The organism is Bifidobacterium pseudolongum subsp. globosum (assembly GCF_000741295.1).
GTDB lineage: Bacteria > Actinomycetota > Actinomycetes > Actinomycetales > Bifidobacteriaceae > Bifidobacterium > Bifidobacterium globosum.
Genome location: NZ_JGZG01000002.1, coordinates 1 through 57,671, shown reverse-complemented (window position 1 = coordinate 57,671; position 57,671 = coordinate 1). Strand labels below are relative to the sequence as shown.

The 57,671-nt window shown below is 65.8% G+C and carries 50 protein-coding genes and 1 tRNA gene (1 of these 51 running past the window's edge); 37 read left to right on the top strand and 14 right to left on the bottom strand.

Annotated features, from left to right (window positions below; all coding sequences use genetic code 11):
* The 7 genes from BPSG_RS01205 to BPSG_RS01175 all read left to right on the top strand — a co-directional run.
* On the top strand, window positions 1-606 hold the 3' portion of the coding sequence (locus BPSG_RS01205) for a glycosyltransferase (protein ID WP_080699232.1). It extends 396 nt beyond the left edge of the window; 606 of the gene's 1,002 nt are visible here — the last part of the coding sequence; its start codon lies off the left edge, out of view; it ends in the stop codon at window positions 604-606.
* Window positions 607-754: 148 nt separating this feature from the next.
* Window positions 755-1,570: a DeoR/GlpR family DNA-binding transcription regulator gene (locus BPSG_RS01200; RefSeq protein WP_026643654.1), complete on the top strand. Its 816-nt coding sequence runs from the start codon at window positions 755-757 to the stop codon at window positions 1,568-1,570.
* 40 nt (window positions 1,571-1,610) lie between these two features.
* Entirely contained in the window at window positions 1,611-2,858 is a 1,248-nt protein-coding gene (galT, locus tag BPSG_RS01195) for a galactose-1-phosphate uridylyltransferase (protein WP_026643653.1), read from the top strand.
* A gap of 39 nt (window positions 2,859-2,897) precedes the next feature.
* On the top strand, window positions 2,898-4,154 hold the full coding sequence (galK, locus tag BPSG_RS01190; protein WP_033502301.1) for a galactokinase: 1,257 nt from the start codon (window positions 2,898-2,900) through the stop codon (window positions 4,152-4,154).
* A gap of 199 nt (window positions 4,155-4,353) precedes the next feature.
* On the top strand, window positions 4,354-5,361 hold the full coding sequence (locus tag BPSG_RS01185; protein WP_236822960.1) for a class C sortase: 1,008 nt from the start codon (window positions 4,354-4,356) through the stop codon (window positions 5,359-5,361).
* Window positions 5,362-5,499: 138 nt separating this feature from the next.
* Window positions 5,500-5,772 carry an ACT domain-containing protein gene (locus BPSG_RS01180; RefSeq protein WP_022858672.1) on the top strand — a complete coding sequence of 91 codons (273 nt, stop codon included), beginning with the start codon at window positions 5,500-5,502 and terminating at the stop codon, window positions 5,770-5,772.
* Between the two features lie 26 nt (window positions 5,773-5,798).
* Window positions 5,799-7,163 carry a PFL family protein gene (locus tag BPSG_RS01175; RefSeq protein WP_026643651.1) on the top strand — a complete coding sequence of 455 codons (1,365 nt, stop codon included), beginning with the start codon at window positions 5,799-5,801 and terminating at the stop codon, window positions 7,161-7,163.
* Between the two features lie 76 nt (window positions 7,164-7,239).
* Here BPSG_RS01175 and BPSG_RS01170 read toward each other — a convergent pair whose 3' ends face one another.
* Window positions 7,240-7,839, bottom strand: a complete 600-nt coding sequence (locus tag BPSG_RS01170; RefSeq protein WP_099309753.1) for a tRNA (cytidine(34)-2'-O)-methyltransferase — start codon at window positions 7,837-7,839, stop codon at window positions 7,240-7,242.
* Window positions 7,840-7,960: 121 nt separating this feature from the next.
* Between BPSG_RS01170 and BPSG_RS01165 the strand changes: the two genes are divergently transcribed.
* The 5 genes from BPSG_RS01165 (at window position 7,961) to BPSG_RS01145 (ending at window position 18,219) form a co-directional block, all read left to right on the top strand.
* Window positions 7,961-8,899 carry an HhH-GPD family protein gene (locus BPSG_RS01165; protein ID WP_080699231.1) on the top strand — a complete coding sequence of 313 codons (939 nt, stop codon included), beginning with the start codon at window positions 7,961-7,963 and terminating at the stop codon, window positions 8,897-8,899.
* 43 nt (window positions 8,900-8,942) lie between these two features.
* Window positions 8,943-9,596 (top strand): hypothetical protein, encoded by a 654-nt coding sequence (locus BPSG_RS01160; protein ID WP_051592006.1) that lies wholly within the window; start codon window positions 8,943-8,945, stop codon window positions 9,594-9,596.
* Between the two features lie 208 nt (window positions 9,597-9,804).
* On the top strand, window positions 9,805-13,365 hold the full coding sequence (gene rpoB / locus BPSG_RS01155) for a DNA-directed RNA polymerase subunit beta (RefSeq protein ID WP_022858677.1): 3,561 nt from the start codon (window positions 9,805-9,807) through the stop codon (window positions 13,363-13,365).
* A 51-nt stretch (window positions 13,366-13,416) separates the two neighbouring features.
* The gene (locus BPSG_RS01150) at window positions 13,417-17,448 is read left to right on the top strand and encodes a DNA-directed RNA polymerase subunit beta' (protein WP_026643647.1); all 4,032 of its coding nucleotides are present in this window, start codon (window positions 13,417-13,419) and stop codon (window positions 17,446-17,448) included.
* 153 nt (window positions 17,449-17,601) lie between these two features.
* Window positions 17,602-18,219, top strand: coding sequence for an FHA domain-containing protein (locus BPSG_RS01145; protein WP_026643646.1), 618 nt, complete (start codon window positions 17,602-17,604; stop codon window positions 18,217-18,219).
* Between the two features lie 67 nt (window positions 18,220-18,286).
* On the opposite strand, the gene BPSG_RS01140 is transcribed toward BPSG_RS01145, so the two are convergent.
* The 4 genes from BPSG_RS01140 to BPSG_RS01125 form a co-directional block, all read right to left on the bottom strand.
* Window positions 18,287-19,006 carry a variant leucine-rich repeat-containing protein gene (locus BPSG_RS01140; protein ID WP_026643645.1) on the bottom strand — a complete coding sequence of 240 codons (720 nt, stop codon included), beginning with the start codon at window positions 19,004-19,006 and terminating at the stop codon, window positions 18,287-18,289.
* A 115-nt stretch (window positions 19,007-19,121) separates the two neighbouring features.
* Complete coding sequence (locus BPSG_RS01135) at window positions 19,122-20,114, bottom strand: PP2C family protein-serine/threonine phosphatase (RefSeq protein ID WP_026643644.1); 993 nt, start codon at window positions 20,112-20,114, stop codon at window positions 19,122-19,124.
* Window positions 20,111-20,311 carry a hypothetical protein gene (locus BPSG_RS01130; RefSeq protein ID WP_162174657.1) on the bottom strand — a complete coding sequence of 67 codons (201 nt, stop codon included), beginning with the start codon at window positions 20,309-20,311 and terminating at the stop codon, window positions 20,111-20,113. Before BPSG_RS01130 ends, BPSG_RS01135 begins: the two co-directional genes overlap by 4 nt.
* Window positions 20,265-21,479, bottom strand: a complete 1,215-nt coding sequence (locus BPSG_RS01125) for a YhgE/Pip domain-containing protein (protein ID WP_051894164.1) — start codon at window positions 21,477-21,479, stop codon at window positions 20,265-20,267. The genes BPSG_RS01130 and BPSG_RS01125 overlap by 47 nt, the downstream gene beginning before the upstream one ends.
* A gap of 358 nt (window positions 21,480-21,837) precedes the next feature.
* Between BPSG_RS01125 and BPSG_RS01120 the strand changes: the two genes are divergently transcribed.
* Genes BPSG_RS01120 through BPSG_RS01110 form a run of 3 tightly spaced genes read left to right on the top strand, consistent with a single transcriptional unit; the run spans window position 21,838 to window position 24,670 of the window.
* Window positions 21,838-22,470: an MptD family putative ECF transporter S component gene (locus tag BPSG_RS01120; RefSeq protein WP_051592106.1), complete on the top strand. Its 633-nt coding sequence runs from the start codon at window positions 21,838-21,840 to the stop codon at window positions 22,468-22,470.
* Complete coding sequence (locus BPSG_RS01115) at window positions 22,467-23,195, top strand: energy-coupling factor transporter transmembrane component T family protein (protein WP_051592105.1); 729 nt, start codon at window positions 22,467-22,469, stop codon at window positions 23,193-23,195. Before BPSG_RS01120 ends, BPSG_RS01115 begins: the two co-directional genes overlap by 4 nt.
* Window positions 23,196-23,209: 14 nt before the next feature.
* On the top strand, window positions 23,210-24,670 hold the full coding sequence (locus BPSG_RS01110; RefSeq protein WP_026644084.1) for an ABC transporter ATP-binding protein: 1,461 nt from the start codon (window positions 23,210-23,212) through the stop codon (window positions 24,668-24,670).
* 27 nt (window positions 24,671-24,697) lie between these two features.
* Here the strand turns inward: BPSG_RS01110 and BPSG_RS08590 are convergent, their stop codons facing one another.
* Window positions 24,698-24,853, bottom strand: a complete 156-nt coding sequence (locus tag BPSG_RS08590; RefSeq protein WP_155266383.1) for a hypothetical protein — start codon at window positions 24,851-24,853, stop codon at window positions 24,698-24,700.
* Between the two features lie 690 nt (window positions 24,854-25,543).
* Window positions 25,544-25,619 (bottom strand) — tRNA-Lys (locus BPSG_RS01105).
* An 80-nt stretch (window positions 25,620-25,699) separates the two neighbouring features.
* Between BPSG_RS01105 and BPSG_RS01100 the strand changes: the two genes are divergently transcribed.
* Entirely contained in the window at window positions 25,700-27,259 is a 1,560-nt protein-coding gene (locus BPSG_RS01100) for a C69 family dipeptidase (protein WP_026644083.1), read from the top strand.
* On the opposite strand, the gene BPSG_RS01095 is transcribed toward BPSG_RS01100, so the two are convergent.
* Window positions 27,231-27,938 (bottom strand): TetR/AcrR family transcriptional regulator, encoded by a 708-nt coding sequence (locus BPSG_RS01095; RefSeq protein ID WP_026644082.1) that lies wholly within the window; start codon window positions 27,936-27,938, stop codon window positions 27,231-27,233. The genes BPSG_RS01100 and BPSG_RS01095 overlap by 29 nt on opposite strands.
* Window positions 27,939-28,013: 75 nt before the next feature.
* On the opposite strand from BPSG_RS01095, the gene ftsY reads away from it, so the two are divergent.
* The 4 genes from ftsY (at window position 28,014) to BPSG_RS01075 (ending at window position 33,058) form a co-directional block, all read left to right on the top strand.
* On the top strand, window positions 28,014-29,264 hold the full coding sequence (gene ftsY, locus BPSG_RS01090) for a signal recognition particle-docking protein FtsY (RefSeq protein ID WP_026644081.1): 1,251 nt from the start codon (window positions 28,014-28,016) through the stop codon (window positions 29,262-29,264).
* A gap of 177 nt (window positions 29,265-29,441) precedes the next feature.
* Window positions 29,442-30,737, top strand: a complete 1,296-nt coding sequence (locus BPSG_RS01085) for an ammonium transporter (RefSeq protein ID WP_026644080.1) — start codon at window positions 29,442-29,444, stop codon at window positions 30,735-30,737.
* Between the two features lies 1 nt (window position 30,738).
* The gene (locus BPSG_RS01080; protein WP_022858139.1) at window positions 30,739-31,077 is read left to right on the top strand and encodes a P-II family nitrogen regulator; all 339 of its coding nucleotides are present in this window, start codon (window positions 30,739-30,741) and stop codon (window positions 31,075-31,077) included.
* 124 nt (window positions 31,078-31,201) lie between these two features.
* Window positions 31,202-33,058, top strand: a complete 1,857-nt coding sequence (locus BPSG_RS01075; RefSeq protein ID WP_026644079.1) for a [protein-PII] uridylyltransferase family protein — start codon at window positions 31,202-31,204, stop codon at window positions 33,056-33,058.
* Between the two features lie 234 nt (window positions 33,059-33,292).
* Here the strand turns inward: BPSG_RS01075 and BPSG_RS01070 are convergent, their stop codons facing one another.
* Window positions 33,293-33,865 (bottom strand): uracil-DNA glycosylase family protein, encoded by a 573-nt coding sequence (locus BPSG_RS01070; RefSeq protein ID WP_238548917.1) that lies wholly within the window; start codon window positions 33,863-33,865, stop codon window positions 33,293-33,295.
* 43 nt (window positions 33,866-33,908) lie between these two features.
* Window positions 33,909-34,502, bottom strand: a complete 594-nt coding sequence (locus BPSG_RS01065; protein ID WP_026644077.1) for a uracil-DNA glycosylase family protein — start codon at window positions 34,500-34,502, stop codon at window positions 33,909-33,911.
* A 131-nt stretch (window positions 34,503-34,633) separates the two neighbouring features.
* Between BPSG_RS01065 and dnaB the strand changes: the two genes are divergently transcribed.
* The 6 genes from dnaB to BPSG_RS01035 all read left to right on the top strand — a co-directional run bounded on the left by dnaB (window position 34,634) and on the right by BPSG_RS01035 (window position 41,975).
* Complete coding sequence (gene dnaB / locus BPSG_RS01060; RefSeq protein ID WP_026644076.1) at window positions 34,634-36,010, top strand: replicative DNA helicase; 1,377 nt, start codon at window positions 34,634-34,636, stop codon at window positions 36,008-36,010.
* A gap of 1 nt (window position 36,011) precedes the next feature.
* The gene (locus BPSG_RS01055) at window positions 36,012-37,460 is read left to right on the top strand and encodes a Mur ligase family protein (RefSeq protein WP_026644075.1); all 1,449 of its coding nucleotides are present in this window, start codon (window positions 36,012-36,014) and stop codon (window positions 37,458-37,460) included.
* 11 nt (window positions 37,461-37,471) lie between these two features.
* Window positions 37,472-38,221 carry a type 1 glutamine amidotransferase gene (locus tag BPSG_RS01050; protein WP_026644074.1) on the top strand — a complete coding sequence of 250 codons (750 nt, stop codon included), beginning with the start codon at window positions 37,472-37,474 and terminating at the stop codon, window positions 38,219-38,221.
* Window positions 38,222-38,300: 79 nt separating this feature from the next.
* On the top strand, window positions 38,301-38,672 hold the full coding sequence (locus BPSG_RS01045) for a phasin family protein (protein ID WP_080699279.1): 372 nt from the start codon (window positions 38,301-38,303) through the stop codon (window positions 38,670-38,672).
* 131 nt (window positions 38,673-38,803) lie between these two features.
* Complete coding sequence (locus BPSG_RS01040; protein WP_026644073.1) at window positions 38,804-40,837, top strand: ABC1 kinase family protein; 2,034 nt, start codon at window positions 38,804-38,806, stop codon at window positions 40,835-40,837.
* A gap of 70 nt (window positions 40,838-40,907) precedes the next feature.
* On the top strand, window positions 40,908-41,975 hold the full coding sequence (locus BPSG_RS01035; protein WP_026644072.1) for a glycerophosphodiester phosphodiesterase family protein: 1,068 nt from the start codon (window positions 40,908-40,910) through the stop codon (window positions 41,973-41,975).
* Window positions 41,976-42,157: 182 nt separating this feature from the next.
* Here BPSG_RS01035 and upp read toward each other — a convergent pair whose 3' ends face one another.
* On the bottom strand, window positions 42,158-42,799 hold the full coding sequence (upp, locus tag BPSG_RS01030; protein ID WP_026644071.1) for a uracil phosphoribosyltransferase: 642 nt from the start codon (window positions 42,797-42,799) through the stop codon (window positions 42,158-42,160).
* 303 nt (window positions 42,800-43,102) lie between these two features.
* On the opposite strand from upp, the gene BPSG_RS01025 reads away from it, so the two are divergent.
* From BPSG_RS01025 to BPSG_RS01015, 3 genes are all read left to right on the top strand, one after another.
* Window positions 43,103-43,273, top strand: coding sequence for a GlsB/YeaQ/YmgE family stress response membrane protein (locus BPSG_RS01025; protein ID WP_425592529.1), 171 nt, complete (start codon window positions 43,103-43,105; stop codon window positions 43,271-43,273).
* A 285-nt stretch (window positions 43,274-43,558) separates the two neighbouring features.
* Entirely contained in the window at window positions 43,559-43,813 is a 255-nt protein-coding gene (locus BPSG_RS01020; RefSeq protein ID WP_026644069.1) for a GlsB/YeaQ/YmgE family stress response membrane protein, read from the top strand.
* Window positions 43,814-44,174: 361 nt separating this feature from the next.
* Window positions 44,175-45,113: an NAD-dependent epimerase/dehydratase family protein gene (locus BPSG_RS01015; protein WP_026644068.1), complete on the top strand. Its 939-nt coding sequence runs from the start codon at window positions 44,175-44,177 to the stop codon at window positions 45,111-45,113.
* A 167-nt stretch (window positions 45,114-45,280) separates the two neighbouring features.
* Here the strand turns inward: BPSG_RS01015 and BPSG_RS01010 are convergent, their stop codons facing one another.
* The 3 genes from BPSG_RS01010 to BPSG_RS01000 all read right to left on the bottom strand — a co-directional run bounded on the left by BPSG_RS01010 (window position 45,281) and on the right by BPSG_RS01000 (window position 49,413).
* Window positions 45,281-46,036, bottom strand: a complete 756-nt coding sequence (locus BPSG_RS01010) for a hypothetical protein (RefSeq protein WP_033502341.1) — start codon at window positions 46,034-46,036, stop codon at window positions 45,281-45,283.
* A complete protein-coding gene (locus BPSG_RS01005; RefSeq protein ID WP_026644067.1) occupies window positions 46,026-47,081 on the bottom strand; it encodes an NUDIX hydrolase in 1,056 nt (351 codons plus the stop codon). Before BPSG_RS01005 ends, BPSG_RS01010 begins: the two co-directional genes overlap by 11 nt.
* 94 nt (window positions 47,082-47,175) lie before the next feature.
* Window positions 47,176-49,413, bottom strand: coding sequence for an RNA degradosome polyphosphate kinase (locus BPSG_RS01000; RefSeq protein WP_026644132.1), 2,238 nt, complete (start codon window positions 49,411-49,413; stop codon window positions 47,176-47,178).
* Between the two features lie 1,231 nt (window positions 49,414-50,644).
* On the opposite strand from BPSG_RS01000, the gene BPSG_RS00995 reads away from it, so the two are divergent.
* The 8 genes from BPSG_RS00995 to dnaX form a co-directional block, all read left to right on the top strand.
* Window positions 50,645-51,703 (top strand): CpaE-like family protein, encoded by a 1,059-nt coding sequence (locus BPSG_RS00995; protein WP_236822946.1) that lies wholly within the window; start codon window positions 50,645-50,647, stop codon window positions 51,701-51,703.
* A gap of 208 nt (window positions 51,704-51,911) precedes the next feature.
* Complete coding sequence (locus tag BPSG_RS00990) at window positions 51,912-52,925, top strand: CpaF family protein (RefSeq protein ID WP_026644134.1); 1,014 nt, start codon at window positions 51,912-51,914, stop codon at window positions 52,923-52,925.
* On the top strand, window positions 52,922-53,671 hold the full coding sequence (locus BPSG_RS00985; protein ID WP_051592120.1) for a type II secretion system F family protein: 750 nt from the start codon (window positions 52,922-52,924) through the stop codon (window positions 53,669-53,671). The genes BPSG_RS00990 and BPSG_RS00985 overlap by 4 nt, the downstream gene beginning before the upstream one ends.
* Entirely contained in the window at window positions 53,668-54,261 is a 594-nt protein-coding gene (locus tag BPSG_RS00980; protein WP_026644136.1) for a type II secretion system F family protein, read from the top strand. Before BPSG_RS00985 ends, BPSG_RS00980 begins: the two co-directional genes overlap by 4 nt.
* A gap of 143 nt (window positions 54,262-54,404) precedes the next feature.
* Window positions 54,405-54,689 (top strand): DUF4244 domain-containing protein, encoded by a 285-nt coding sequence (locus BPSG_RS00975; protein ID WP_026644137.1) that lies wholly within the window; start codon window positions 54,405-54,407, stop codon window positions 54,687-54,689.
* Between the two features lie 38 nt (window positions 54,690-54,727).
* Entirely contained in the window at window positions 54,728-55,093 is a 366-nt protein-coding gene (locus BPSG_RS00970; RefSeq protein ID WP_026644138.1) for a TadE/TadG family type IV pilus assembly protein, read from the top strand.
* Window positions 55,080-55,571 (top strand): Rv3654c family TadE-like protein, encoded by a 492-nt coding sequence (locus tag BPSG_RS00965; protein ID WP_051592121.1) that lies wholly within the window; start codon window positions 55,080-55,082, stop codon window positions 55,569-55,571. Before BPSG_RS00970 ends, BPSG_RS00965 begins: the two co-directional genes overlap by 14 nt.
* Before the next feature lie 45 nt (window positions 55,572-55,616).
* Window positions 55,617-57,671 (top strand): DNA polymerase III subunit gamma/tau (gene dnaX, locus BPSG_RS00960; protein ID WP_034878935.1); only part of this gene is annotated, 2,055 nt, incomplete at its 3' end.

Sequence of the window (57,671 nt, the reverse complement as noted above, 5' to 3'; positions counted from 1 at the left end):
TGGGCGCTCGGGCACGGCTACACGCTGATCTGCGAGATGGACATGGACGGCTCGCACCGCCCCGACGACCTCAAGCGCATGCTCGACCGGATCGAGGGGAACGCGAACATCGACCTCGTGGTCGGTTCGCGGCGCGTGCCCGGCGGCACGACCGAGAACTGGCCGTGGTACCGCGACCTCATCAGCCGCGTGGGCTCGCAGTACGCGCGCCTCATGCTCGGGCTCAAGGTGCGCGACATGACCTCGGGGTTCCGGGTCTACCGCGCGGGCATCCTGCGCAAGGTGAACCTGCACACCATCGAAGACAACGGCTACGTGTTCCAGATCGACATGACCCGGCGTGTGGTCGCCGCTGGCGGCACCGTGGTGGAGATGCCGATCGTGTTCCCCGAACGCGCGCGCGGCGAATCGAAGATGGACGGGTCGATCGTGCGCGAGGCGATGAACAAGGTGACGCGCTGGGGGTTCGCGCGCATGCATCGCCAGCTGCACGACCCCGACGAGATCCCCCGCGAGATCACCGACGCGAAACGCCAGATCGAGGACGGCCCCGACGATGTGCTCGACGACGAGCTCGTGGACGAGGCCGAGGCGGGCGTCGACTGATTGCACGAGTGCGGGTGTGGAGCCGTGCGGTGGAAATTGTTCGAGTTACGGGTGTGTGGATGTGCGATTACGTGCAGTTTTGTCGGAAAACACGCCGAAGTACTCAAACTGAGTTGGTGTTTGGGAGATAATGTGCGATAATGTTCGCATGATTTCCTCACAACGTCAGCATCTGATCCTGAGCCGCCTGCGTACGCGCGGTGCGGTGCGCATCACCGCGCTTTCGAAGGAACTCGGTGTCTCGGCCATGACGATCCGCCGCGACATCGCCGATCTGGCCGACAAAGGCCTGCTCAAGCGAGTCCACGGCGGCGCAGTCTCCACGAGCACGCTGCTGAGCGAGCCGCTGTTCTCCGTCAAATCGCAGATGGAGCTCGGGCTCAAGGACGCGATCGCACAGCGCGCGATCGAGTACGTCTCGCCCGGCGATGTGATTGCGATCGGCGGCGGCACGACCGCCTACGTGTTCGCCCAGCACCTGCTCGAATCGCAGCGCGCCAACGGCATCACGATCCTCACGAACTCGATTCCCGTGGCCGAGCTCGTGCAGGCGCTCGAATCCAAGGACGTCGAGGTGATCGTGACCGGGGGCGTGATCACACGCTCGAATTCGCTCGTGGGGCCGATCGCCGACAAGGTGATCGCCTCGCTGCGCGTCAACACCGTGTTCCTCGGCACACACTCGGTCTCGGTGCCGCGTGGCTTCCTGATGCCCAATTCGCTCGAAGCGGCCACCGACATGGCCATGATGGACATCGCGGACCGCACGATCATCCTGACCGACCACACGAAGTGGAGCAGCACATCGCTGTCGCTGTTCGCCCGCTTTGACCAAGTGGACACGGTGATCACCGACGACGGGCTCGACCCGGATTCGGCCACCAAGACGCGCGACCTCGTCAAGGAACTCGTGCTCGCCCACGGCGTGGACGAGGAAGCCGACGACAGGCTTGCCACAGCATAACCACCCCACAGCAACCCCCAAGAAAAGAGCAAAGACACCGATGTCTCAATTCGCCCACTACCAGCCGGGCGAATATGCGCAGGAGCATATCCGCATCACCCCCACAACGCTGTCTGACGGCCGCGAGTTCTTCTATCTCGACGACGAGCCCGACTACGTCTGCGGCAAGAAGACGCGCCAGCTTGCCGACCCGCGCGACCTGCCCTACCGCTTCGCGCCGTATCTGGACGCGGACGGCAACGAAGTGCCGTACGCCGCTCCGCAGATGCGCCGCGACCCGCTCACCGGCGACTGGATTCCGATGGCCACGGCCCGCATGAACCGGCCGATCACGATCGGCCCCGGCGCCACGGCCACCGGCAACCCGCTCGCCGCGCGCAAACCGGGCGACCCGTACCAGGACGGCGAAGTGCCGGATACCGACTACAACGTGGTCGTCTTCGAAAACCGCTTCCCCTCGATGGTGCAGGTGCCGGGAGTGCCCAACGAGACGGTGGAAGTGGACGACGACCCGCTGTGGCTCCAGCGCCCGGCGTCCGGCCGTTGCGAAGTCATCTGCTTCGACCCCAACGCGCACGGGCTGCCCGCCGATCTGCCGGTCGAACGCCTGCGCACCGTTGTGGAGGCATGGGCGTTCCGCACCGCAGAACTGAGCGCGATCGACGGCCTCGAGCAGATCTACGTCTTCGAAAACCACGGCCAGGAGATCGGCGTCTCGCTCGCGCACCCGCACGGCCAGATCTACGCCTACCCGTTCATCGCCCCCAAGCTCGAGCAGGAACTCAAGCACACCGAGGCCTACCACGAGCGCACCGGCGGCAATCTGCTCGCCGACATCATGCGCGCCGAAATCGACGCCGGCGAGCGCGTGATCATGCGCAACGGCAGCTGGGTCGCCTACGTGCCCGCGGCCGCGCGCTGGCCCCTCGAGGTGCACGTGCAGCCGCTGCGCGACGTGCGCACGCTGGACGAGCTCGACGACCATGAGCGCTGGGACCTTGCGCAGATGTACTCGCAGCTGCTCAAGCGCGGCAACATGTTCTTCGACACCGGCGACGGCAAGGGCATGGACCTGCCGTACATCGCCGCATGGCACCAGGCGCCTGTGCACGACCCGCGCGGCGGGCACTACCGCCTCAACCTGCAGTTCTTCTCGTTCCGCCGCGCTGCCAACAAGATCAAGTACCTCGCCGGTTCGGAATCGGGCATGGCTGCGTGGGTGAGCGACACGACGCCCGAACTCATCGCGCAACGTTTCCACGAACTCGGCGCGGTCGACCTCGACTAGGCGCGCGCACCCGCACAACAGACGACAGAAGGGACCATCATGACCACTGCAGTGGAATTCATCGAGCCGATGGGCGACACCGACGGTGCCGCCCGTGCCTCCGCACTGTTCGAAGCGCGCTTCGGCACGGCGCCGGCCGGCGTGTGGGCCGCGCCGGGCCGCGTGAACCTGATCGGCGAACACACCGACTACAACGGCGGCCTGTGCCTGCCGATCGCGTTGCCGCACCGCACATATGTGGCGCTCGCCCCGCGCGATGACACGACCGTGCGCGTCATCTCCGACATGACGCCCGACGAGATGACCATGGCCGATCTGGACGGTCTGGCCGCGGGCGGCGTGGACGGCTGGGGCGCCTACCCGATCGGCGTGGCCTGGGCGCTGCACGAAGCCGGGTTCGACCAGGTGCGCGGGTTCGACGCCGTGTTCAGCTCGTGCGTGCCACTCGGCTCCGGCCTGAGCTCGTCGGCCGCGATGACCTGCTCGACCGCGCTCGCGCTCGACGATGTGTATGGACTCGGGTTCGGCGGCAGCGACGAGGGGCGTATCGCGCTGATCGACGCGGCCGTGATGGCCGAGAACGAGATGGCGGGGGCGTCGACCGGCGGCCTCGACCAGAACGCCTCGATGCGCTGCACGGCGGACCACGCAATCCGCCTCGACTGCATGCCCGGGCTGACCGCCGCGCAGAGCGTGCGCCAGGAGCCGTTCGACCTGTCTGCCTACGGTCTTGAGCTGCTCGTGCTCGACACGCAGGCGCCGCACCAGCTCAACGACGGCCAGTACGAGGCGCGGCGCACGATGTGCGAAGAGGCCGCGCAGATCCTCGGTGTGCCGAACCTGCGCGTGGTGGCCGACCAGGTGAACGCTGCGGCCGACCCGGCGGCGGCGCTCGAGGACGTGCTCGTGCAGCTGGACGACGAGACGATGCGCCGGCGCGTGCGGCACGTCATCACCGAGATCGGCCGTGTGGACGACTTCATCGACGCGTTCGGCCGGGGCGACATCGAGACGGCCGGCGCGCTGTTCAACGCGTCGCATGATTCGCTGCGCGACGATTACGAGGTGACCGTGCCCGAACTCGACGTGGCCGTCGATGTGGCGCGCGACGAGGGCGCGTACGGCGCGCGCATGACCGGCGGCGGCTTCGGCGGCTCGATCATCGCGCTCGTCAACGCAGGCGAAAGCCGCCGCATCGCGCAGGCGATCGCCGACGAATTCGCGCGCCGCGGATTCGACGCGCCGCGCGCATTGCCGGTGCGCGCCTCGCGGTCGGCGCACCGCGTGAACGACTGACACGCATACATGCACGGCGGCCGTGCGGGGGAGTCCCCGTGCGGCCACCGTGCGTTATGCGTAGTGAGAAGTCGTGAAGATTTGGGACGCCCCATGGTGCCCGGCGCGCAAAGCGATTATGCTCACAAGGCAGAAGAGTGCCGTGGGGCGTGCGTGAGCGCGCCCCGGGAAGACATGCAGCAGGGGTGACGCACGCCAGATGAACGAACAGCCGAACGACGCGACCACACACACCACGCAGAACATGGGGCTTGACGAGTTGCCGCAGTTCGCCGACACGCCGCAAGGCGATGTGCCGCCGGAACCGGTGTCGCCCGAGGCCAAGGCCGCCTTGACACGACGCAGCAACCGGCAGTTCATCGCGATCCTGGTGGCGATGAGCGTCATGCTTGTGGTGGGCGTGGGCCTGATTCTGTACCCGACCGTGGCCGACGCATGGAACCGCCATGTGGCGAGCCGCGTGGTCGCCGGCTACGTGGAGCGGGTGGCCGACACCTCCAAGGAGGACCGCGAAGCCCAGCTCACCCGCGCGCGCGAATACAACGAATCGCTCGTGGGGCGCGGCGTGACACGGTTCCTGCCGACCGAAGAGGAGAAGAAGGAATACAATTCGATCCTCGACATCACCGGCACCGGCATCATGGGCTATGTGACGATCCCGAAGATCGACGCGCGCCTGCCGATCTACCACGGCACCGACGAAGCGGTGCTGCAGATCGCCTCGGGGCATATGGAAGGATCGAGCTTCCCGATCGGCGGCGAATCCACGCACGCCGTGCTCACCGGCCACACCGGCCTGCCGAGCGCGATGCTGTTCACCGGCATCGACACTCTGGAAAAGGGAGACACGTTCACCGTCACCGTGTATGACGACGTGCTCACCTACGAGGTCGAAGAGACGCACGTGGTGCTGCCCAATAACGTGAAGAACCTCGAGATCCAGGAGGGGCGCGACCTTGTCAGCCTCGTCACCTGCACGCCGTACGGCGTGAATTCGCACCGCCTCATCGTGACCGGCACGCGCATCCCCACGCCCGAGGAGGCGAAGCACGCGACGTACGAGAACAAGGCGTTGAAGCAGGACATGCTCATCACCGTCATCATCACTGTGGCCACGATCGCCGTGCTCGTGACGGTCTTCACCGTGCAACGCAGGCGCCTGTGCGGTGCGGGCAAGCCGTCGCACCATGCCAGGGGCAGGCACTAGCGCCCTGTTCGCGCCGGCGGGCGCCGTGCACACGGCACCGCCGGCGCGTTGCGTTCTGACATGCGGGAAAAGCGCGTGGTTGGCGCAAGCGTTCCCTATACTGGGGCATTGCCGTATAGTTTGCGACCAGGGAGTTCCATGAACAAGGCAATCATCACCGTCGTCGGCCAAGACACCGTCGGCATCATCGCGCGCGTATGTACGTACCTTTCCGAGCACCACACGAACGTGCTCGACATCTCACAGACGATCATCGACGGGTTCTTCAACATGATGATGATCGTCGATTATTCGGACGCGGACGTGGCGTTCGAGACGATTGTGGAAGACCTCGAGGCGCTCGGTGAGGACATCGGCGTGCGCATTCGCTGCCAGCGCGAGGAGATCTTCACCAAGATGCACCGCGTCTGAACGCACGGGAACGGAAGGGAAGAACCATGCTGAATATCATGGAAGTCCATGAGACGAACCAGATGATTGAGCAGGAGAAGCTCGACGTGCGCACGATCACGATGGGCATCAACCTCATGGATTGTGCGCGTGCCGACGTGGACGAGACGTGCGAGGCGATCTACGCGAAGATCACACATTACGCCAAGGACCTCGTGTCCACCGGCGAATCGATCGAACGCGACTTCGGCATCCCGATCGTCAACAAGCGCATCACCGTCACGCCGATCGCGCTCGTCGGCGCCAGCTGCTGCAAGACAAGCGGCGACTTCGTCAAGATCGCGCACGCGCTCGACCGCGCCGCGAAGACCGTGGGCGTCGACCTGATCGGCGGCTATTCCGCGCTCGTCTCGAAGTCGATGACGCCGGCCGAGGAGCTGCTCATCCGGTCGCTGCCGGCCGCGCTGAGCGAGACCGACATCGTCTGCTCGTCGGTCAATGTCGGATCGACGAAGACCGGCATCGACATGAACGCCGTCGAGATGCTCGGCCACATCATCAAGGAGATCGCCGAGGCGACCGCCGACATCGATTCGTACGGCTGTGTCAAATTCGTGGCGTTCTGCAACGCGCCCGACGACAACCCGTTCATGGCGGGCGGCTTCCATGGCGTGACCGAAGGCGATGCGGTCATCAACGTGGGCGTCTCCGGCCCGGGTGTGGTCTCCCGTGCGCTCGACGCCGCGGAAGGCAAGGACTTCGAGTTCCTGTGCGAAACGATCAAGCGCACCGCGTTCAAGATCACGCGCGTCGGCCAGCTCGTGGCCCAAGAGGCCTCGAAGCGCCTTGGCCTGCCGTTCGGCATCATCGACCTTTCGCTCGCGCCCACCCCGGCCGTGGGTGATTCGGTCGGCGAAGTGCTCGAGAAGATGGGCCTGACGCAGGTGGGCGGCCCCGGCACCACGGCGGCGCTCGCCATGCTCAACGACCAGGTGAAGAAGGGCGGCATCATGGCGTCGTCGTATGTCGGCGGCCTGTCCGGCGCGTTCATCCCGGTCTCGGAAGACAAGAACATGATCGACGCCGCGGAATCCGGCTGCCTGACGATCGAGAAGCTTGAGGCCATGACGTGCGTGTGCTCGGTGGGCCTCGACATGATCGCGATCCCCGGCGATACGCCTGCCTCGACGATCTCGGGCATCATCGCCGACGAATCGGCGATTGGCATGGTCAACCAGAAGACGACGGCCGTGCGCATCATCCCGGTCGTGGGCAAGACCGTGGGGCAGATGGCCAATTTCGGCGGCCTCATGGGCTATGCGCCGATCATGCCGGTCAACACGGCGAGCTGCGAGGCCTTCGTGACTCGCGGCGGCCGCATTCCGGCGCCGATTCATAGTTTTAAGAACTGAGCACCACCCCACAATCGCGATTGGGCGCACATCAACCGGTTGATGTGCGCCCAATCGCGATTGTGGGGTGGTGTGGTTATTGACCCCCGTCAAACCCCAATTGCCGCCATGCCTCGTAGATCGCGATCGACGCGCAGTTCGTCAGGTTGAGGCTGCGCAGGCTCGGGCGCATCGGCAGGCGCACCTGCTCGGCCACATGCGGCCCGAACATGATGTCGGTCGGGTCGGGGATGTTGCCCGGTTCGGGCCCGAACAGCAGGATGTCGGTCGGCTTGTACTCGACGTCCGTGTACAGCTTGGTCGCATGAGCCGTGAACGCGATGATGCGCGACTCGGGCATCGACTCGACGAGGTTGTCGAAATCCGGGTGCAGCACCACATGCGCCATGTCGTGGTAGTCCAGCCCGGCGCGGCGCAGCTTGGTGTCGCGCAGGTTGAACCCCAACGGCTCCACAAGGTGCAGGATCGTGCCGGTCACCGCGCACAGGCGGATCGCCGACCCGGTGTTGCCGGGGATGCGCGGCGAGTAATAGCACAGGTGCGGGGTCGTCGTCTCCATCGTGGCCGCGGCCTCGGGCGAGAGCATCGCGTCGACGACCGAGATCGGGTTGCCGTGCGCGTCGGTCACCAGTTCGTCGGGGCCGTAATTCGACTTGCGGTAGCCGTATTCGAACATCTTCTCCACGCGCGCCTCGGGCGCGGTATTGTCTGCATTCGTCACGCGGTCCACGATATTGCGCTCAAGCGACAGCGCGGCCTTGTACACGGGCGGTGCGCCCCGCTAGAATAGCGGTTTTATGACAACACAGACCCGTTCCGCACTCGACGAGGCGTTCCTGCGCGAACTCGCCCGCGCCGGCGTGCGCGCGCCGCTGTTCGCCTGGTGGGACGAGCACGCGCGCGCCCTGCCATGGCGCAACGGCCAGACGACGCCGTGGGGCGTGCTCGTGTGCGAAGTGATGAGCCAGCAGACGCAGATGAGCCGCGTGGTGCCGTATTGGCAGGCGTGGATGAGCCAATGGCCCACCGCGCGCGCCCTGGCCGGCGCGCCGAAGGCCGACGTGATCCAGGCGTGGGGGCGCCTCGGCTATCCGCGGCGCGCACTGCGGCTGCAGGAATGCGCGCGCGTGGTGGCCAGTGAATACGACGACGAATTGCCGCGCGGCTATAGCGAACTGACGGCGTTGCCGGGCGTGGGCGATTACACGGCGAGCGCCGTGATGAGCTTCGCGTACGGCGAGCGCATCGCCGTCGTCGACACGAACATCCGCCGTGTGCTGAGCCGCGTGTTTTTGGGCGAGGAGTCGCTTGGCGGCTCGGCGTCGCCGCTCGAGCGCGCGCTCGCCGATTGCGTGCTGCCGGCCGGCGCACGCGACGCGACGACGTGGAATCAGGCGGTCATGGAGCTGGGGGCGCTTGTCTGCACGGCGAAGCAGCCGCAGTGCGAGGTGTGCCCGGTGCGCGCGCAATGCCGTTTTTTCGCGGCCGGCCTGCCGAATCTGGGGGAACGGCGCACGCGCCCGCGTCAGCGGTTCGCCGGCACGGACCGGCAGGTGCGCGGGCGTGTGCTGCACGCGCTGCGCGAACTGGAGCCCGAGGCGGGCGGCGTGCTCGTGTATGCGCGCGCGGCGGAGCTGTGGCCGGACCGTGCGCAGCTTGACCGGTGCATCGCTTCGCTTGACGAGGACGGGCTGATCGAGATCCTGCCGGGCCATGCGCTGCGGCTGCCGCAATAGCGGCGGCGTGAACATGGCGGGCGCCCCCGGTAGACTGGTGCGCATGCCCAGCCAATCCTCCCCGCGCGCAGCCAAGCCGCGCAAACGCCGCCTGTCGAAACGGCAGCGGCAGATGTACCGCCGCAGGCGCATCGTCGTGCTTGTGGGGCTTGTGGCGTTTCTCGCGCTGGCCGTGTTCTGCGTGTACAGCTTGGTGCGCGGCGCCTCGCTTGTGCCGGCGTGGGTGGGCGCGGATGAGCGCATGGCGGTCACACGCGCCACACAACCGCCGGTGCCGGTGCGCAAGAGCAAGGTGCGCGTATGCTCGGCGAACGACATCGAACTGGTGCTCGACCCGGCGTCGACGTCGGTGCCGGTCGGCGGATCGCTGGAGTTCACGGCGCGCATCACATACACGGGCAAGGACCCGGCCGGCTGCTATGTGGACGGTGCGGACGACGGGCGCGTGCTGCAGATCAGTTCGGGGAGCGACGTGGTGTGGCGTTCGGACGCGTGCGAGGCGGCATACCGTCCGCTGTTGATGATGCAGGGCGTGACCGACGAGCAGAAGATGACGTGGGACACCGTGCGCTCCGGATCCGAATGCGTGGCCGAAGGGGACCTGCCGCATGTGGACCGCGGCACGTATGTGGCGCAGCTCGTGCTCAAGGACGATCCGAAGGTGATGAGCAAGCCGGTCACGATCACCGTCGAATAGCACACTATAATGTGATATTCCTCACATTGTGGAATGTGAGGGGTGTGTGAATCGTTGGGACTGGTAGTATTGTGTTTCCGTGTGTAAGTATGTCATATAGCGGGCATGCTGCCAAAGACGAAGCGCCCGCGATCAGGCATATGGTGGCCGCCGCGGTGCTTTCCCAGTTGAACAAGCAAGACAACTAGCAGCGATTAAGGAACGTCCATTGTCTGAGACTACGACGAACACCACTTCCATCATCGCGCGCGCCGACCAGCGGGACATCGACCTGCACAAGGCTTCGGATCGCGTGAACTTCGGCTCCATCGCCGAACCCATCAAGGTGCCATACCTGCTTGGCGTGCAGACCGACAGCTTCGACTGGCTCATCGGCAACGAGCGCTGGCAGCAGCGCGTGGCCGAGGACGAGGCGAACGGCACCAACACCGTGCCGCACATCTCCGGCCTCGACGAGGTCTTCCAGGAGATCTCGCCGATCGAGAACTTCGCCCAGACCATGAGCCTGACCTTCTCCGACCCGTACTTCGAGGAACCGCGCCACACGGTGCAGGAGTGCAAGGAGAAGGACTACACCTATTCCGCCCCGCTCTACGTGAACGCCGAATTCGAGAACGGCGAGACTGGCGAGATCAAGTCGCAGACCGTGTTCATGGGCGACTTCCCGCTGCAGACCCCGCACGGCACGTTCATCATCGGCGGCACCGAGCGCGTCATCGTCTCGCAGCTCGTGCGCTCCCCGGGCGTGTACTTCGACCGCCAGCCGGACCGCACGTCCGACAAGGAGGTCTTCGGCGCCAAGATCATCCCGAGCCGTGGCGCATGGCTCGAGTTCGAGATCGACAAGCGCGACTTCCTTGGCGTGCGCGTGGACCGCAAGCGCAAGCAGTCGGCGATCGTGTTCCTCATGGCGATTGGCATGACCCGCAGCGAGATCCGCAAGGCGTTCGAAGGATACCCGCTCGTGCTCGACGCGCTCGAGAACGAGAAGATCGACACGCAGGAAGAGGCCCTCGTGGACCTCTACCGCAAGATCCGCCCGGCCGACGCCGCCACCCCGGAAGCCGGCAAGAACCTGCTCGACTCCTTCTACTTCAACACCAAGCGCTACGATCTGGCCCGCGTCGGCCGCTACAAGATCAACCGCAAGCTCGGCCTGGAGATGGACTACAACGACCGCAGCCTGAGCCGCGAGGACATCATCGCCACGATCAAGTACCTCGTCTCGCTGCACGCGGGCGCGGCCACGTTCCCGGGCAAGCGCGACGGCGAAGACGTCGAGCTGCGCGTGGACGTGGACGACATCGACCACTTCGGCAACCGCCGCATCCGCCAGGTGGGCGAGCTGATCCAGAACCAGCTGCGCACCGGCCTGAGCCGCATGGAGCGCGTGGTGCGCGAGCGCATGACGACGCAGGACGCCGAGGCGATCACGCCGCAGTCGCTGATCAACATCCGCCCGGTCAACGCGACGATCAAGGAGTTCTTCGGCACCTCGCAGCTTTCGCAGTTCATGGACCAGAACAACCCGCTCGCGGGCGTGACCAACAAGCGCCGTCTGTCCGCGCTGGGCCCCGGCGGCCTGTCGCGCGACCGCGCGTCGATGGAAGTGCGCGACGTGCACCCCTCGCACTTCGGCCGCATGTGCCCGATCGAATCCCCTGAAGGCCCGAACATCGGCCTGATCGGCTCACTCGCCACCTTCGGCCGCATCAACCCCTTCGGCTTCATCGAGACGCCGTACCGCAAGGTCGTCAACGGCCACGTGACCGACGAGGTCGTGTACATGACCGCGGACCGCGAGGTCGAGCACGTGATCGCCCAGGCCAACCAGAAGCTCGACGAGAACGGCAACTTCGTGGAGAAAGAAGCGCTTGTGCGTGACGCCGCCGGCGAGGCGGAGGACGTGCCGGTCGAGATGGTCGACTTCATGGACGTCTCCCCGCGCCAGATGGTCTCCGTCGGCGCCTCGCTCATCCCGTTCCTCGAGCACGACGAGGGCCACCGAGCGCTGATGGGCACCAACATGCAGCGCCAGGCCGTGCCGCTCATCAAGTCGGAGCGCCCGCTCGTGGGCACCGGCGCCGAATGGAGCGCCGCGGTGGACTCCGGCGACGTGATCCTGGCCGAGAAGCCGGGCGTTGTGACCTACGTCTCCGCCGACATCATCCGCGTGATGAACGACGACGGCACGACGAGCTCCTACAAGCTCGCCAAGTTCCAGCGTTCGAACCAGACGACGTGCTACAACCAGGTGCCGCTCATCCACGACGGCGAACGCGTGGAGGAGGGCACGGTGCTCGCCGACGGCCCGGCCACCGAAAAGGGCGAGATGGCCCTCGGCAAGAACCTGCTCGTCGCGTTCATGCCGTGGAACGGCTACAACTACGAAGACGCCGTGATCATCTCGCAGCGCCTCGTGCAGGACGACACGCTCTCCTCGATCCACATCGAGGAATACGAGATCGACGCCCGCGAAACCAAGCTGGGCGCCGAGGAGATCACGCGCGACCTGCCGAACGTGGGCGAGGACGCGGTGGCGAACCTCGACGAGCGCGGCATCATCCGCATCGGCGCCGAAGTCGAAGCCGGCGACATCCTCGTGGGCAAGGTCACGCCGAAGGGCGAGACCGAGCTGACGCCGGAAGAGCGCCTGCTGCGCGCGATCTTCGGCGAGAAGAGCCGCGAAGTGCGCGACACCTCGCTGCGCGTGCCGCACGGCGAGACCGGCACCGTGATCGCCGTCAAGGAGATCACGCGCGAAGACGCCGAAGAGGACGGCGACGAGCTGCCGAACGGCGTGAACCAGATGATCCGCGTCTACATCGCCCAGCACCGCAAGATCACGCAGGGCGACAAGCTCTCGGGCCGCCACGGCAACAAGGGCGTCATCTCGCGCATCCTGCCGGAAGAGGACATGCCGTTCCTGGCGGACGGCACGCCGGTCGACATCATGCTCAACCCGTTGGGCGTGCCGTCGCGAATGAACCTGGGCCAGGTGCTCGAACTGCACCTCGGCTGGGTCGCTCACTCCGGCTGGGACATCTCGCTCGACCCCGACCTCGAGGCGGAGTGGAAGAAGTACGTGCCGAAGGGCGCCGAGAAGGGCGAGCCGGGCACCCCGGTGGCCACCCCGGTGTTCGACGGCGTGCGCCAGGAGACCCTCAAGGGCCTGCTGTCCACGACGCTCACGGACCGCGACGGCAACAAGCTCGTGGGCGACAACGGCAAGGCGCAGCTGTTCGACGGCCGCACCGGCGAACCGTTCCCCAAGCCGATCTCGGTGGGCTACATGTACATGCTCAAGCTGCACCACCTGGTCGACGACAAGATCCACGCGCGTTCCACCGGCCCGTACTCGATGATCACGCAGCAGCCGCTGGGCGGCAAGGCCCAGTTCGGCGGCCAGCGCTTCGGCGAGATGGAGGTGTGGGCGCTCGAGGCCTACGGCGCCGCCTACACGCTGCACGAGATGATGACGACCAAGTCCGACGACGTGGACGGCCGCGTGCGCGTCTACGGCGCGATCGTGAAGGGCGACAACCTGCCTCCGGCGGGCATCCCCGAGTCCTTCAAGGTGATGCTCAAGGAACTGCAGTCCCTCTCGCTCAATGTCGAGGTGCTCAACGCCGAAGGCGTGGCGATCGACATGAAGGCAGAGGACGACGATCCGGTCTCCTCCTCCAATGACCTGGGCTTCAACATCGGCGCCCGCCCGGACGCCGCCGCGAAGGCCGACCAAGTCGTTGATGAACCTGAATACAAGTGATTCACACGTCATTCAAGAGAACACAAGAACCTACAAAGACAGGAACAGTAAGTGCTGGACGTCAACGCATTTGACAAACTGAAAATCGGTCTGGCTACCGCCGACGATATTCGCGGATGGAGCTACGGCGAGGTCAAGAAGCCGGAGACCATCAACTACCGCACCCTCAAGCCGGAGAAGGACGGTCTGTTCGGCGAGCAGATCTTCGGACCGACCCGCGACTGGGAGTGCGCGTGCGGCAAGTACAAGCGCGTGCGCTTCAAAGGCATCGTGTGCGAACGCTGCGGCGTGGAGGTCACCCGCAGCCGTGTGCGCCGTGAGCGCATGGGCCACATCGAGCTCGCCGCCCCGGTGACCCACATCTGGTTCTTCAAGGGTGTGCCGAGCCGCCTCGGCTACCTGCTCGGCATCGCGCCGAAGGAACTCGAGAAGGTCATCTACTTCGCGTCGTACATGGTCACGAAGGTCGACGACGAGGCCCGCCACCAGGACCTGCCGGACCTGCAGGACGAGTTCGACACCGAGGTGAAGAACCTCGAGCGCCGCCGCGACAACGAGATCGAGGAGCGCGCCAAGAAGGTGGAGGCCGACCTGGCCGAACTCGAAGCCGAAGGCGAGGTCAAGCAGAGCGCGAAGACCAAGCTGCGCAACGGCGCCGAGCGCGACATGGCGGCGATCCGCCAGCGCTACGACGACCAGATCGCACGCCTGGGCGCCGTGTTCGACAAGTTCAAGAACCTCAAGCCCGGCGACATGGAAAACGACGTGGACCTGTGGCGTGAGATGGAGGACCGCTACGGCGACTACTTCGAAGGCAGCATGGGCGCCGAGGCGATCAAGAAGCGCCTGCAGGACTTCGACCTCGAAGCCGCGGCCAAGGAGCTGCGCGAGGAGATCGAGACCGGCACGGGCCAGCGCAAGGCCCGCGCGCTCAAGCGCCTCAAGGTCGTGAACGCGTTCCTGACCACCGACAACAAGCCGGAGGCCATGGTGCTCGACGTGATCCCGGTCATCCCGCCGGACCTGCGCCCGATGGTGCAGCTCGACGGCGGCCGTTTCGCCACGTCCGACCTCAACGACCTGTACCGCCGCGTGATCAACCGCAACAACCGCCTCAAGCGCCTCATCGAGCTTGGCGCGCCCGAGATCATGCTCAACAACGAAAAGCGCATGCTGCAGGAGGCCGTCGACTCGCTGTTCGACAACGGCCGCCGCGGCCGCCCGGTGACCGGCGCCTCGAACCGCCCGCTCAAGTCGCTTTCCGATATGCTCAAGGGCAAGCAGGGCCGTTTCCGCCAGAACCTGCTCGGCAAGCGCGTGGACTACTCGGGCCGTTCCGTGATCGTCGTCGGCCCATCGCTGCGCATGCACCAGTGCGGCCTGCCGAAGCCGATGGCGCTCGAGCTGTTCAAGCCGTTCGTGATCAAGCGCCTCGTGGACCTCAACTACGCGCAGAACATGAAGAGCGCCAAGCGCCTCGTGGACCGCGGCGACGCCGAGGTCTGGGGCGTGCTCGAAGAGGTCATCTCGGAGCACCCGGTGCTGCTCAACCGTGCGCCTACGCTGCACCGTCTGGGCATCCAGGCCTTCGAACCGATCCTCGTGGAAGGCAAGGCGATCCACCTGCCGCCGCTCGCCTGCGCCGCGTTCAACGCGGACTTCGACGGCGACCAGATGGCCGTGCACCTGCCGCTGAGCGCCGAGGCGCAGGCGGAGGCGCGTTCGCTCATGATGGCGTCCGACAACATCCTCAAGCCGGCCGACGGCCACACCGTGACGATGCCTTCGCAGGACATGATCCTGGGCCTGTACTACCTGAGCACCGTCGTGGACGGCGCCAAGGGACAGGGCCGTGTGTTCTCGTCGCTCGACGAGGCGCAGATGGCGCTCGACAAGCACGAGATCGACATGCAGGCCAAGGTGCTCATCCGCCTGCCCAAGGACTTCGTGCTGCCGAAGGATTGGGAGCCGGGCGAGCTCACGGTCGTCGACCCCGAGCCGGGCAGCCCCGACGTGGTCAAGGAGGAGCGCTTCACCGACGGTTCGGTGCTGTTCGCCACCTCGATGGGCCGCATCCTGTTCAACGAGACGCTGCCCGTGGACTATCCGTTCATCAACGAGCAGGCGCCGAAGGGCAAGCTCTCCAAGATCGTCGACGACATCGCGACCCGCTACTCGACGCAGCAGGTGGCCGCGACGCTCGACGCCCTCAAGGACCTGGGCTTCACCCGCGCGCCGTGGTCCGGCGTGACGATGGCGTTCTCCGACATCGTCGCCCCGCCGGAGCGCGCCGAGATCATCAAGGGCTACGAGGATGAGGCCGCCAAGGTCAACAGCCAGTACGACCTTGGTCTGCTCACGGAGGAGGAGCGCCGCCAGGAACTGATCAACCTGTGGACCGAGTGCACCGACAAGGTGGCCGAGGCCATGCGTGAGAACTTCCATGACGACAACAACGTGAACATCATGGTGCAGTCGGGTGCACGAGGCAACTGGATGCAGATCCGCCAGATCGCGGGCATGCGAGGCCTCGTGGCGAACCCGAAGGGCGAAATCATCCCCCGACCGGTCAAGTCGAACTACCGCGAAGGCCTGTCCGTGCTCGAGTACTTCATCTCGCAGCACGGCGCGCGCAAGGGCCTGGCCGATACGGCACTGCGTACGGCTGAGTCGGGTTACCTGACCCGCCGTCTGGTGGACGTCTCCCAGGAAGTCATCGTGCGCGAAGAGGACTGCGGCACCAAGCGCGGTCTGACGATGAAGGTGGCCGAGCGTGATGACGCCGGCAACCTCGTGCTCGTCAAGGCGGCCGACGGCGGCCCGTACTCGCGTCTGCTCGCGGCCGACGTGATCGACCCGGCCGACGGCCAGACCGTGCTCTACCACGCGGGTGACGCGCTGTCGATGGATGTGCTCAACGACCTTGTGGCGCACGGCGTCGAAGAGGTCAAGGGCCGCTCCGTGCTCACGTGCGAATCGAAGCGCGGCGTGTGCGCGAAGTGCTACGGCTGGTCGCTCGCCACGAACAAGCTCGTGGACGTCGGCGAGGCCGTCGGCATCGTCGCGGCACAGTCGATCGGCGAGCCCGGCACCCAGCTGACGCTCCGTTCGTTCCACTCCGGCGGCGTCGCTTCGGCGTCCGATATCACGCAGGGTCTGCCGCGTGTCACCGAGTTGTTCGAGGCGCGTACGCCGAAGGGCGAGGCGCCGATCGCCGAGTTCGCCGGCACGATCAAGGTCGAGGACACCGAGCGTGGCCGTCAGGTGATCCTGACGCCGGATGACGGTGCGGAAGAGCCGATCACGTACGGCGTGACGCGCCGTGCGCCGATGCTCGTGAAGGACGGCGAGCATGTGGAGGCCGGCACGCAGCTCATCGAGGGTTCCGTGGACCCGAAGAAGATCCTGCGCATCCTCGGCCCGAACGCCGCCCAGCAGAACATCGTCGAAGAGGTGCACAACGTGTACCGCTCGCAGGGTGTGGACATCCACGACAAGCACATCGAGGTCATCGTGCACCAGATGCTGCGCCGCATCACCGTGATCGACTCCGGCGACACGAGCCTGCTCCCGGGCGAGCTCGTGGACCGCAGCCGCTTCCTTGAGGCGAACCGCGCCGCGGTGGCGGAGGGTGGCCGTCCAGCCGCCGGCCGTCCGGAGCTCATGGGCATCACCAAGGCCTCGCTCGCCACGGATTCGTGGCTGTCCGCGGCCTCGTTCCAGGAGACGACGCGCGTGCTCACGGAAGCCGCCCTGAGCGAGAAGGAAGACGACCTCAAGGGCCTCAAGGAGAACGTCATCATCGGCAAGCTCATCCCGGCCGGCACCGGCCTGGCACGCTACCGCAACGCGGTCGTGGAGCCCGACAAGGCGATCCGCGAGACGATCTACCCGAACTTCGGCCTCGGCGACGACGCGCTCGGCGCGAACTTCTCCGACTCCGACCTGAGCGATGTCGACTTCTCGAACATCGATTTCGGCGACCTGAAGCTCGGCGACGACTTCAACCCGGACGACTTCCTGAACGACGACGGCGGCCAGGCCGACCTCGGCTCCGACTTCGGTGACGACTTCAACGTCTGATCCGGCACGGTCCGACTGACATGAACAGCGGGCGCGCGCACCGGCGGCGGTGCGCGCGCCCGCTGTTCGCATATGCCGTGCCGTTCCACCGCCGCGTTCATAACGTGAGGCGGCGGCTGGGCGAAGCGCGCGGCGTGTGGTAAGAATGCAGGTATGCAGAAGTTACCTTATCCTCCCGCGCCTGAACCGGGCTGGTACGCCGACGACGAAGCCGCCGGCCAGATCCTCGGCGCCATCGACGACTTCCAAACTGACCACTCCCAGGCCCGGGCGGCCGCGCCCGAACCGCTCCAGACGGCCGACGCGCACGCGGCCGAGCTCGACGACGATTCGTTCATCCCGCAGGGCGCCGACCTCGAATACACCGCGGCGGCCGACGCGCAGGGCAGCGAGGAATGGGACGGCACGGTCCTCTCCACGGCGTTCATGAAGCAGCCGCACGCGAACTACCGCATGACCAACGAGATCACCGGGCAGACGATCCTCGTGGACATGGGCGTGCTGATGGGCCGCCGTCCCTCGCAGGACATCCCGGCGGGCGCGAAATCGGTGCGCCTGATCGACCCCACGCGCACGGTCTCGCGCAACCACGCGGCGATCAGCTTCGACGAGGACGGTTCGATGTGGCTCGAGGACTTCGGGTCGCTCAACGGCACCGCGATCTACGCGGGAGACACCGAGACACCCGTGCTCAAAGGCGCGCCCGTGCAGCTGCACGCCCCCGCGCGCATCCGCATCGGCGACCAGATCTTCGATTTCGAACAGGCCTAGGCGCAATTGTTCCTGATATACGTGAGGCCCATGCACACTGTGCATGGGCCTCACGCGTTGTATGGCGTCACTGGCGGTGCGAGAGGACCTCGTTGACGGCCGGGTTGCCCAACATGCCGAGCCATGCCCGCAGTTCGGGGTAGAGGTAGGGGTTGCCGGCGAGCGCCGCATGCAGTTCGGGTGCATACTGCGCGATCTGCTGCATGACGGCCGGGTCGTTGGTGGTGGCCGCTTGCTGCGCCGTGAACCCGTATGCGTTCGCGGCGGCCGGCTGGGTCTGCGCGCCGGTGGCCGCCTGCTGCTGCGCCGGGTCGTACGACTGTTCGGCTGGCTGCTGCGGCTCATAAGCCTGCGGGGAGCTTTGCGCGGCGTCGTGCGCCATGGCCTGCACATCGGCGGAGGTGACGAACGACGGCAGCACCGATTCGTCGGGCAGGCTGTTGAACTGCTCATCGAGCATCTCCACGCCCGAATACCCTTGCGGTTCGAACGATGCCGGTGTCTGCGCCACCTCGGCGACCTCGGCCGCCACGGCCGGTTCCGGCTGCGCGGCTTCCTCACGGTCCTCGATGGGGCCGAGCGGCGACTCATAGCCCTGCTGCGCCACCATGCGCCGCGCGCGCTCGTCGCCGAACTGCGCGATCCAGCGCTTCAGACCCGGGTAGGCGCGGGGGTGCGCCGCCACGTTGGCGCCGAACTCCGGGTTCTCGTAGGCCACTTTGGCCAGCATCACGGGGTCCGCCTGCGGGTCCTGCACGATTGCAACCGCCTCGTCGTAACTCACCATGCTTGTTGTTCCTCTCTGTGTTCTCTGCTGAGCTGGGGCATCTGCAGATGCCCCAGCTCCCATCACGCGGCGGTGTGCGCCGCCACGCATTCAGGTCCAATTGTCGTGCGCCGGTTCAGGTCTGCACCGTGGCGTCGTCGAGCCCATGCACGTCGCCGAGGTCCTCGTCGTCCTCCAGACGCGCGCCCAGCGCGGCGCGGTCGGCCGGTATGTCCACGACCACCACAGTCACATTATCACTGCCGCCCGCGTCGAGCGAAGCCTGCACGAGCGCACGGGCCGCGTCCGCCGCGTCGTTGTGCGCGGCGGCGATAGAGGCAATCGTAGCGTCTTCGAGCTCGCCATGGCACCCGTCGGAACACATAATGAACCGTCCGTGCGCCGGCGCCACGAACACGTCGGCGTGGGTGCCGTGCGGCGCGCCGATGCAGCGTGTGATGATGTTGCGCGCGATCCGGCGCCCGGCCTCGGCTTCGCCCATGCCGGCGTCGATCGCCTCCTGCCTGCTCGAATGGTCATGCGTGAGCTGTGTGAACGTGCGCGCGTCCCACGCCATGACCGCTGAATCCGCGCGTTCCATATGGTAGGTGCGCGAATCGCCGATGTTGACGACGTAGCATGGGGCGGCCCAGCCGCCGCGCGCCGCCTGCCACTCGCCGGTGAGCGTGCTGTCGTCGAGCGTGGCGCCCGGCTGTGTGGCGTCCCAGTCGTCGATGACCGATTCGGCGCCGCGATGCGGCATATGCGCGGCTGCATGCGCGCCGTGCGGGGCGGCCAGCGGGCTCGTCGCCGCGCCGGCGCCCCACTGCGGCAGCACGATGCCGCTGATTGTGGTGCCGGCGATGCCGCCGAGCTCCACACCGAGCGCGCGGGCACGGCGTTGCGCGCGCTGCACGGCCGCATCGATGGCGGCGCGTGTGCGTTCGCCGTCCGCCGCCAGACGCGTGAATTCCTCGACGGCGATGGCGCTCGCACGCTCGCCGCCCGACTCGCCGCCCATGCCGTCGCACACCACATACACGCCGCATTCGGCAAGGAACGCGTCCTGGTTCGTGGCACGCCGCATGCCGACATCGGTGAGCGCGCCCACCGCAATCGCCTCGTTCATCGCTGCTCCTTGCCTCGTGTGCCTGATTGGCGGCTGTGCCACAGGTCGCGCAACGACAGCCGCGTGCGCCAGCGGCGCCACCGCGGCAGCGCGGCGAGCATGCTGCCGCGCAGGGCGTCGATGCGCTTCCAGTATGCCTCGGCCGCGCGCTCATCCGCCGGCACGCCCGAGAACGCCACATAATCCGCCTCGCGCACTGCTTCGTTGAGCGGCGCGGGGTCGAGATGCAGTTCGTCGGCGATCTGCTGGGACTGTTCGCGCCGCGTGCCGTGCACCTGCACGCCGCTTTGCCGCGGCGAGCGTGGCGGCGGCCTTCTGGTTCTCGCGCGTCAGGTCGTCCACGATCTGCTTGATGTCTTCGTTGAACGGGTTGTCCGGCAGGTTCTTGAGGTCTTCGATGAGCTGCGCCACGTCGTTGTTGACGCTCGTCATGTTGTTGAGCGCGGTGCCGGCGGCGCCGTTGGCCGTGAGGATGCCGTTCGTGATGCGTGTGGCGTCGGTTGTGGCCTGGCCGCTCGCCTGCAGGAACAGGTTGCTGCCTTTGTCGAGCTGGTCGGAGGTGTTCGCGGCGAAGCCGTTGAGCCCGGACTGGGTTTTCGTGAGCAGGTCGGAGGCGGTGGCGAGCCCTGTGCCGGCGGTGTTGGCGGCTGTGGTGACGCCGTCGAGCGCCTTGCTGGCCGCGTCGGTTTTCTCTTTTGTGCCCGCGAGCGTGGTGCGCAGGTCGGCGATCATCGTGCGCGTCTTGCCCAGATTGTTTTTGGTCTTGGTGATCTGCGCGAGCGCCTGCTGCACGGAGCTGTCGGCCTGCTCGCTGATCGACGTGTTGGTTGTGTTGACGATGCCGCTGATCACGCTGCTGGCGGTGGAGACGAAGGTGCTGTTGACCTGGCGGTCCACGGTGGTGGCGCCGACGCCGGTGATCTTGGGGGCCACGGCGTTCGCCTTCTCGTTGACGTAGTAGTCGAGCTGCGGCCGGGTGCTGGTGCTGGTGAGCACGTTGGACATGGATTCGCTGAAGTCGCCGGGGATCACGATGGCGGCGTAGCAGTGCGCCGATTCGACGCACTCCATGGCCTCGGCTTTGGTCATGAATTGCCATCCGAGCTGGTGGTTCTTCTTGAGGGAGCCCACGATCTGGTCGCCCAGGTTCATCTTGCCCAGCAGCGAGCTGTCCGCGCCCTTGTCTTCGTTGGCCACCGCCACGCGGATGCCGGAGGTGTTGCCGTACGGGTCCCAGAATCCGGCGATGTTGAACCATGCGTAGAGCGCGGGGATGAACGTGAGGCCGAAGATGATGATCCATGCCGTGGGTACGCGGACCAGGCGCTTGAGGTCGCGCTTGAGAATGAACCATATGTTGCGCATGGGGCTCCTCTTCTGCCGGGCGGTGGATGGTGCCGTAGAGCAATCATAAACGATACGCTCTACGTAGCGCTACGGGTAGTGTAGTGTTATGCCGAAGGCGTGCGCGCGCCGGTGCCAATGCCGGCCTTTGCGGCGGCGCAGATTCTCACAGCGCGGTCCGCATTGTGGAATTAATGGGGATTCTTTGCGTAAAGCTCTTGTTTTACGCGCCTGCGCCCAATAGATTGTGAATCATTTACGCACCAACGCAGCTCACGTCCATCATGCAGACGTCAATCTTCCGCATGCCGGTCTTTTCGCGCCGCGCAAAACCAAGTTGTCGCGTGCCGGGCTGCCCCACCGAAACGGAGCGCAACGCATGACCCAGCAGTCCGCACTGCCCACCGCGCAAGACGCCAAACGCCGCCTCGCCGTGCCCGACTACATCAACATCGGCGTGTTCTCCGCGCTGTACTTCATGATCGTGGCGCTGTGCGCGCTCGCCAGCAACATCGCCTTCGGCGTGGCCGGCAACCTGCTGCTGCCCGCGTTCGCCGCGCTGCTTGCGGGTCCCGTGTTCATGCTGCTCAATGCGCGCGTGCGCGCATTCGGCGCGATCACCACGATGGGCGTGGTGCTGGGATTGTTCCTGTTCGTCTTCGGGCACTTCGCCACATCGCTGGTCACCGGCATCGCGTTCCCGCTGCTCGGCGACCTTGTGGCGCGCCTCGGCGCCTACCGCAACAAGGCGGCGCTCCTCGGCGGCTACGTGCTGTTCTCGTTCGGCTGCGCCGGCCCGATCCTGCCGATCTGGCTCATGAAGGGCGCCTATATCGCGAGCCTTGAGCGCAAAGGCAAGGACTCCGCCTATATCGCGAGCCTGTTCGACCACGTCAACATGGCCACATTTGCCGGCGCGATGCTCGCGATCGTCGTCGGCGCGCTCGCGGGCGGCGTCTTCGGCCTGGTGCTCCTGCGCCGCCACTTCGCGAAGGCCGGGGTCACACAATGACAGCCGCTGCGCGCGCAGCCGGCGTGCGCACCCGCGCGCTGCGCCTCGACCCGCGCGCCAAACTCACCATGCTCGCGGTGGCCAACGTGCTCATGTTCCTGCACGCCGGCCCCGCCGCGCAATCGCTCGCGGTCGTGCTGTTCTCGCTGCCGCTGCTGTTCGGCGGCAAAGCGGCCGCCGGCGTGCGCATGCTCGCCGTCTATGGTGTGCTGTGCGCGGTGGAATGGGCGAGCGCGCTCGGCGTGGACCGCCTGCCCTGGCTGCACATCGCCGGCGCCACGGCGGCGGGCGTGTGCATGATGATGCCGTGCCTGACCGCCGGCATGGCCATGTTCGCCACCACGCGCCCGGGCGACATGGTGTGCGCGATGCGCCGCATGCGCGCGCCCGACGCGCTCGTGATTCCCGTGGTGGTGATGATGCGGTTCTTCCCCACGATCCGCCATGACTACCGGCTGATCCGCCAAAGCCTGCGCCTGCGTGGATTCGCCGGCGGCGGCATGGCGTTGGCGCGGCATCCGCTGCGCTCGCTCGAATACATACTGGTGCCGCTGTTGATGAACGCGGCGAACGTGGCGCGCGACCTGACGGTGGCGGGGCTGGCGCGCGGACTGGGCGCGCCCGGCGAGCCGACGAGCATGGTCGAACTGCGCATGCGCGCGGTGGATTGGCTCGCCGTGGCGTTGAGCCTGGCGCCGCTCGCGGTCGCCGCGGTCACCGGCTGAGAAAGGACAGGGGAGTGGACAGTACGGCATTGTGCACATTGCGCGATTGCACGTTCGCATACAGCGGCGAAGGCGCAGCCCTGCGCAACGTGACGCTGCACGTGCGCGCGGGCGAACTCGTGATGCTCGTGGGCCCCAGCGGCTGCGGCAAAACCACCGCCACGCGTCTGGTCAACGGGCTCGCGCCCAGGCATTTCACCGGCACGCTCACCGGGCACGCGTGTACCGGCGGCCTCGAGGCCAGCCGTGCGCCGCTCGAATCACACGCGCGCGTGGTGGGCAGCGTGTTCCAGAACCCCAAAACCCAGTATTTCCACGCGCGGTCGACCGACGAACTCGCATTCCCGTGCGAAAACGCCGGCATGCCCGCGCCGCAGATCCGCGAACGCGTGCGGCAGGTGGCGGCGCGCTTCGGGATTGCCGACCTGCTCGACCGCGCGATCGTTAACCTGTCGGGAGGCCAGCAGCAGCGGTTCGCCGTGGCGTCCGCGGCTGTGCTCGAACCGGCGGTGATGGTGCTCGACGAGCCGACGAGCAACCTCGACACCGCGTCGATGGCGCGCCTGCACGGCATGATCGCCGCGCTGAAAGCCGACGGGGTGGCGATTGTGATCGCCGAACACCGGCTGGCATGGTGCGCTGATCTCGTGGACCGCTACTGCGTGTTCGATGGCGGCGAACTGCTCGGTACCTACACCGCGCGCGAATTCGAGGCGCTGCCGGCGACGCAGCGCGAGGCGTGGGGGTTGCGCGCGCTCGACGTGAGCGAAGACCGCGCGCGGATCGCCGCACTCGCGCGCGCACCGCACACCTCGCATGGCGAAGGCACGCCGGTGCTCGGCACGCGAGGGCTCGAAGTGGGCTACCGCAAGCGCGCGCTGTTCCGGCGGGGTGTGGAATTCAGTCTGCGCATTCCGGACGTCGATGTCTACGGCGGGCAGATTGTGGGAATCATGGGGCGCAACGGCGCGGGCAAAAGCACATTCGCGCGCACGTTGTGCGGACTGCAGGCGCCGCTCGCCGGCACAGTCGAACTCGGCGGCGAGTCGGCGCGCGCGTCGGCGCTCTCACGCGCCGCGGCATTGGTGATGCAAGACGTGCACTACCAGCTCTTCGCCGAAAGCGTGCGCGCCGAGGTCATGCTCGAAACGGTGCAGGCCGGCGGGGAGCTCGCCGCCGCGCGCGAACAATGCGACGCGCTGCTGGGCGAACTCGATCTGCTCGACGTGGCGGACCGGCACCCGATGAGCCTTTCCGGAGGCCAGAAGCAACGGCTCGCGATCGCCGTGGCGTTGATGGGAAAGAAGCGGTTCGTGGTGCTCGACGAGCCGACGAGCGGGCTCGACCGCGCGCACATGATGCAGGTCGGCGCGTTGCTGCGCGAGCTCGCCGACCGTGGGGTGGCGGTGCTCGTCATCACGCACGACGACGAGCTCGCCGCCCATTGGTGCGACCGGATCCTCGCGTTGGATTGAATCGGTGGATTGAGTTGATTGGCGGGTTCAGGCGATCTCGAAGAACTCCATGAGCCAATCGCTCGACTCCGTGTCTGCCGTGCCGGAGTCGGATTCGCTTGATCCGGTACCGGAGTCGGAGTCGTCCGCCTCTTGCTGGTGTGGTGCATCATGGGGATGGCGTTGGTCGGAGGGCCTAGCCATCCTCGATTGCCCCTGGCGAGTGCGCCTTTTCGCTACGGGTAGTGTATTTTTGGCGTCGCTGCGTCTATGAGCCGCCATTTTCCAACGATTGTATCTGGCGGCTGGCTGCGGGCGCGCTACCCGTAGCGAAGGGGCACTACCCATAGCAGAAAAGGATGCTACCGGTAACGGAAAGGACTGCTGTGTTGGGTGGGGATGATGATCATATTGGCAATATATTCGCCGTTTTCGTCATCGGCGTGGCCGCCCACGGCTGGATTCTAGACACTAACGGTCATCCAAAGCATGGGTGGTGACTGCTCCTGTCTAGCCACTAGACACAGACGACCACCCAAGAAGCCGAAGACGGCTGCATATAGCTGGCCTCTAGACACGGACGGACGCCCAAAGCACAAATGGCAGCCGCATGCGTCTGCCCACTAGACACCGACAGCCATCCAGAAGCGGGGTGCGGTATTCTTTGGGATTTTCTAGGAGGTCAGTCCTAGGCTTTTCCTGTATTGTACTGGGCTTTTCCCCGCAGGGTTGGGATGCAGCGGAAAGTGGGATGCGTGGGGAGGGCTGGAGAGCCTATAGGGCTTTTATCGCTGAATGTGCGCCCAAAGTGCGCCCAAACAGTGCGGTTGGGGTATGGGCTAGGTATGAGCAAAGCCCCGAATCGTTGGAATTGCAACGGTTCGGGGCCTGTGATGGTGCCCCCCCAGGGATTCGAACCCTGAACCCACGACTTAAAAGGACGCTGCTCTAACCGTTGAGCTAGAGGGGCAACAACCCGCTATTCTACAACCACCACACGAAAACACAAAATCGGGTGGAGGCGGCGGCCGGTGCGCTAACGTAGTGCCTATGTCTTGCACCACATTGTTAGTCGGCAAATCAGCCAGTTATGACGGATCCACCATCATCGCCCGCAATGACGATTCGGGCAGCGGCACCTATGACCCCAAGCATTTCGTGGCCGTGGCGCCGGCCGACCAGCCGCGCCATTACCGCAGCGTGATCAGCCACATGGAGCTCGACCTTCCCGCCGACCCGTGCCGTTACAGCATCGTGCCCAATGTGGTGCCGAACCGCGGCGTGCTCGCGGAGGCCGGTGTGAACGAACACAATGTGGCGATGAGCGCCACCGAGACGATCGCCGTCAATCCGCGCGTGCTTGCGGCCGATCCACTTGTGGCGCTCAAACCGGCCGTCGGCGAGCCGGGCGAGCCGGGGTATGTGGAGGAGACGCCGGGCGGGTTCGGCGAAGAGGACATCATCACGATCGTGCTGCCATATATCAGCACCGCGCGCGAAGGCGTGGAGCGCCTCGGCCGCCTGCTTGAGGAAGTCGGCACGTACGAGTCGAACGGCATCATCATCAGCGACGTCGACGAAATCTGGTATGTCGAGACGATCGGCGGCCACCACTGGATGGCGCGCCGCGTGCCCGACGACTGTTACGCGGCGATTCCCAACCAGCTGGGCATCGACTCGCTCGACCTGGACGACGCGTTCAGCGAGCGCCGCAACAACATGTGCAGCGCCGACCTGCGCGAATTCATCGAAGGGAACCACCTTGACCGCGACATGACGAGTTTCGAAGGCAGCCCCGCGCACTTCGACCCGCGTTCGGCGTTCGGCACGGCCACGCCGAAGGACGCGGTCTACAACACGCCACGCGCATGGTACATGCAGCGCCATCTCAATCCCAGCGAGGACTGGGATTCGCCGCAGGCCCGCCACACGCCCGCCTCCCAGGACCTGCCGTGGTGCCGCGAGCCGGAGCGCAAGATCACCATCGAGGATGTGGCGTTCCTGATGGGCTCGCATTTCGACGGCACGCCGTACGACCCGTACGGCACCACGGGCACGGCGGTGACGCGCCACGCCTATCGCCCGATCGGCATCAACCGCACGGGGCACATGGTGTGCATGCAGATCCGCCCGTACGCGGCTCAGACGTACCGGTCGGTCATGTGGATCTCGTACGGCTGCGGCGCGTTCACCGCGCCGGCACCGTTCTATGCGAACGTCGTGGACACGCCCGCGTACCTGCGCGATACGCCGGGCGTGGACGCGTCAACCGATTCGCTGTACTGGACGAACCGCATCATCGCGGTGATCGCCGACGCGCACTGGTATGGCACGATGAACCTGATCGAACAGTACATCGAGGATGTGCAGACCTACGGTCACGCGCTCGTCAAGCACACCGACGCGTCGATCGCCGACGACGCCGACGCGCTCGAAGGCGACAACGGCACGGAGCGCATGGCGGCGGTGCGGCTCGCGCTCGGCGAGGCGAACGATCAGATGGCGCTCTGGCTGCAGGGACGCACGCAGCGGCTGCTCAACGAGGTGCTCTACGAGGCGAGCAATCTGATGCACAACGCGTTCAAGATGTCTGATCACTGGATGAAGTAGCGGGCTCCTCAGCGGGTTCGTGCTCGGGTTCGGGGGCGGCGGCCGCTTTGGTGGCCTTGCCGTCTTCGAACCGCAGGGTCGGCTTGGCTTCCATGCGGCTCAGTCCGTTCCATGCCAGGTTCACGATCAGCGCGGCGAGCTGCTCTTTGCTCAGTTTGCGCCGGTCGGCCCAATACTGGCCTGTATATACGGTGAGCCCCACGAGCATCTGCGCATAGTACGGCGCGTTCTTCGCGGGCAGTTTCTGCCGTTTGAACCACTCCTCAAGGATCTGCCCCACGCGCGTGGAGACGTCGCCGAGCAACGACGAGAACGAGCTCGTCGGGTCGGTCGTGGGTGAATCGCGCGCGAGCACCTGGAATCCCTCGGTGTTCTCTTCGATGTAGGTGAGCAGCGCGAGTGTCGTGCGCTCCACGATCTGCCGCGGGTGCACGTCGTCGGCGCGCAGCGCTCCGATGAGCATGTCGTTGAGCGCGCGCATCTCGCGGTCCACGACGACCGCGTACAGTCCCTCTTTGCCGCCGAAATGCTCGTAGACGATCGGCTTGCTCACTTTGGCGGTCGCGGCGATCTCCTCGACGCTGACCGACTCGAAGCCCTTGGCGGCGAAGAGCGCGCGCCCGATGCAGATGAGCTGTTCGCGCCGCTGGTATGAAGACATTCTGGAAGCATTGGCCATGCCCTCCAGTCTTTCACACCCTCTCGCCCAGCCGGCCCCGCGGCGGTGTGCGCGCAATGGTCTAGGCTGGGAGGCATGGATACCAACATGGTGTACGGCATCATTGCCGTCGTGGTCATCGCGGTGTTGCTCATTGTGGGCGGCATCTGGATGGACCGCTCACGTAAGAAGAACATACAGCAATCACAAGAGGCCGCGAAGGCGAAGGCCGACGAGCGTCTGGCAGCAGAACGCGCGGCGCAGAGGCCCACGGCGCCCGAACCGGCCGAAGCCAAGCGGAGCCCGGCCGAACAGACGCCGGACGCGCTTGCGCCGCCGGCTGAAGCGCCCGTTGAAGAAGTCGAAACGGTCGAGGAGACCGGCGTCGTCGAGGAACCGGTGCCTCCGGTCGAGAAGCCGGAAGGCAAGAAGGGCCGTCTGCAGCGCCTGCGCGAACGCCTGTCGAAGTCGAGCAACCCCTTCGGCAAGGCGCTGTTCAACATTCTGGCGAAGGACCACCTGTCGGAAACCGACTGGGAGGATGTGGAAGACACGCTGCTGCTCGCCGATGTGGGCGCCGAGGCCTCCGAACAGCTTGTGGAGCAACTGCGCACCGACGCGCGCGTGACCGGCGAGACCGACCCCACGCAGTTGCGTGAGGCGCTGCGCGGCGAACTGCTCGCCCTTGTGGGCACCGACGTGGACCGCAGCCTTGAGGCGGAGAAGCCGGGCGCCAAGAAGCCGAGTGTCATCATCATGGTCGGTGTGAACGGCACCGGCAAGACCACGACCGCTGGCAAGCTCGCCCGCCTGTTCGTCTCGGAAGACAAGACCGTGATGCTGGGCGCCGCCGACACATTCCGCGCCGCCGCCGCAGACCAGCTCGAGACGTGGGGCGCGAAAGTGGACGTGCCTGTGGTGCGCTCCGACAAAGAGGGCGCCGATCCGGCCTCGGTCGCGTTCGAAGCCGCCGCGAAAGCGAAGGACGACGACGTGGATGTGCTCATCATCGACACCGCGGGCCGCCTGCAGAACAAGGCGAACCTGATGGACGAGCTCGGCAAGATCCGCCGCGTGACCGAAAAGAACCTGCCCGTGGACGAAGTGCTGCTCGTGCTCGATGCGACGACCGGCCAGAACGGTATGGCGCAGGCCAAGGTATTCGCCGAGGCGATCGGCATCACCGGTGTGGTGTTGACGAAGCTCGACGGTTCCGCGAAGGGCGGCATTGTGATTTCCGTGCAGAAGGAACTCGGCGTGCCGGTCAAGCTCGTGGGTGTGGGCGAGGGCCCCGACGATCTGGCCCCGTTCGACCCCGAATCGTTCGTCGACGGGATCCTCGGCTGACCCAAGCAGCCCTTCGCAGCCCCCTGCGTGAGGTTACACATTCGTAATGCGCCGTAACTTGTTCAAAATCCGCGGGGCGTTCCATAACGCATGTGAGCCCCGCAGGGGGCTGCATCATTGGAGAGTCGCCCGCAGGGGCGAAATGAAAGAAAGACTACATAATAGGGAGGTGGCCGTATGGGACAGCTTGATTCCGGCAATACCGCGTGGATTTTGACCTCTGCGTGTCTTGTGTTCCTGATGACGCCAGGTGTGGCGCTTTTCTACGGCGGCATGGTCCGTGCGAAGGCCGTGCTCAACATGTTGATGATGGAGGCCGCCGCGCTGTCCGTCACGATGCTCATCTGGGGCCTGTGGGGATGGTCGATCGCATACGCCGGCAATTCGATCGGTGGTGTGTTCGGCGATCCTGCCACAGGATTCCTGCTGCGCGACACGATGGTGGCGCAGGACGGCGTGTTCACATCGGTCGGTTTGAACAGCAACAACTACCCGGCAAGCGTGGACGTGGCGTTCCAGGCCGCGTTCGCCATGATCACCGTCGCCCTCATCTGCGGCGCGATCGCCGAACGCGTCAAGTACAGCACGTGGATGATCTTCGTGGCGCTGTGGATCACCTTCGATTATGCTCCCATGGCCCACATGGTGTGGAACGGCGGCATCCTCTCTGCGGATGGCGCGATCTCGCAGGCGATCGGCGCCGCCGCACACGACTTCGCAGGCGGCACCGTCGTCCATATCAACGCCGCAGTCGCCGCACTGATCATCGTCCTGATCATCGGCAAGCGCAAGGGCTTCGGCACCGAGCCGATGCGCCCGCACAACGTGCCGTTCGTCATGCTCGGCGCATTCCTGCTGTGGTTCGGCTGGTTCGGCTTCAACGCCGGCTCTGCGTTCGCCGCGAACGGCGTCGCCGGCTACGCTTGGGTCTCCACCTCGCTCGCCGCGGGCGCCGCAATGCTCGCCTGGGGCTTCACCGAGAAGATCCGCACCGGCCACTACACCGCGATCGGCGCCGCTTCGGGCATCGTCGCCGGCCTTGTCGCGATCACCCCGGCCGCCGATGTCGTCTCCCCGCTGTGGTCCATCGTGCTCGGCGCGATCGCCGGCATCTGCACGTGCCTCGCCTGCTCGCTCAAGTACAAGCTCGGCTACGACGATTCGCTCGACGTGGTGGGCGTGCACGGCGTGGGCGGCCTCATCGGCACTGTGGCCCTCGGCTTCTTCATGCAGGACACTGGCCTGTTCTGCGGCGGCGACTGGCGCCAGCTCGTGGTGCAGATCATCATCGCGGTCATCGCCATCGCGTTCTCCGCGGTCATCACCACCATCATCGCCTTCGCGCTTGAGAAGACCGTCGGCTGGCGCGTCACCACCGCGCAGGAAGTCAGCGGCATCGATTTGGCCGACCAGGGCGAGCGCGCATACGATTTCGCTGGCACCGCCAGCTCCGTCATCAGGGAGATGAAGTGAAATGAAACTGATTACCGCCATCATCCAGCCCCATAAGCTCGACGACGTCAAGGAGGCCCTCGCGGCCGCCGGCGTGCACGGCCTGACCGTTTCGGAGGCCAACGGCTACGGCCGCCAGCGTGGCCACACCGAGATCTACCGCGGCGCCGAATACACGGTGGACCTGATCCCCAAGATCCGCGTGGAGGTCCTGTGCGACGACGCCGATGCGGAAACACTCGTCGACGTCATCATCAAATCCGCCGGCTCCGGCACGATCGGCGACGGCAAGGTGTGGGTCGCACCGCTCGACATGGTGGCGCGCGTGCGCACCGGCGAAACCGGTTCGGCCGCCATCTGACCCATCCAGACATGCGCGGGCGGGCGGTTCTGAACCCTTTCCGCCCGTCCGCGCACACTCCATCCCCGCGTGGCCCCCAGCTCGCGGGGATTTTCCATACCTGCACCCTGTGGAAAGGAACCCCATGCCCAGCGCAGTCAGCGATCTCAAAACACGCATGCTCGAACTGAGCGCGCCGGACGCGGACGGCGTACTGCGCGGCGGCACCGCCAAGCGCGCCGCGCGCACCGCGCTCGCGATGGACGCGCTGGCGCAATTGTGGAACGAAGCCGCGCAGGCCGTGCCGTTCGACGTGCCGAGCCGCGGTGTGGCGCTCGCCGCCGTCGGTTCGCTCGCGCGCGGGCAGATCGGCCCCGCGTCCGACCTTGACCTCGTGCTGATCAGCGACGGCCGCGCGTTGGACCATACGCGGCTCGCCGAACTCGCGAACAAGCTGTGGTATCCGATCTGGGACGCGGGAATCGACCTGGATTATTCGGTACGCACCGTGGCGGAGTGCGAGGCCGTGACCGACCACGACCTGCCGGCGGCGATGGGCTGGCTCGACGTGCGCGCGGTCGCGGGCGACGGTGAACTCGTGACGCGCACATCCACCGCCATTTTGGAACGCTGGCGCAAGGCCGCGCGCAAACGGCTGCCGGAACTGCTCGACTCCGCGCACGTGCGGCTGAAGCGGTTCGGGCAGATGCCGTATGTGAACCAGCCCGACATCAAGGAGTCACGCGGCGGCCTGCGTGACACCGTGTTGTTGGGCGCGCTCGCCGCGTCGTGGCTCGCGGACCGCCCTCACGGCCGGTATGACGCCAGTGTGGAGCGGCTGCTCGACGTGCGTGACTGCATCCATATGGCCGCCGGCAAAGACACAAACCTGCTGCTCGCGCCCTATCAGGCGCCGGTCGCCGCGATGCTCGGGCTTGCGGACCCCACACTGCCGAGTGGTGCGCGCGAGGCGAAGTCGATCGACGATCTGCAGACATTGCTCGCGCGGCTCGGGCGTACGATCGCGTTCTCGCTCGACGCCACGGCGGCGCGCGCCGAACGCACGCTTGTGCACGACAAGCCGCGCTTCTCGTTCTTCCAGATCCGCCATCCGCGTGCCGGCGGCAAACGTGAGGCGCCGACCTTCGACGTGCTCGCGGCCGGCGTGGCCGAACACGAGCACGAGGTGGTGCTGGCGCCGGGCGCCGACGTGCAGGCCGACGGCGCACTGCCGCTGCGCGCGGCGGTCGCGGCGGCCGAACACGGCCTTTCAATCAACACGTCCACATTGCTCAATCTGCGGCGCGCGCCAATCAGCTACACGGAGTGGACGGACGAGACGCGCGCGCTGTTCGTGCGTCTGCTCGCCACCGGCGCACAATTGACGCGCACATGGGAGGAGCTCGATGTGGTGGGGCTCCCCAGCCGCTGGATGCCCGAATGGGAGGCGATCCGCAACCGGCCGAGCGCCTCCGCCGCACACCGCTTCACCATCGACCGGCACATGCTCGAGGTGACGGCGCAGCTCACCTACACGCGCCCCGATTTTCTGGCGGCCGGCGTGGCGCCGCGCACCGCGGAGCACTACACGAGCGACCAGTATACGGCGCTGTTGCTCGCGGGGATCCTGCACGACATCGGCAAACGGCCGGGCGTCACCGACCACGCGCGTGAAGGGGCGCGCCATGCGCGCGCGGTGCTCACGCGCATGGGTTTCGACCCGCGGATTGTGCACTGGGCTACATTGCTCGTGCGCGAACATCTGACACTTTCGGAATTCGCAAGTTCGCGCAACCCGAACGACCCCGAGGCGGGCGGTGAGCTTGCGCGGCGCGTGGAGCACGACCCGGCGCTGCTCGACATGCTGTTCGACCTGACGCGTGCCGACATGTGTTCGTTGGGAGCCACCGCCGAAGAGCAGATCTCGGGCAAGGTGGGGTGGAGCCGGTGGCGCGCCCAATTGGTGACGACGATGGCCTCGGTGGCGCAATACCACATGTGAGTGGTAGGTGTAGCAGAGAGTTGCCTATATGGCAAATCGGGACAGTGGGGAGCGGCGGCCATGGGTCTGTATCCCCACGCCATCCACAGACTTATCCACCGAATGTGGATAAAATCAGCGACAATCCACATGGTTATCCCCAGAATGTGGATAACTCACGATTTTGTGGATAATCTCATCCACAGGGTGGCATCCTATGGTTTTCTGCCCACCGCAAAAATGCAGTGGAGCAGGTCACTTGAGAATCTCATGCACGCGCTGCTGCAACGCGGGCACCACATCGCGTTCGAACCACGGGTGCGCACCGAGCCAAATGCCGTTGCGTGGCGAAGGGTGCACAATCGGGAAGAACTCGGGCAGGTAGCTGCGGTAATCCTCGACGATGCTCGTGAGCTTGACCGACGACTTGAGGTGCAGGTAGTGGTGCGTCGCGTATTGGCCCACGAGGATCGTGAGCTGGATATCGGGCAGGTCGGCCAGGATGCGCGGATGCCACTTCTCGGCGAATCCGCGCCGCGGCGCCAGGTCGCCTGATTTGCCTTTGCCCGGAAAATAGAAATCCATCGGCAGGATCGCGAACATGCCCGAATGGTAGAACGTGTCGCGGTCCACGCCCATCCATGCGCGCAGGCGGTCGCCGCTTGGGTCGTTCCAGAACAGCCGCGTCTCCTGCGCGCGCACGCCCGGCGCTTGCCCCACGATGTTGATGCGCGCGGTCGTGGGCGCACTGAACAGCGGTGGAATGCCCCGCTCGGTGTAGCTGCGGTTGGCCGGGTCGGCCATGATCTCCCTGTGTGATGCGCTCAATCGTTTCCATCGGTCACCTTTTCCATGTAGGGGGCAGGGCACGTCACTGCCGCGCGTCGATGATTCCATGCACGCGTGTGCGCAGTGCGGGGATCACGCGCTCGTCGAACCACGGGTGCTCCGTGCGCCAGATGTTGGTGCGGCCCGAGGGGTGCACGATGAGGAAGAACTTGGGCAGGTATTGTTCGAAGTGCTCCACGGTCTGCGTTTCGCGCGCTTCGGTGTTCTCATGCAGGTAGTAGCGCTGCGCGTCTTCGCCCGCCAGGATCGTCAGCTGCACATGCGGCAGGTCCGCGTTGATCTGCGGGTGCCATTGTGGCGCGACCCACGGGCGCGGTGTGTCTCCATGGCCGTCCTCTCCGTCGCCGAGGAAGTAGAAATCCATCGGCACGAGCGCGAACAGGCCGGAATGGTAGAACGTCTCGCGGTCCACGCCGAGCCACTCGCGCAGGCGGTCGCCGCTGCGGTCGTCCCAGCATAGCCCGCTGCGCTGCGCGTCCGCGCTCGGCGTCTGGCCGACGATCGTGATCACGGCGGTGGATGGCGCGGAGAACACCGGCTTCCACCCTTCGGCGGTGAAGCGCGCGTTGCGCGGGTCGTTGATGATGCTGGTTCTGATGTCTTCGATACTTGCCAATGCGGCCTCCCACCGATCTGGCTTCCGATTGTAGGCGCGCCACGCCGGTGGATGGCGGGTCTCGCTACGGGGGAAACAGGTTGCGCGCAGGGGGTGTCGGTGCTGCCGGACGGTGGATATACTCGTGAGCTATGGCTGAAGGATTCCAGAAAACCGACATGAATGACGCATCGCTGTTCGACCGCGTGCCCCCGCACGATGATGACGCCGAGCGTGCCGCGTTGGGTGGCATGCTCGTCAGCAAAGACGCGATCGGCGAGATCTCGCAGGCCCTCGACCCCGAGGACTTCTACCAACCGAACCACCAGACGATCTACGAGACGATCCTGGCCATGTTCAGCGCCGGCGACCCCGTGGACAGCGTGACGGTGGCCACGAAGCTCGACGAACACGGCGACCTGCAGAAGATTGGCGGCGTGAACTATCTGCACGACCTGGCGTCGGAGGTGCCGACGGCCGCGAACGCCTTGTATTACGCCGAAATCGTGCACCAGCGCGCGCTGCTGCGCCGCGTGATCGCCACCGGCACCAAGATCACCCAGCTCGGCTACAACGCCGGCGGCGCGCAGGCCCAGGACGTGATCAACCTGGCGCAGGCCGAGGCCTACGAGATGGGCGAAGGCAAGGTGCATCAGGACTACGTGCCGCTGCGCGACGCCGTGAACACGGCGCTCGACCAGATCGACCGCATCCAGAAAGGCGAGATCGAAGCCGGCATCCCCACTGGCTTCCGCGAGATCGACGCGATGACGAAGGGCCTGCAGCCGGGCCAGATGGTGGTTGTGGCCGGCCGCCCCGCGATGGGCAAATCGACGCTCGGCGTGGACTTCGCGCGTTCGGCCGCGCTCAAGCACCACGAGCCCACCGTGATCTTTAGCCTCGAGATGAGCCGCATCGAGCTCGCGCAGCGCATCATCGCCGCGGAGACGAACATTCCGCTCGCCGCGATGCGCAACCCCGACGACATCGACCCCGGCCGCTGGAACGTGCTCAATGACTTCTATGGCAAGCTCGAGAGCGCCCCGCTGTACATCGACGATTCGCCGAACATGAGCCTCATGGAGATCCGCGCCAAGTGCCGCCGCCTCAAGCAGACGCAGGGCCTCAAGCTTGTGGTGATCGACTATCTGCAGCTCATGAGCTCGGGCAAGCAGGTGGAAAGCCGCCAGCAGGAGGTCTCCGAGTTCTCGCGCGCGCTCAAGCTGCTCGCGAAAGAGCTCGAACTGCCGGTCGTGGCGTTGAGCCAGCTCAACCGCAATTCCGAGACGCGCAACGACCGCAAGCCGCAGATCTCCGACCTGCGCGAATCCGGCTCGATCGAGCAGGACGCCGACGTGATCTTCCTGGTGCACCGCCCCGACGTCTATGATAAAGAGGACAGGCCGGGCGAGGCGGACATCATCATGGCGAAGCACCGCAACGGCCCCACCGCAACGTTCCAACTCGGGTTCCAGGGCCAGTACTCGCGCTTCAGCGACATGGCCCAGAACATGCAACAGGGGGTCTGACATGACGCAAGCACCCACCGGCACACCGGCGCCGCGCGCGCCTTGGTACGCCTTCGCCACGCCCACGATCGGCAAAGGCGTGCGCTGGGCTTCGCGCATCACGCACCATGGGGGCAGCGCGTTCCCCGGCAAGGTCGTGGAACGCGTGGACCCCGGCTTCCTGTGCCGCACGCTCGCGCAGCTGCCGCTCGGTGTGGTGCTTGTCTCGGGCACCAACGGCAAGACGACCACCACGCGCATGGTCTCGATGATGCTCGAATCGTTGGGATTGCGCGTGTTCACGAATCCCACCGGCTCCAACTTCACGCGCGGCGTCGTCTCCGCGCTGTTGCAGGAGGTCTCGGCGGGCGGCGCGCTCGACGCCGACATCGCCGTGCTCGAGCTCGACGAGGCCTACGCCGTGCATTTCGTGGAGCAGGTGCGCCCCGACTACGCGCTGCTGCTCAACGTGATGCGCGACCAGCTCGATCGCTTCGGCGAGATCGACAACACTGCGCGCCTGCTGTCACGCGTCGCCGCCGCCACGACCGGCACGGTGGTGCTCAACCGCGAGGACCCGCGCATCGCCGCGCTCGCGCAGGTCGTGCCAAGCAGTGCGCGCACTGTGCACTTCGGCCTTTCGCAGGCCCTGCGCCGGTTCTTCCCGACCGACGACGACATGGCCACGACCTTCGAGCGTGACGCCGCACCGGCGCCCGCGCCCGCCGAACCGACTGCGGGCACCGTGGCCGACGTGATGCTCACCGGCGTGGGCGACCACCGCGCGCAACTGCTCATCGACGGCACCGAATACGACTCCGAGGTGCGCCTCGAAGGCGTCTACAACCTGTACAACGCGGCGGCCGCGCTCGCCGTGGTGCGCGCGGTGCAGGCTAACGTACGCAACCCGCAGGCGATTTGCGAGCGCGCCGCGCGCCTGCCCGCCAAGCGCCGCGACGGGTTCGTGATGCGCGCCCAGCGCTTCGCCGGCGCCTCGACCGATGCGCTCGTCGATGCGCTCGCGCAGGTCACGCCGGCGTTCGGACGCGGCGAGGTGATCGACGTGCATGGCTCGCCCGTCGAGCTGCTGCTCGTCAAGAACCCGATGGGGTTCCGTCTGGCGCTCGCCTCATTCCCGCCGGCCGGCTGCAACACGATGATCTGCATCAACGACGAATACGCCGACGGCCGCGACATGAGCTGGCTGTGGGACGTCGACTTCACGAGCCTGCACGCCACCGGCGTCGACGCCGTGTCGGGCGTGCGCGCGTGGGACATGGCGCTGCGGCTTGAATACGACGGCGTGGCGGCGCGCGGCGTCAACACCGACCTCGAGCAGGCGGTGCGCGCGTTCGTGGGCATGGACCCGGGCACGCGCAAACACATCTACTGCACATACACGGCGATGCTCGCCGTGCGTTCGATCCTGGGCACGATGGCCGACGTGGCGGACGCCGGCGTGGGCAAGTAAAGGAGTGCGTGATGGCACGGCAAATCGACATTGTCTCGCTCTACCCCAAAGACATGAACATCTACGGCGATTCGGGCAACGTGCTCACCGTGGAGCGCCGGCTCGCGCTCTACGGCTATGAGCCGCGCATCCACGCCATCAACCAGAATGACCCGTGGCCCGACCATGCCGACATCATCCTGGGTGGCGGCGGGCAGGACAACGGCCAGCGCAAGATCATCGAGGACCTGTTCCGCCGCGCCGACTTGCTGCGCTCGCTCGCGCAGGACGGCGTGCCGATGCTCATGATCTGCGGCCTCTACCAGCTGTTCGGCGAATACTTCGAGACGGTGGACGGCTCGAAGCTCGAAGGCATCTCGATTATCGGCGCCTACACGGTGGGGCGCGATGTGCGCATGATCGGCAACCTCACCGAAACGAGCGAACAATTCGGCCGGATCGTGGGCTACGAGAATCACTCGGGGCAGACGTTCCTGCGCGAACATGTACGGCCGCTGGGGAGTGTGGACGCCGACGGCTGCGGCAACAACGGCGAGGACCACACCGAAGGCGCCGTGGTGAACCATGTGATCGGCACCTACATGCACGGATCGCTGTTGCCGAAGAACCCCGCGATCAGCGACTTCCTGATCCGTGCGGCCGCCGAACGCCGCTACGGCACGTTCACCCCCGAGCAGAGCGCAGACATGCGCGACGAGCTCGCGCGCTTGGACGCACTCGCCGAACATGCCCGAGCCGTGGCCGAGGTACGCCCACGCTGAAACGCCGCCGCGGCGCGCGGCAGGCCGGCCTCAAGCGTGTAGAGTGGGCAATGACAGTCGTTTGAACCCGGGAGGTATCATGACCGACAACAACACTTCCAACAACACCAACATGCCTGACTTCGGCGAAGGCCTGCGCAAGATCTTCCTCGCGGGCGTCGGCGCGCTCGCCGCCACCGCGGAGAAGGGCCAGGAGATCGTCAACAATCTGGTGGCCCGCGGCGAGCTGACCGTCGAGCAGGGCAAGAAGCTCAACAGCGAGCTCGCGCACAAGGCCAACGAAAAGTCGGCAAGCCTCAAGGAGCAGGCGCAGGAAGCCACGCAGACCGTGCGTGACGCCGCCGCCGGCATCAAGGACCAGGTGCAGCAGACCGTCAAGTCCGTCGTCGATTCCGACGATGACGCTGACAGCACCCCGTCCGACCCTGCGAACGCCGGCTCCGCGAAGTGAGCCGCCCCGGCGCGGCGCCCTGCGTGGCCCGCGCCGTAGCCAATCCCGATGAGCGTGCGATGACGTGCACAAGCTCCCGATGACACGCGCCGCCCGAGCCGGTATGCCCCGGGCGGCGTTTTGGTTTGCCTATGAACGAACACAATCCAGATGACCGCAGCGAGGTGCGCGAACTGCGCCGTGACGAGCGGAAGGCCGCGCGTGCGCGCCGCAGCGCGGATGAGCAGGCCGCGCGCGAGGCGCGTGAACGCCGCGTGCGTGAAGACCGTGAGGCCACGCGGATCATCGCGCTCGACGACGCGTTGCAGGATCAGGAGGCGGCGGCCGATGCGCCCGGTGCGGCCGGGGAGCGCGACGCCCGGCTGCGCGCGCAGGCCGAGGCCCACGAGGCGGAGCGGATCCTGCAGTTGGAAGACGACGAGCGGCAGGGCGCGCAGCAGCACAGCGGTCCGGCGCGCCGCCAGCCGATGCCCGAGGACGTGCCGTTCAACCGGCACACCGAAGATGAGACAATCGGCCTGTTCGGCGCGCGCAAGAAGTCGTTCTCGAGCGAATACCACCTCACGCGGCGCAGCAAAATCAAACGCCTGCACCAGATCGGCAAGATCGCCGTGCAGTTCGACGCCCTCAAGGGGCTCACGCCGGTCAAGATGCGCCTCATGTTCGAAGCGCTCGGCCCCACGTTCGTCAAGGTCGGGCAGATCCTTTCGATGCGGTCCGAGATCCTGCCGCAATCGTTCTGCGATGAGCTCGCGAAGCTGCGCGCCGACGCCGACCCCATGCCGTATTCGATCGTGCTCGAGACGCTCGAAAACGAATACCGGCGGCCGGTGGACGAGATCTTCGCGAAGATCGACCCCACGCCGCTTGGTTCCGCCTCACTTGCGCAAGTGCACCGCGCCACGCTGCTCACGGGCGAGGACGTGGCCGTCAAGGTGCAGCGGCCGGGTGTGCGCGAGACGATGGCCGAGGACGTGTCGATCATGCGTTCGCTCGCGCGCGGCGCCACCAAGATCATGCACAACGCGCAGGTGGTGGACTTCCAGGGCGTCGTGGAGGAACTGTGGGAGACCTTCGACGAGGAGACGAACTTCCTCAACGAAGCGCGCAACCTGTGTGAATTCAAGCGCTTCTGCGAGCACTATGCCTACATGGACTGTCCCACGCCGTATGTGGACCTGTGCACCGAGCATGTGGTCGTCATGGAATACATCGAGGGCATTCCGATCGCGCACACGCGCGAACTGCTCGACGACGGTTATTCGCTCAAGGAGATCGGCACGAAGCTCGTCGACAACTACGCTTCGCAGATCCTCGACGCCGGCTTCTTCCACGCCGACCCGCACCCGGGCAACATCGAGATCCGCGGCGGCACGATCGTGCTGCTCGACCTCGGCATGACCGGGCGGCTCAACGCATCGACGCGCGCGGCGCTCAAACAGATGTTGTTCGCGGTGGCCAAGCAGGATTCGGCGGGGCTCGCCGACGCGCTGCTGCGCTTCGCCGGCACCGAGATCAACCACACGGACTACCCCTCGCTGCTCGCCGACCTGGACGGGATCGTCGAGGAATTCGGCACCGTGGATCTGGCCGACCTCGACTTGGCCGCGTTTTTGGCGCAGTTGACGCAGATGGCGCGCCGGCACGGTATCGAGATTCCGAGCTCGGTGACCACGGTGGGCCGTGCGCTCGTGACGCTCGAAGGCCTGCTTGACAAGTTCATCCCCAACGTCAATATGATCCAGATCATCTCGAAGCACATCGCGGCGTCGAAGACGAACATGGAATCGGTGACCGACGAACTCAAGACGCTCGCCGTGGAGGGGCACGAGGCGCTGCACGGCGCGCTCAAATCGATGAGCGAGGCCAACACCGCGCTCCACATGCTCACGCGCGGCGAACTGCGCATGAACCTCGAGCTCGTCTCATCCGAAGAGCCGATGCGCCAGCTTTCCGACATGGTCAACCGACTGACGATGGCGCTCATCGTCGTCGGCCTGTTCATCGGATCGTCGATCGTGTACTACGCCGGCATGAAGCCGATCATCTTCGGCATCCCGGCCGTGGGGTTCCTGGGGTACTTGGCGGCGTTCGTGCTGTCCGTATGGATCGTCTTCGACATCTACTCGAAGAAACGGCAGGCCAAACGGCGCGCCCGCAAATGACGCGCGTTCGCTGACAGCAACGGCACCGGCGTGCAGTAGGCTCGGGTAGTGGAACTCCCAAGGAGGAAACATGGCCAAGACCGTACAGAAAATCCTGATTGGCGGAGCGCTCGCCGCAGGTGCCGGATTGTGGGCGATGGCGCCGCGCACGTTCGGCAACAAGCGCAAGAACTATGTGCCCACGCTGCCGCAGATCCCCTACGCGCACCGCGGCTTGCACGACGCGGGCTCCGGCCTGAGCCAGCAGTACGCGGGGGAGAGCGGCGAATACATCGCACTCGCACGCCGCATGGCGATGCAGGCGGGTTACGGCACACCGAATGAGCCGGGCCCGATCGCGCCTGAGAATTCGCTCGCCGCATTCGCCGCGGCCGCGACCGCCGGCTACGGCATCGAACTCGACGTGCAGATGACGCTCGACAACCAGATCGTGGTGCTGCACGACCCCGACCTGCTGCGCGTTGCGGGAGACCCGCGCCGCGTGGCCGACCTGACATACGACGAGCTCGTGCGCATCCCGCTGTTCCCCACGGCAGCGCCGGGCGCCTATGAGTCGCCGCTGCTGCCGGGGGCGAGCGCCGACGACCCGTCCGCCGTCGCCACACCGGCCACCGCGCCGAAGGGCTACTACCAGCATGTGCCGCTGCTCAGCGACGTGCTGCGCGTGGTGGACGGCCGCGTGCCGATCATCGTCGAATTCAAATTCGAAAACCCGCGTTCGTGGGACGCCCGCGACGAGGAATTCATGACGCGCGCGGCGGATCTGCTCGAGGCGTACCGCGGCCTGTATGTGGTGGAGTCGTTCAGCCCCGCCGCCATGAACTGGTACAAGTCCAACCATCCGGATGTGTGCCGCGGTCAGCTCGCCGAAGATGTGCGCTTCGGCGGCGCCGACGCCGTAACATGGGCCGCCGGCAAGCTCGCGTTCAACTGGATGTCGCGCCCTGATTTTGTGGCGTACGACTACCGCAACGGCAGCAGCAAGCTGCTCGCTTTCGCGCGCAAGATGGGAGCGCTCGCCGTGGCGTGGACCGTGCGCAGCTCGGCCGAACTGAGCCAGAGCATGCCGTACTTCGACCGCTACATCTTCGAAGCGTTCGTGCCGGGCGAACTGCCCGCGCCGAACATGCAGCTATGAGCTGATACGCGCATAATACGGGCGGGCCGCGGTGGTGAATACCGCGGCCCGCTCTTGCATTGGGGGTTTCGCTGTTTATGTCGCTGGTTTCGCTGTTTTCGTCATTTTTTGGTTGGATTTATGACGAAAACGGCGAAAACAGTGGCACAAACAGCGAAAAGCCCGTCTGTGCGTAGGTTGTGTCAGTCGATGACGCCGTACAGGCGGTCGCCGGCGTCGCCCAGACCGGGCACGATGTAGCTCTTGCTGTTGAGGCCTTCATCCACACCGCAGACGACAACGCGGAACGAGATGCTCGGGTCGATGTTTTCTTCGACGAACTTGATGCCCTCCGGTGCGGCGATGATGCAGATGGCGGTCACGTCTTTGGCGCCCTTTTCCGCCAGATAGTGGGTGGCGGCCACGAGCGTGCCGCCGGTGGCGAGCATCGGGTCGATCAGGAAGCATTGGCGGCCCGAAAGGTCGTCCGGCAAGCGGTTCGCGTAGGTGATCTGCTGGGTGGGATGCTCTTCGTCGCGCTTCATGCCCAGGAATCCGACCTCGGCGCTCGGCATCATGCGCGTCATGCCGTCGAGCATACCCAAGCCGGCACGCAGCACCGGCACGATGATCGGGCGCGGCTTGGCGATCGTCTTGCCCACCATCGGCGCCACAGGCGTCTCGATCGGCTTGTCCACGACCTCAAGGTTGCGGGTGGCTTCGTAGGCTTCGAGCATGACGAGCTCGGAGACGAGTTCGCGGAAGGTGGATGAAGGGGTGTTCTTGTCTCGCAGCACGGTGAGCTTGTGCTCGACCAGCGGATGATTGAGTACTTGGAGTTCCATACCTCCTAGCATAGCCTGCGCATGGCGCGCGCGTCTGATTCAGCGATGGACGCACACCGGGCGATGCGCCGATGTTCATGCGGGTAGCACAATCGTGTCAACGCGCATGCCTTTTCAGCTATGAGATATCGGTGCTTGCCATCAGCTAAAAAGCAATACTCACCATTATCGGCTTGGTATATTTATACTTATTCACATTCTTCGCGTTAGGAAAGGAGTACTATTATGCATTGGATATGGGTATTGATTGTAGGAGCCATTATTGGTGCAATCGCTGGTGCCATCACCCGTCGTAGTGGAGCGATGGGCTGGATTAGCAACATCATCGCCGGCTTGGTTGGCTCGGCGATCGGTGAGGCCCTGCTGGGACATTGGGGTCCGCAGCTCGCAGGCATGGCAATCATCCCGTCGCTCATCGGCGCGATCATTGTCGTTGCCGTCGTTTCGTTCTTCCTCATGCGTTCAAGCAAGTGACGTCACGGGGTTGGTTACCGTCATACGCCGGTGTGGGGCATACGCCTTGCACCGGCGTTGCGTTTTTGTCCGAATGCGAGGGGCGCACGGGTGAATGACGGGCCGGGCCACTTACGCGGCCGGCGCACATGCGGAAGTATAGCTGGCCGGCCTGTGCGTTGCCTGATTTTGCCGTAGTAGCGTAAAACCTCGTGATTTCAAGGAAATCATGGCGCGGTCCCGTACAGTGAAGGATAGTTCAAGGTTTCTTCCCGAACTTTGAAAACCAAGACGTAAGGAAACATCATGTATTGGATTTGGACGCTTATCGTTGGAGCAATCATTGGAGCCATCGCTGGAGCCATCACGAACCGCAGCGGATCGATGGGTTGGATCGCCAACATCATCGCAGGCCTTGCTGGTTCGGCGCTGGGCCAGGCGCTCTTCGGCAGCTGGGGCCCGCAACTCGGCGGCATGGCCATCTTCCCATCGCTCATCGGCGCGGTCATCGTGGTCGCTGTTGTCTCGTTCTTCGTGATGAGAGTCACCGCCAAGAAGTGATCGTCACGCATAGGCGTTTCAGGCCCTGCATGCTCTACATGCAGGGCCTCTTTGTTATGCGATGCAGGATGATTGTGGTTTGGAGATGGTTGAAGATTGCCGTCTTGCCGCCTGCTGTCGTGGCGATAGGTGTCGTTACCTCTCTGGATTCGCCGTTTTCGTCGCCGTTTTCGCCGTTTTCGTCACTTTTTATCTCGATTAATGACCATAACGGCGAAAACGGCGACGAAAACGGCGAATCTGATCACATGACATGGGGGCCTGCTCAATCCCACATCGTGGGCGCCCTGACTCCATGTCCCGCATCCATCTGGTACGTTCTGCTGTGGTCTGAATCCACAGGAGAACAAGGGGAGGCGAAGTGGCACGTAGGATTCTGGTGACAGGGGGAACCGTCTTCGTGAGCAAGTACATCGCGCGGTATTTCGCGGGTCTTGGCGCGGACGTTGTGGTCCTCAACCGCAATACCAAGGAGCGGCTGGAGGGCGTCACGGTCATCGAAGCCGACCGGCACGCACTGGGGAATGTGCTGGACGGCCAGCATTTCGACGCGGTGATCGACGTAACCGCCTACAACGCGCAGGATGTGGACGATTTGGCGCGCGCCTTGAAATCAGCCACTTTCAAGACCTATGTGATGATCAGTTCCAGCGCGGTGTACCCAACCACTAACCTGCAGCCATTCGTCGAGAACGGCCGGCTTGGGCTCAATACGAAACATGAGGTGTGGGGCCCGTACAGCGAAGGCAAGATCGCCGCCGAACGCGCCGTGCTCCAACAGATTCCGAACGCGTACATCATCCGGCCGCCGTACTTGTACGGACCGATGAACAACGTGTACCGCGAGGCCTTCGTCTTCGACTGCGCCGACGCCTCGCGCACGTTCCATCTTCCGGGCGACGGCGAGATGCGCCTGCAGTTCTTCCATGTGCGCGACCTGTGCCGGTTCATCAACGTGATCATCGGGCAGCGGCCGCAGCAGCATGTGTTCAATGTGGGCAATCCGGAATCGGTCAGTGTGCGCGAATGGGTCGAGCTGTGCTACCGCGCCGCGGGCAAGCCGCTCGAATGCGTGGAAGTGCACAACGTGCCCCAGTGCAGTTTCTTCCCCTTCCGCGATTACCAGTATGAGCTCGATGTGCGCGCGCAACGCGAACTCATGCCGGAGACGACTCCGCTCGCCGAGGGGCTGCGCGAGTCATACGCATGGTACAGCGCGCACCGCAATGAGGTGGTGGCCAAGCCGTACATGAAGTTCATCGATGAGGAACTGCCGAACGTGCCCGTGCCTGCACACTGACGCGCGGCTGAGGGAAAAGAGAACGTCGGACCGCGAAAGCGCCATGTCGGCGCAAAGGCCGCTCGCAGCGGCAAAAAATGGAGCCCGGGGCTATGCACGGCCCGACGCGTCTTATATTGTACATGATTTGCGCGGGTGTGACCACCATGTCGGTGTAGCGCGCGCCGCTATTCGAGCTGGCCGCGGCGCCACAGGTGCGCGCCGGCCCGCAGGTCCCGCGCGGTGGTCTGCAGGTTCGCCGCGGTGTGCAGCAGGCGCGCCGCTTGTGCGCGCAGGGTGTGGATCTCATCGGTCGTGCCGACAACGGGGGAGTCGGTGTCGGCCATCGCCAAGGCGCGCGCGGTCATGCGTTTCGCCTCGACGCGCAGTCCGAGTACGACCACATCCACGAACGTCGAGGCGCGCTCGAGCGCGACGGCGAAATCGCCGCGGAACGCGCCGGCGAGGATGGAATCCGCCGTGCGCGCAATGTCCTCTTCCGTCGGCGCCGCGTCCACTCCGGCGATCGCGGACGCCGACGTGGCGATCGGCTCGCCGAGACGCCACAGGCGCGCGATCGCATCACGCTGGCGGCGCATCCATGTGCGCAGCAGATACAGGCGCCATAGCACGCCCGGCAGTGAGTCGGGTTCCGCGTGGCTCCACAGTTCCGCGATCACGTCCACACCCTCATGGTCCACGAGGGTCAGTGTGCGCGCCACGACGGCCGGGTCGTCGGTCTTGTGCACATGGCTGAGGAGGGCCCAGGCGGTCGCGTGACTCACTTCGCTCAGCTGCTCGGGGTCGACGCCGCCGGCGATGTTCTCGGCGAGCCCTTGGTCGAGCTGGCCTGGGCGTGCAGGGCGGGGCGAGCCGGTGTGGGTGAACGCGGCACGGCTCGCGATCACGGAGCCATTGCCGAAGTGCGGGGCGTTAGTAGACAATCGGTGCCACTTTCTGAATATCGATGATGTGCGGGTCCTCCGGGCTGCCGGTGACGAACAGGGCGAGCGCATTGCCGGTGGGCATGTACGGGGACTTCGCGATGAGTCGTTTGGTCAGGGATTTGCACGAGCACAGCGGGCGCAGTTGCTCGAAGATGCCGCCGATGACGGGGCGGTGCATGCAGATCGCGGTCGTGGCGCCACTGGTGAGCGCCTCGCCGATCTGCGCGCGGAACGCGGACCACGCGGCGGCTGGGTCGGCGGCGAACGCGTCTTCGGTCAGCTCGGGGATCAGCTCCACGGGTAATCCAGTCTGCCATGCGAGCATCTGCATGGTTTGCTGGCAGCGAATCCACGGGGATGTGGTGAGCCGTTCGGGCGCGTAGCAGGCGAGTTCGCGGTCGAGCGCATAGGCGGCCGCCGCGCCTTTCGGTGTGATGGGGCGCGCGGGGTCGGTGCCTTTCCACAGTTTGCGCGGCTCCGCCTTGGCGTGCCGCACGAGCAGGACCGTGCGCGCGTGGTGCGCGTCCTCCTGCAGGCGGTCGACGAACCACGCGAGCACGTCTTTGTCGGTGGAATGGGTGAGCCGCTTGCGCGCCTCGGCGATTGTGAGCCAGCGCACGTCGCTGATCTCGCCGGCGTCGGCGCGGTGCACGGGGCCGAACGCGGTGGCCATGCGGCGCGCCCGCGTGTCGCTGATCACCGTGGCCATCCAATAGGCCACATGTTTGATCTGCATGTCGGCGCTGCCGTTGCGGTTGGCCTGCGCGCTGGCGTGGCGCTTTTTGCGGCCTTCGTCGGCGAGCGGGTATTCGACCTCGCCCAGGAACGGGCCGAGCGCCACATGGCAGCCGGTCTCCTCGCCGATTTCACGCACGGCCGCATGGCGGCGGGACTCGTTGAGTTCCAGTTTGCCTTTCGGCCAGCTCCAATCGTCGTATTTGGGCCGGTGCACCACGCACACTTCGATGTCGCCATCCGGCGCGCCTTCGCGCGTGCGATATAGGATGCCACCTGCCGCTTCGACGATTCTGCGTTTGCTCATGGTTCCCCATTGTAGGAGGTTGTGCGGGGAATGCGTGAGAGGCCGCCCGCATGCGTGCGGACGGCCTCGGCGAGGTGCCGGGATTCAGCTGGGGTCAGCGGTGCGGATTGGGCCTGCGCTGGTGCTTGCGGATCAGGTACTCTTGGCTGTCCACGAGTGGGCGGCCCTCCTCGTCCTTCGAGTGGCGCACATACGTGCCGTCGGGCTCCATGTGCCACGACGACGTGGTGTCGGCCATCTGCAGGTCGATGTACTTGATCAGTTCGTCGATCTGCTCAGGCGCGGTGATGCGCACAAGCGCCTCCACGCGGCGGTCGAGGTTGCGGTGCATCAGGTCGGCGGAGCCGATCCACACCTCCGGGCCGGCGATCGGGCCCTCGCCGATCTGCGGGCCGTCGGAATTCGCGAACGCGTAGATGCGGCTGTGCTCAAGGAACCGGCCCAGGATCGAGCGCACGCGGATGTTCTCGGACAGGCCCGGCACGCCCGGTTTGAGCGAGCAGATGCCGCGCTCCACGATGTCGATCTTCACGCCGGCCTGGCTCGCGCGGTACAGGGCGTCAATTGTCTTCTCGTCGACAATCGAGTTCACCTTGATCTTGATCCACGCCTCTTTGCCGGCGCGCGCGGCGTCCTCCTCGCGGCGGATGCGCTGGATCAGCCCGGAGCGGACCGTGCGTGGCGCGACGAGCAGACGGTGGAAACTCGACTTCGGCGCGTAGCCGCTCAGCTGATTGAACAGGCGCGTCATGTCCTGGCCCACCACAGGGTCGCACGTGAGCAGGCCAAGGTCGGTGTACTGGCGCGCGGTCTTCGGGTTGTAGTTGCCAGTGCCCACATGGCAGTAGCGCTTGAGGCCGTCCGCCTCCTGGCGCACCACGAGCGAGAGCTTGCAGTGCGTCTTCAGTCCGACGATGCCGTAGACGACGTGCACGCCCGCGCGCTCGAGCTTGCGCGCCCATGCGATGTTCGCGTCTTCGTCGAAGCGCGCCTTGAGCTCGACGAGCGCGAGCACCTGCTTGCCGGCGTGCGCGGCGTCGATGAGCGCGTCGATGATCGGCGAGTTGCTCGACGTGCGGTAGAGCGTCTGCTTGATCGCGAGCACCTTCGGGTCGGCCGCTGCCTGCGCGAGGAACGCCTGCACCGAAGTGGAGAACGAGTCGTACGGGTGGTGCAGCAGGATGTCGCGCTCGCGGATCGCCGCGAAGATGTCCTGCGCACGGCTCGACTCGACCTGTGCGATCTGGCGGTTCGTCGTCGGCACGAACGGGCGGAACTTGAGGTCCGGCCGGTCGATGCCGCCGAGCTCGAACAGCACCGTCGCGTCGAGCGGGGCGGGCAGGCGGTAGACCTCCTCCGGCGTCACGCCCATCTGGTCGGCGAGCAGCTGCGAGAGGAACGGCGAGGTCTCGTCGGAAATCTCCAGGCGGATCGGCGGCCCGAAGCGGCGGCGCAGCAGCTCCTTTTCAATCGCGTTGAGCAGGTTCTCGGCGTCGTCCTCCTCGACCTCGATGTCCTCGTTGCGCGTCACGCGGAACGAGCGCGCCTCCTTGATGATCATGCCCGGGAACAGTGATTCCAGATGCGCGATGATCAGGTTCTCCATCGTGATGAAGCCGTAGCGCACCTCGTCGGCCTCGTCTTCGGTCATGTCGTCAACCGGCACGAGTCGGTTGATGTTGTCGGGGATCTTCACGCGCGCGAAGTGCGATTTGCCCGAAGCCGGGTTCTCCACGAGCACGGCCAGGTTGATCGAGTTGCCCGAGATGTACGGGAAGGGGTGCGCGGGGTCCACGGCGAGCGGGGTGAGCACGGGGAACACCTGCTGGCGGAAGTACTTCGAGAGGCGCTCCTGCTCGGCGATCGTCAGCTTGTCCCAGCCCAGCAGCTTGATGTTCTCCTTCGCCAGATCGGGCAGGATGTGGTCCACCACGTAGTGCGCGTGCTCGTCCTGCAGGCGGTGGGCCTGCTCGCTGATCGCGCGCATCTGCTGGCGCGGGCTCAGGCCCGACGGGCTCGTGACGGCGATGCCGGTGTCGATGCGGCGCTTGAGACCGGCCACGCGGACCATGAAGAACTCGTCGAGGTTGCTCGCGAAGATCGCGGCGAACGTGGCGCGCTCGATGATCGGGATGTCTTCGTCCTGCGCCAGTTCGAGCACGCGCTTGTTGAACTTGAGCCAGCTCAGCTCACGGTCGAAGAAGCGGTCGGGCGGCAGCGGCTGTTCACCGTTGAGCGTCTCGCGTTTGTCGCTCTTGTCCGTCTCTGCGATATGTTCGGCGATCTGGCTGCGCAGAATCGCCTTTGAAGGTGCGTCAAAAATCTGTGCCATGGTCACTACTTTAGGGGGTCGAATCCGAAAAAACACTGAAAACGGCGAAAACTTTGCTATTTATTCAAGTTCCGCGGTGTTGTATGGGGTGTGGGTGGTGTTGGCGGTGACGTTCCTGTGGGTTCTATAGACGAATATCGCGCAGGTGGCGGGCAATCGCGACGATTCTTTGCTCCGTGCCGAGGATTGTCGTGCTCTGGGATCAGGGTCATGACGTTTGTCTGGGTTGCTCGGCTGGGTGTCGTGGCGGATCATTTTGGGTGGCGCGGCGGGTGTTGGGGAGCGGGATGTACGACACGCCGTGTGGTGCCGCATAACATGTTTGAATGAACATTTTGGGTAGGTTCTGCATGCAAAATGGCACATTGCGATGTGCGGTTAGGTAGTTGAGTGAACAAAATGAAGAATTAGTGAACATTGGCTGAATCAAGTTGCGGAATGGCAAATAGCGAGCATAATTACAAGTACAAGAACAACTGAATAGCAGACCCACAAAAAGTATATGATCAGCAAGATTATTACGTTGAGCGGGTATTGGAAAGACTTACCGTTGCAACGATGAGGTTGTGCAGAGATTCTGTGCAGTTGGACTTGTAGGGAAGGCCCACAATAGCGTGGGCCTTCCCTTTTTTGTGCATGAGCCGTAAAATAATGCGAATGAAATACGGCAGTCAATAGGTGTCTGTGCCGGCGTCGCCTTGCGCGGCTGTTGATGTCTATGCTCCGCCGCGAACTGCTGTCTGAGTTGCTGTGGGCGACCGTTGGTGTCTGGAACCTAGACACCAACGGTCGCCGATCATGGCCTGCATGGCTGTTGGCGTCTAGAGGCTAGACATCAACTGTCGCCGATTGTGACCTATATGGCTGTTGGTATCTGACCATCGACACCCATGACCATTCCACTGCCATACGCGGCGAATCCGACGTGCTTATACCACTGCGTTCGCGCAGAAGAGCGCCTTCTTTGCTACGGGTAGTGCTTCCGTGACTGATTCCCAACTACAAACGTTGGAAAATGGGGGTTTGTAGGGAAGAGCGGTTTGGAAGGGCACTGCCCGTAGCGAAAGAAGCACTACCCGTAGCAATGCAAGGGGCGCAGTTGGTGCCGCAGGTGGGCATTGCGGGACCGTCAGATCAACTGACAATGTGGATAAGTGTGGATAGTCGACCGTCCGACCACATAGGCCCGCACAGTTTGGCCAGCACTGTGCGCATGCCGTTCAATCGAACCATGAATACAGCAGTAATGCCCCTAGGCAATATCCAGACACCGTTCGCACAGCGCGATGCCTCGCAATCGCCCGGCAGTCGCCGCACGACGCTCGAACCGCAGCGGTTCTACGTGCCGCACCAACAGGAGCCCGCGCGTGCCGCATCCCGCTCGGGTGCGGGCGTGCGCTGGGCGCCGGTCGCGCCGGCACATGAGGCGCTCGTCGATCCGGCGCCGGAGCGCGAGTGCGTGACGGTTGCCGGACGCAACGTCATCACATGCTCATCCGCGAGCGGCGGCATCGGCACCACGCTCACGGCGGCGATATTGGCGCAGCAGCTCGCCAAGCGCCATGCGTCCACTGCGCTCGTCGACGCCGACCTGCGCGTGGCGGGCGGTGGGCTCGACGTGGTGCTCGGGCTGGAGCATGAACGCGGGGTGCGGTGGCACGACGTGCACGCGCCGCTCGGCCAGCTCAACGGCCCCGCATTGCAGCGCAAACTGCCGAAGTGGAAGGGCGTGGCCGTTCTTTCGCACAATCCGTGGCAGGGTGAGGCACCGGACTGGTGGGAAGTGCAGGCGGCGGTGCAGGCGCTCGCGCAGGAAGACGATGCGGTTGTCGTGGACGCCGGCCGCGGCGAGATGATCGAACAGGTCGCCACGCTTGTGGAGGCCTCGCACATCGTGTTCGTCGAACTTTCGGTGCTGGGGCTCGCCCGCGCGCAGATGCACATCGAGTGGCTCGAACAGGTCGGTCTGGACAGTGTGGAGCAGCGCAACACCCCGCCCGGCATTGGGCAGGAAGTGCGCCCGATGGCGGCGGTGCCGGGGCAGATCGTGGCGGTCGTGGGCGTCGAGCCGCGCAGCACGGTGCGCGAGCGCGGCATGGTGACGTCCGACGAAGCCACGTCATATCTGGGGCGCGACGTGATCGGCACGCTGCGCGCGGATGGGCATTTGTGCGGCGACGTGCTGGAAGGGCTCGGCGTGCGCGCAGTGCCGCGCAGGAACCGCCCGGTCATCGATGAGCTGACGTCGATCGCGGAGCATGCCTGCGCACTCGACGGCCGGCGTGACTGAGGCGTGCGAAAGGTGGATGATGACGATGGGGCATACGGCAGTGGCGCGCACGGCGTCAGGGCGCGCGGCGGTACAGCGCATGGGCGCGATGACACCCGAGCATGGCTGGCATATGGTGCCGGCGGAAGCACAGGAATCCATGCAAGCAGCTGTGCGGCCGGGCACGTATCGGTCCGCGCCAACACTCGCGCAGCGAACCGCGCCGGCGTTGCAGCTCGGCCCGCTCGAGCGGTTCGCGCGCGACGGCACTGTGACCGATGTGGTGGTGACGTGCGACGGCGCAGTGTGGATAGACTGCGGGCGTGGCATGCAGCTTGCACACACCGCGATTCCGCTGCACGACCCGCATGTGCTGCGTGATTTCGCCGTGCGCCTGTGCGCCCAACTGGGCTGCCGGCTCGACGAATCCCAGCCGATTGCCGACGCGAGCGCCCCGGACGGCACGCGCGTGCACGCGGTCGTCGCGCCGATTGTGCCGCATGGCGCGTCGGTCTCGATTCGCTTCCCCGACCGCGTGGCGCCCGACCTGGATGTGCTGGCGCGGCTGGGCATGTGCCCTGCGCCGTGGGTGCCGCTGCTGCGGCTGTTGGTGCAGGGCCGTGCGAATGTGCTCATCACCGGCGGCACCGGCGTGGGCAAGACGACACTGCTCAAGGCACTGTTGGCCTGTTGCGCGCCCGAGGAGCGCATTGTGACGGTCGAGGAGGTGCGCGAACTGCATGCCGTGCCGCACGCGCACACGGTGTCGCTCGTGGCGCGCGCGGCGAACGTCGAAGGCAAGGGCAAGGTGGGATTGCCCGACCTTGTCAAGGCGACGCTGCGCATGCGGCCCGACCGCGTGGTGGTCGGCGAATGCCGCGGCGAAGAGGTGGCCGATCTGTTGCGGGCGTTGAATTCGGGGCACCGTGGGTCGTTCACCACGGTGCACGCGGATTCCGTGTCGCGCGTGCCGGGGCGGCTCATCGCCTTGGGCCTGCTTGCGGGGCTCGAGCCGCGCGCGACGGCGATGTTGGCGGACGGCGCGTTCGACGTGCTGCTGCACTTGGAACGGGGCTCGCAATGCCGGCGCATCGCGCAGATCGGCATGGTGCAATGCGTGGATGGCCGCCTGTGTGGGCGCGTGGTGGCGCAGTGGAGTGGCACGGGCGACGCGGTGGCCGGAGAGGCGTGGAGTGATTTCGTCGCGCAGTGGAAGGAGCGCGGGTCTGGAGGCGGGGCATGAACTGGTTGGCGTGGTGGGCGGCGCTGTGCGTGGGCGCCGCCGTATGGCTATGCATGCGTGCGCCGCACGCGCGGCTGCGTGATGCGCACGAGGCCCCGGGTGCGAGCGCAGGTGAAACACATATTGGTTCAGGCAATCGGGGAGTGAGCGTGGTGCTCGCGGGCATCGTCGCCTCGTTGCAGGGCGGTGCCGGCGTGCTCGAGGCGCTGTGCCGCCAATTCGAGGCGCTGCCATCGCAGATTCGTGCACGCGCGTCGCCGCTGTCCAGTCCGTGCAGCGGCATGCCGCCCGGACTCGTGGCGCGCGCAGCGGTGACGGACGCCAACGGCGACTGCGACGCTGAGGCGATCGCCACATTGTTGCAGGCGCACAGGCTCGCGGAGGAGACCGATGCGCAGATCCGCGCCGCCGCACACGGCATATGCGCGGCGTATGGGGTCAGTCAGCGGCTCGGCTGCCCGGCCGCGCGCTGTTTCGACGCGGTGCGTGAATCATACGCGCGTCTGCGGTTGCGCGAAGACCTCAAGCGCAACGCGTTCGCCGTGCCGCAATCCACGGTGCGCATGCTCATGGGGCTTCCGGCCGTCACGGTGGCATTGGGCGAATTGCTGGGTGCGCATCCCCTCGGCGTGCTGTTCGGTTCGGTGCAGGGGGTGTGCTGTCTGCTGCTCGGCTCCGTCTGCTATGCCGTGGGCGGCGCATGGATGCATCGGCTGATGATCGCGATGATCGGCGCACCGCCATGATCGCGCTGACGGGACCGGTGTGGATGGTGGTGGCCGCGTGCGGCGCGGCGGCGGCCGTATGGTGGCTGCCCGCACCGCACGCCGCGACCGTGCGGCTGCAGGACGCGCGCGCCGGAGCGCCCCATGGCGACGATTGGGAGCCGTCGGGCACCTTGGTGATTGCGCTCGTCATCGCGGCGCTTGAGCAAGGCGCATCGATTCCCACCGCGCTGCGCACCGTGGGCGCCTGTTGCGGCCCCGTGTGCGCCAGTGCACTCGCCGCTGTGGCCGATGCACTCGAGCAGGGCGTGCCGTGGGGCGACGCCTGGAGTGTAGCGGGCGCATTTGCGGACGAGCCGGGCACGCGCGGCTTGGGCGCCGTGCTACACACACTCGACGACGCGCTGCGCTCGCCGTGGCAAGACGGCTCGGCAGCCGTGCCGCGGTTGCGCGCCGCCGCTGAACAGTTGGACACACTCGAACGCATGCACATCGAGCGCGCGGCTTCGACGCTTTCGGTGCGGCTGCTGCTGCCGATGGGCCTATGTTTTCTGCCGGCGTTCCTGTGTATCGCCGTGGTGCCGACGATCATGTCGTTCGTGCAGGGCTGAGGGAATGTGGATAACTGACCGTCCGACCACATGCCCCCCTTCGGGCTGGACGCGCAGACGCACATGGCGCACAGTGGACCCACGCCCCGCAAGAGAGGCGCCATATAACCGAATACAGAACACCTTGAGGAATGGAGTGCATCATGAACGAACTCACCGCCATCAATGGAGATGGCCTCGCGATCCGCCACAGCTTCAGCGGCGCGGTCGGGGATTGGGCGGCCCGTGCGCAGCGCGCGGCCGTCATGCTCGACGCACGCTGGCGCACGTTGGCCACCGAGCCGGAGGAAGGCGCCGCCACGGCCGAATACGCTGTGGTGCTTGTGGCGGCCACTGGCTTTGCGGCCATACTCGTGGCATTGCTCAAATCGGACACCATCAAGACGCTCTTGACGAACATCGTCAAGAAGGCGCTGAGTGTCGCCTAGCGATGCGCGGCACCAATGGCGCCGGTACCGTGCGGCACATGGCGCAACGTCTCGGGCACTGGTTCCGGGCGCACGACGAGGGGGCGGCCACCGCGGAATTCGCGGTGGTCCTCCCCGCCGTGGTGGTCATGCTCGCCCTGCTGCTCTACACGGCCCGCGCATGTGTGGTGCAGTTGGAATGCCAGGATGCGGCGGCCGCTGTGGCGCGCCAGCTCGTGGTGCTCGATGGCGACGTCGCCGCAGCACGCGCCTCGGCCGGGGCCGGCGTGCATGTCGCGGTGGCCGGCGAAGCGAACCAGTACGTCGTGACCACAACGTGCAGAGTCGTGTCCGATCCGCTGCACGTGATTCCAGGCAGCGTGCATGGCAACGCGGTGGGGATGAAACAAGATGGGCAGGCATAGCATCGGCCGCGCCACGCGGCGCATGCGCAACAAGTTCGCCGCGCACGACGCAGGCAGTGCCACGATGGCTGGCGTGGCGCTCGTGTGCGCGGCGGCCCTGCTGCTCGGCTTGATCGCCGCCGGCGGCAACATCGTGCTGCGGCGCGGGCAGGCGCGCACGGTGGCCGACCTGGCCGCGGTCGGCGCGGCGCAGGCGCTGTGGTATGGCGAAACGGAGACGCCGTGCGTTCTCGCTGGGCATATCGCCAGCGCGAACGGCGGCGCCATCGAGTCCTGCATGGTGGACGGCGACGACGTGCAGGTGCGTGCGCGCGTGGCCACACAAGTGCCGTTCGTACGGCATGTCACGGCGCAGGCGCGCGCCGGCCCGCGCCCATGCGCCGCCACGGAAGCCGTGCAACACGCGCAGGCAAGGGGGCATTCCGCGTGCACAGGTCCGCGCCCGCGCCCCATACGGGTGATGCAGCCTGTATTTTAGTAGCAGCACTACGCGAATCATCGCGAGAAGGAAACAGGGCACATTATGGCATTAGCGTTATATCGTCGGTACCGTCCAGACACGTTCGCGGGCGTTATCGGGCAGGATCAGGTGACCGTGCCGCTCATGCGCGCGCTCGATGAACACAAGCTCACGCACGCGTATCTGTTCTCGGGCCCGCGCGGCTGCGGCAAGACGAGCTCGGCGCGCATTCTGGCGCGCTGCGTCAACTGCGCGGAAGGCCCCACGTCGCAGCCGTGCGGCGTCTGCGAAAGCTGCCGTGACCTGGCGACCGGCGGCCCCGGTTCGATCGACGTGGTGGAGATCGACGCCGCGAGCCACAACGGCGTGGACGACGCGCGCGAATTGCGCGAACGCGCGGGGTTCGCCCCTGCGCGTGACCGCTACAAGATCTTCATCCTCGACGAGGCGCACATGGTGACCCAGCAGGGGTTCAACGCGCTGCTCAAGATCGTGGAGGAGCCGCCGGAGCATGTGATGTTCATCTTTGCCACGACCGAACCCGAAAAGGTGATCGGTACGATCCGCTCGCGCACGCACCATTACCCGTTCCGCTTGGTGCCGCCCGAGGTGATGGGGCCGTACCTTGAGGAGATCTGCGAACATGAGCAGATCGAGGCCGAGCCCGGTGTGCTGCGTCTGGCGATGCGCGCGGGCGGTGGGTCGGTGCGCGACACGCTTTCGGTGCTCGACCAGCTCATGGTGGGCGCGGTGGACGGTGAGATCTCGTATGACGCCGCTGTGGCGCTGCTCGGGTTCACGCCCGACGTATTGATCGGCACGGCGATCGACGCGATCATCGACCACGACGGCGCGAAGCTGTATGACGTGATCCAGAAGGTGATCGTCGGCGGGTTTGACGCGCGCCGCTTTGTGGAGGACCTGTTGGCGCGCACACGCGACCTGCTCGTGCTCACGCTCGGCGGTGACCAGGCCGAACGCGTGCTGAGCGACGACGCCGCGGTCGAGGACCTCGAACAACTGCATAGGCAGGCCAAGGCGCTGGGTTTGCCGACGCTCACGGCCATGGCCGAGACGATGGACGATGCGCTCGCGCATATGGCCGGCGCGATCTCACCGCGCATGCGGCTCGAATTGCTCGCCGCGAAACTGCTTGCCGGCCGCGAGACCGGCTATGCGGCAATCAACACGCCCGCCAAGGCGGCCGCTGACGATCCCACGAAACCCGCGCCGCACGGCGGCTTCATCGCCAATCAGGCCAAGGCCCAACAGCAGACGGCGCCTGCGCAATCGGCACAGCATCCGGCTTCACCGCAGCAGAAGGCGCCCGCGCAGTCCACCGCGCAGCCGACGGCCCAACCGCACGCCGCGCCTGAGCCGTCCGCCGCACCCGTACAGTCCGGCTGGCCTGACATGGCGGCCCGCACGCCTGCCCAGTCCGCACAATCCGCCCAACCCGACGGCAGCCCCGACGAGCGTTGGGACGCGTTGGTGCGCGGCCTGCCCGCGGATGTGCGCGCATACGTGGACCGCACCAAGGTGCCGCGCATCAACCTTGCGCAGGACCCGCGCAGCGGCCGCTCGCGCCTGTGGATCAAGTTCGACACCCCGATGAGCAAATACGCGTTCGCGCTCGCCGTCAGTGCCGAAAGCGTGGACGGCACCACGAAGGTCGTGGATATTCTGCGCGCCCAAGTGCACCGTGTGTTCGGTCCGCAGGTGGCGCTCGCGCCGACCGAGAAAATGGCCGACGGCCAAGTGGCGCCGCCGCTGAGCAAACTGCCTGCTGACCAGCAGCAGCGCATCAAGGCGCAGCTGCTGACCGGCAGCCTGCAGTCGCAGATCGCAGGGCGTGCGGAACGCGAACCCAGCGAGCACAGCGCCGCGGCCGGCGAGGCGACGTCGGACGCCGACGCCGTGCACCGAGCCGCGCCCGCGCAATCTGCACCCGCTGCCTCGGCTGCGGCGTCCGCGCTCGACGACATCGACCCGTGGGCGTACCCGGAAGACGAGCAGACGCACATCGACTTCGACCGCGTCTCGTCGTTCGAACAACAGGCGGCGCAGGCGCGCGCTGCCAAGCCCGACGACCCGTGGCAGCGCATGCCGGGGGAGTCG

Coding starts and splice junctions, on each gene's coding strand:
- BPSG_RS01200 (WP_026643654.1), top strand. CDS start 755: ATGATTTCCTCACAACGTCAGCATCTGATCCTGAGCCGCCTGCGTACG.
- galT (WP_026643653.1), top strand. CDS start 1,611: ATGTCTCAATTCGCCCACTACCAGCCGGGCGAATATGCGCAGGAGCAT.
- galK (WP_033502301.1), top strand. CDS start 2,898: ATGACCACTGCAGTGGAATTCATCGAGCCGATGGGCGACACCGACGGT.
- BPSG_RS01185 (WP_236822960.1), top strand. CDS start 4,354: ATGAACGAACAGCCGAACGACGCGACCACACACACCACGCAGAACATG.
- BPSG_RS01180 (WP_022858672.1), top strand. CDS start 5,500: ATGAACAAGGCAATCATCACCGTCGTCGGCCAAGACACCGTCGGCATC.
- BPSG_RS01175 (WP_026643651.1), top strand. CDS start 5,799: ATGCTGAATATCATGGAAGTCCATGAGACGAACCAGATGATTGAGCAG.
- BPSG_RS01170 (WP_099309753.1), bottom strand. CDS start 7,839: ATGTTCGAATACGGCTACCGCAAGTCGAATTACGGCCCCGACGAACTG.
- BPSG_RS01165 (WP_080699231.1), top strand. CDS start 7,961: ATGACAACACAGACCCGTTCCGCACTCGACGAGGCGTTCCTGCGCGAA.
- BPSG_RS01160 (WP_051592006.1), top strand. CDS start 8,943: ATGCCCAGCCAATCCTCCCCGCGCGCAGCCAAGCCGCGCAAACGCCGC.
- BPSG_RS01145 (WP_026643646.1), top strand. CDS start 17,602: ATGCAGAAGTTACCTTATCCTCCCGCGCCTGAACCGGGCTGGTACGCC.
- BPSG_RS01140 (WP_026643645.1), bottom strand. CDS start 19,006: ATGGTGAGTTACGACGAGGCGGTTGCAATCGTGCAGGACCCGCAGGCG.
- BPSG_RS01135 (WP_026643644.1), bottom strand. CDS start 20,114: ATGAACGAGGCGATTGCGGTGGGCGCGCTCACCGATGTCGGCATGCGG.
- BPSG_RS01125 (WP_051894164.1), bottom strand. CDS start 21,479: ATGCGCAACATATGGTTCATTCTCAAGCGCGACCTCAAGCGCCTGGTC.
- BPSG_RS01120 (WP_051592106.1), top strand. CDS start 21,838: ATGACCCAGCAGTCCGCACTGCCCACCGCGCAAGACGCCAAACGCCGC.
- BPSG_RS01115 (WP_051592105.1), top strand. CDS start 22,467: ATGACAGCCGCTGCGCGCGCAGCCGGCGTGCGCACCCGCGCGCTGCGC.
- BPSG_RS08590 (WP_155266383.1), bottom strand. CDS start 24,853: ATGGCTAGGCCCTCCGACCAACGCCATCCCCATGATGCACCACACCAG.
- BPSG_RS01100 (WP_026644083.1), top strand. CDS start 25,700: ATGTCTTGCACCACATTGTTAGTCGGCAAATCAGCCAGTTATGACGGA.
- BPSG_RS01095 (WP_026644082.1), bottom strand. CDS start 27,938: ATGGCCAATGCTTCCAGAATGTCTTCATACCAGCGGCGCGAACAGCTC.
- ftsY (WP_026644081.1), top strand. CDS start 28,014: ATGGATACCAACATGGTGTACGGCATCATTGCCGTCGTGGTCATCGCG.
- BPSG_RS01085 (WP_026644080.1), top strand. CDS start 29,442: ATGGGACAGCTTGATTCCGGCAATACCGCGTGGATTTTGACCTCTGCG.
- BPSG_RS01080 (WP_022858139.1), top strand. CDS start 30,739: ATGAAACTGATTACCGCCATCATCCAGCCCCATAAGCTCGACGACGTC.
- BPSG_RS01075 (WP_026644079.1), top strand. CDS start 31,202: ATGCCCAGCGCAGTCAGCGATCTCAAAACACGCATGCTCGAACTGAGC.
- dnaB (WP_026644076.1), top strand. CDS start 34,634: ATGGCTGAAGGATTCCAGAAAACCGACATGAATGACGCATCGCTGTTC.
- BPSG_RS01055 (WP_026644075.1), top strand. CDS start 36,012: ATGACGCAAGCACCCACCGGCACACCGGCGCCGCGCGCGCCTTGGTAC.
- BPSG_RS01050 (WP_026644074.1), top strand. CDS start 37,472: ATGGCACGGCAAATCGACATTGTCTCGCTCTACCCCAAAGACATGAAC.
- BPSG_RS01045 (WP_080699279.1), top strand. CDS start 38,301: ATGACCGACAACAACACTTCCAACAACACCAACATGCCTGACTTCGGC.
- BPSG_RS01040 (WP_026644073.1), top strand. CDS start 38,804: ATGAACGAACACAATCCAGATGACCGCAGCGAGGTGCGCGAACTGCGC.
- BPSG_RS01035 (WP_026644072.1), top strand. CDS start 40,908: ATGGCCAAGACCGTACAGAAAATCCTGATTGGCGGAGCGCTCGCCGCA.
- upp (WP_026644071.1), bottom strand. CDS start 42,799: ATGGAACTCCAAGTACTCAATCATCCGCTGGTCGAGCACAAGCTCACC.
- BPSG_RS01025 (WP_425592529.1), top strand. CDS start 43,103: ATGGGCTGGATTAGCAACATCATCGCCGGCTTGGTTGGCTCGGCGATC.
- BPSG_RS01020 (WP_026644069.1), top strand. CDS start 43,559: ATGTATTGGATTTGGACGCTTATCGTTGGAGCAATCATTGGAGCCATC.
- BPSG_RS01005 (WP_026644067.1), bottom strand. CDS start 47,081: ATGAGCAAACGCAGAATCGTCGAAGCGGCAGGTGGCATCCTATATCGC.
- BPSG_RS01000 (WP_026644132.1), bottom strand. CDS start 49,413: ATGGCACAGATTTTTGACGCACCTTCAAAGGCGATTCTGCGCAGCCAG.
- BPSG_RS00995 (WP_236822946.1), top strand. CDS start 50,645: ATGAATACAGCAGTAATGCCCCTAGGCAATATCCAGACACCGTTCGCA.
- BPSG_RS00985 (WP_051592120.1), top strand. CDS start 52,922: ATGAACTGGTTGGCGTGGTGGGCGGCGCTGTGCGTGGGCGCCGCCGTA.
- BPSG_RS00980 (WP_026644136.1), top strand. CDS start 53,668: ATGATCGCGCTGACGGGACCGGTGTGGATGGTGGTGGCCGCGTGCGGC.
- BPSG_RS00975 (WP_026644137.1), top strand. CDS start 54,405: ATGAACGAACTCACCGCCATCAATGGAGATGGCCTCGCGATCCGCCAC.
- BPSG_RS00970 (WP_026644138.1), top strand. CDS start 54,728: ATGGCGCAACGTCTCGGGCACTGGTTCCGGGCGCACGACGAGGGGGCG.
- BPSG_RS00965 (WP_051592121.1), top strand. CDS start 55,080: ATGGGCAGGCATAGCATCGGCCGCGCCACGCGGCGCATGCGCAACAAG.